Origin of the sequence: Streptomyces tibetensis, from assembly GCF_007655005.1 — a bacterium.
In the GTDB taxonomy this organism is placed as follows: domain Bacteria; phylum Actinomycetota; class Actinomycetes; order Streptomycetales; family Streptomycetaceae; genus Streptomyces; species Streptomyces tibetensis.
Genome location: NZ_SZVW01000008.1, coordinates 113,560 through 168,695, shown reverse-complemented (window position 1 = coordinate 168,695; position 55,136 = coordinate 113,560). Strand labels below are relative to the sequence as shown.

Here is a 55,136-nt window from a genome sequence, read left to right as displayed (position 1 = left end):
CGGTCTTCGTCCAACGTCAGGGCTTCGACGCCGAGGAGGTCGAACACCTCGGCCCCGGCCAGTCCGAGCGACAGGTCACCCTGCGTCACCGACCGGCTCGTCGCTCCGTCCATCGCCACGATCATCAGGTCGCGTGCCGTGCCCATCACCGCTCCCCTCTACGACACTGTTCACGCTACATGCAACAAGGGACCGGGGCCGCGCCACGAACCCCTTGTCACGCGTACAGCGCCGGCCGTTCCCCCAGCTCGACCCCGACCCGGCCGCCGTCCTCCAGCGCCCGCACCCCCGCCTCGCACACCGCCGCCGCGGCGTAGCCGTCCCAGGTGCTCGGGCCGGTGACCTCGCCGCGGCGGGTGGCGTCGACCCAGGCCTGGATCTCCTGGTCGTAGGCCGTCTCGAAGCGCTCGGTGAAGTCCTGGGCTATGGTGCCGCCCCAGCGGCCTGCCATGTGGGTGACCAGGGCGTGGCCGTCGCCGATGCGGGCCGTGCCTCGCTCGCAGACCACCTCGGCCTGGACCTGGTAGCCGAAGCCGCAGTTGACGAAGATCTCGACGTCGCTGAGGGCGCCACCGTCGGTCTCGAAGACGACGAACTGGGGGTCCTGCAGGGCGTCCGGGGCGTTGGCCGACGGGGTGGGGCGCAGCACCGTGACGGCGGTGATCTCGTGGCCCAGCAGCCAGCGGGTCGCGTCGGCCTCGTGGGCGACGGAGTCGCTGATGAGCATGGAGCTGGTGAAGAAGGGCGGGCTGGCCGCGTTGCGGTGCCGGTTGTGCACCATGAGCGGGCGGCCCAGCTGGCCCGTGGCCAGCAGGGCCTTCAGCTTCGCGTACTCGGGGTCGTAGCGGCGCATGAAGCCGACCTGGACCCGGCGGTGGCCGAGGCTCAGTTCGGCGTCGAGGACGCGCAGGGCGGAGGCCGCGTCGGGGGTGAGCGGCTTCTCGCACAGGACGGGCAGATCGTGCTCGAAGGCGGCGAGGAGGGTGGCCTCGTGGGCCGGGCCCGGGGAGGCGATCAGGACGGCGTCGACGTCGGACGCGGCCATCGCGGCGGCCGGATCGGTGTGGGCGGTGCAGCCGTCGACACGGGCGGCGACGGCCTTCGCGCGCTCCGCGTCGACGTCCACGACGGCGGCCACCCGTGCTCCGCTGGTGACGTCGTGGATGCGGCGCACATGGTCGGCGCCCATCCTTCCGGTACCGATGACTGCGATTCCCAGCGGGGCACGCTCCGTCATGGCCGTCCTTTCGGGTCGTCAGGCGCCGCAGGACCTCAGGAACTTGCGGGTGCGCACCGCGATCGGCAGCGGCTTGTCCGGCTCGCAGGGGTACATGTCCTGCTCGACGATGGCGAACAGGTCCACGCCCAGCTTCTGGGCGGCCGTGAGGACCGGGCCCAACTCGGGGACGCCTGCGGGCGGTTCGCACATCACACCGCGCGCCACCGCGGGGCCGAACGGCATCTCGTTCTTCACCACGTCGGCCAGGATCTCCGGGTCGACCTGCTTGAGGTGCAGGTAGCCGATGCGCTCGCCGTAGGTCTCGATCAGCTTGACGCTGTCACCGCCGCAGTAGGCGTAGTGCCCGGTGTCCAGGCAGAGGTTGACGTGGTCGGAGTCGGTCGAGTCGAGGAACCGCTCGACGTGCTCCTCGGTGTCGATGTGGGTGTCGGCGTGCGGGTGGACGACGATGTCCAGGCCGTACTTGTCCTTCACCTCGCGGCCGAGGCGCTCCATGCCGGTGGTGAGGTTGCGCCACTGCTCGACGGTGAGCTCCGGCGCCTCCAGGATCTCGGCGGTCTTGTCGTCACGCCAGAAGGACGGGATGACGACCAGGTGCCTCGCGTCCATGGCCTGGGTGAGGGCTGCGACCCGGCTGACCTGCTCCCAGGTGGAGTCCCACTCGGAGGGGCCGCGGTGCAGGCCGCAGAAGATGGTTCCGGCGGAGACCTTGAGGTTCCGCTTGGTCACCTCGTCGGTGAGGCGGGCCGGGTCGGTGGGCAGGTAGCCGTACGGGCCGAGTTCGATCCAGGAGTAGCCGGCCTCGGTGACCTCGTCGAGGAAGCGTTCCCAGGGCACCTGCTGGGGGTCGTCGGGGAACCAGACGCCCCAGGAGTCGGGGGCTGAGCCGACCCGGATGCGGTCGAGCGCGAGGGCCATGTCAGGACTTTCCTTCCGAAGAGGCGGCTACGGGGGCGGTGAGGTCTCCCTCTTCGGGGAGCTCTTCGACGTCGACGCCGCGGACCTGCGACAACTCATGCTTGAGAGATGCCAGTTCGGTGCCGCCGGCCATGTGGTTGGTCAGTTCCTCGAGGGAGACGTCGCTGCGGGAGGCCGACAGTTCCATGGTCCCGAGGCGCAGCACGCTGAAGTGGTCGCCGACCATGTAGGCGTGGTGCGGGTTGTGGGTGATGAAGATGACGCCCAGGCCCTTTTCGCGGGCGGCGGCGATGTACTTCAGCACCACACCGGACTGCTTGACGCCGAGTGCGGCGGTCGGCTCGTCCAGGATGAGGACGCGGGCGCCGAAGTAGACGGCGCGGGCGATGGCGACGCACTGGCGCTGGCCGCCGGAGAGCGTGCCGATGGGCTGTTCCAGGTCGTCCAGGACGATGCCCATGTTGCGCAGCTCTTCGTCCGCGGTCTTCTTCATCCGCTCGATGTCGAGACGGCGCAGCGGCCAGGGGCCCTTGGTCATCTCGGAGCCGAGGAAGAAGTTGCGCCACACCGGCATCAGCGGGACGACCGCGAGGTCCTGGTAGACCGTGGCGATGCCCTTGTCGAGGGCCTCGCGCGGGGTGGCGAAACGCACCGGTTCGCCGTCGACGAGGAACTCGCCCTCGGTGTGCTGGTGCAGCCCCGAGATGATCTTGATGAGGGTGGACTTGCCGGCGCCGTTGTCGCCGAGGACGCAGGTCACCTTGCCGGGGTGGACTTCGAGGCTCACGCCGTGCAGGGCGCGGACGTTGCCGTAGGACTTGCCGGCGCCGCGGAGTGCGACGAGGGGACGCTCGTCGGCGGGCGGGGTGTCCTTCAGAACGGCACCGTGGGTGCCCGTTTCTTTGCTGGTCATCGCGGTCACCTCCGGGTCGCCGTGCGCTGGACCCACAGATTGATGAGGACGGCGCCGAGGAGCATCACGCCGAGGAAGGCCTTGAACCAGTCGGGGTTCCAGCCGGCGTAGACGATGCCCTGCTGCACCATGCCGAACATGAAGGCGCCGAAGACCGTGCCGATCGCGGAGCCGTAGCCACCGGTCAGCAGACAGCCGCCGATGACGGCAGCGGCGATGTAGATGAGCTCCTGGCCCACGCCCTCGCCGGACTGCACGGTGTTGAAGGAGAACAGCTGATGCATGCCGACGAACCAGGCGCCGAAGCCGACCAGCATGAACAGCGAGATCTTGGTGAAGGTCACCGGGACACCGACGGCTCGCGCGGAGTGCTTGTTGCCGCCGACGGCGAAGATCCAGTTGCCGTACTTGGTGCGCAGCAGCACCCAGGTGGCAAGGGCCGCGAAGACCAGCCACCACACCACGGTGATCTTGACGTTGACCCCGCCGACCTCGAACGTCGAGGCGAAGAGCTTCTGCGCCTGGCTGAAGCCGTCCATGTCGCTGATGTCGTCGGTGGCGACGTTGCCGGTGATCAGCTTGGTGACCGCGAGGTTCACGCCCTGAAGGATCAGGAAGGTGCCGAGGGTGACCAGGAAGCTCGGCAGGCCGGTCTTGACCAGCAGCCAGCCGTTGAAGGCGCCGATCGCGAGCGACACGAGCAGGGCGACGATCACGCCGACCCAGACGTTCAGGGTCAGCTGGTAGCTGAGCATCGCCGCGGTCAGTGCCGAGGTGACCACGGCGACACCGGCCGACAGGTCGAACTCGCCGCCGATCATCAGCAGGGCCACGGGCAGCGCCATGATCCCGATGGTCGACGACTGGTACAGGATGTTGGCCATCGAGCTGCCGTCGCGCACCGGCGGTGCCGCGAACAGGAAGAACACGAGCACGGCCACGGCGCCGAGGAACACACCGACCTCGGGCCGGGCGAGCAGCCGCAGTGCCAGGGGGCGCTGCCGGGTCCGGCCGTCGGTCTGCTTCGGGCCGGGGGCCGGCGGTGTGTCCACCGCCGGCTCAGCCTGCTGGGTCATGCTCATCACCGGGTGCCCTTCGCGGCGAACTCCCCGATCTTGTCGACGTTGGACTTGTCGACGAAGGCCGGTCCGGTCAGCACGGGCTGCTCACCGCCGCCGCTGTAGTTGCCGTTGTTCTTGTAGAGCCACAGTCCGTCGACGGCCAGGTAGCCCTGCAGGTACGGCTGCTGGTCGACGGCGAACTGGATGTCGCCGGCCTTGATGGCCTTGATGAGGTCCTTGTTGAGGTCGAAGGTGGCGACCTTCGCCTTGCTTCCGGCGTCCGAGACCGACTGCACCGCGGTCAGCGCGAAGGGGGCGCCGAGCGTGACGACGTAGTCGATGGACGGGTCCTGCTTCAGCTTGGCCGTGATCGTCGACTTCACGGACGGCATGTCGGTGCCGTTGACGTTCTGCGGGTCGACCTTGCCGTCGAAGGTCTTCGCGACGCCGTCGCAGCGCTGGGTGAGACCGACGTTGCCCTGCTCCTGCATGACACAGAGGACCTTCTTGGCGCCGACCTCGTTGAGCTTCTTGCCGAAGGCCTCGCCCGCGACGGACTCGTCCTGGCCGAAGAACTCCAGCAGGTTGAGGTTCTTCCAGTCGCTCAGGCCGGAGTTGAGGCCGACGACGGGTATGCCGGACTTCTCGGCCTTGCCTATGACGCCCTTGAGGGCGTCCGGCTTGGCGAGGGTGACGGCGATGCCGTCGACCTTCTGGTCGATCGCGTTCTGGACCAGGTTGGCCTGGTTGCCCGCGTTCGGGTCGGCGGAGTAGACGAGCTTGATGTTGTCCTTGGCGGCCGCGGCCTCGGCGCCCTTGCGGACGGTGTCCCAGAAGGTGTCGCCGGGAGCCTGGTGCGTGACGAGGGCGACGGTCATGCGCGGCGTGGTCGCCTTGCCGGCCGAGGCGTTCGCGGCGCCTTCCTCGGACTTCTTGCCTCCGGAACTGCTGGAGCAGCCGGCGAGGGTCAGGGCCGCTGCCGCGGCCACGGCGACGACGGGCGCGAGCCTGCGAGAGCGGGGGTGGGAAGAGCGGTCCATCTTTCCTGGCACCTCACTGTGCTACTGCGGGGGAAAGGAAGGGATCACGAAGGGATCCGTGGTCCCGGAGCCTTACGGAGTCCGGATCATGATGCCGCAAACGGACTGTCGTGATGCCACGGGATACAAGTCCCTGCCGCGCCCGCTGTCAATACTTTGTTAAGACATCATTTCACGAGCAGGTCCGAATGTAAGTACAAACTATTGACAGCGCCGCCCTCCGGGACCTACACCTGGGGGGCGGCAGGTCCCGTGGATCCACGCCCCACCGTGTCAGGGCGCCCCAGGACCCGCATCCCCAGCTTCCCGAGGAGGTCGCGCATGGCCGAGCCAGCCCAGTATTTCGATGTGATCACGATGGGCCGCATCGGGGTCGACCTCTACCCCCTGCAGACCGGTGTCCCCTTGGAGAAAGTGGAGACGTTCGGGAAATTCCTGGGAGGTTCCGCGGCCAATGTGGCGGTCGCCGCCGCCCGCCTCGGACGCCGTACGGCGGTGATCACGCGCACCGGCGACGACCCCTTCGGCACCTATCTGCACGAGGAGCTGAAGGGCTTCGGCGTCGACGACCGCTGGGTCACCCCGGTCGGGGCCTACCCGACGCCGGTCACGTTCTGCGAGATCTTCCCGCCGGACGACTTCCCGCTGTACTTCTACCGCCGCCCCAAGGCGCCGGACCTGGAGATCCACACCGACGAGCTGGACTTCTTCGCCGTCCGCGACGCCCGGATCTTCTGGATCACCGGCACCGGCCTGAGCGAGGAGCCGAGCCGCTCCGCGACGCTCGCCGCCCTCAAGGCCCGCGACAAGGCGGGCATCACCGTCTTCGACCTCGACTGGCGTCCGATGTTCTGGCGCGACCCCGAAGAGGCCCGCCCGTACTACCGCGAGGCCCTGCGGCACGCCACGGTCGCGGTCGGCAACCTCGACGAGTGCGAGATCGCCACCGGCGTGCGCGAGCCGCAGGCCTGCGCGGACGCGCTGCTGGAGGCGGGCGTGGAGCTGGCCGTCGTCAAGCAGGGTCCCAAGGGTGTCCTGGCCGTGCACCGCGACGGCACCCGGGCCGAGGTGCCGCCGGTGCCGGTCGAGGTGGTCAACGGCCTCGGCGCGGGCGATGCCTTCGGCGGCTCGCTCTGCCACGGTCTGCTCGCCGGCTGGGACCTGGAGCGGACCATGCGCCATGCCAACGCCGCCGGCGCCCTCGTCGCCTCCCGCCTCGCCTGCTCCTCCGCGATGCCCACCGAGTCCGAGGTCGCCGACCTCCTCGCCGGGGTGCCGTCGCCGGGCACGAGCCACTGAAACGGAGCCTTCCTTGAACATCGGCATCCCCGACCTCACCACGGTCAGAGCCCGCAACCCCGAGGCCGTCGCCGAGGCGGCGGCCCGACGGGTGCGCCGCCCGCTGGTCGGCGACAGCGGCCGCCTGATGATCGTGGCCGCCGACCACCCGGCCCGCGGCGCCCTCGGGGTCGGAGACCGGCGCCTGGCCATGGCCAACCGCGCGGACCTGCTCCAGCGGCTGTGCATCGCGCTGTCGCGGCCCGGTGTCGACGGGGTGCTCGCCACCGCCGACATCCTGGAGGACCTCCTCCTGCTCGGGGTGCTGGAGGACAAGGTCGTCATGGGCTCCATGAACCGCGGGGGCCTGGCCGGAGCGTCCTTCGAGATGGACGACCGCTTCACCGGCCACCGCGCCGAGGACATCGCCCGGCTGCGCTTCGACGCGGGCAAGCTCCTGGTCCGCATCGACTACGACGACCCGGGCTCGCTGACCACGCTGGAGTCCACCGCGCGGGCGATCGACGCCATGGCGGCCCAACGGCTGCCCCTGTTCGTCGAGCCGTTCATCTCCCGGCGGGTCGACGGCCGGGTCCGCAACGACCTGTCCGCCGAAGCCGTCACCAAGTCGATCGCCATCGCCTCGGGCCTGGGCGGCACCTCCGCCTACACCTGGCTGAAGCTGCCCGTCACCGACGAGCCGGACGACATGGCCGAGGTCCTTCAGACCTCCACGCTGCCCGTCGTCCTGCTCGGCGGCGAGGTGGGCGACGACCAGGAGGGCGCCTACGAACGCTGGCGCAAGGCCCTGCGGCTGCCCACCGTGCAGGGCATGGTGGTCGGACGGTCGCTGCTCTACCCGGCCGGGGGCAGCGTGGAAGAGGCGGTGGACACCGCCGTAGGCCTGTTGTGAACCGGTCCGTGAGTCGCTCCGCTGTGATCCGAAAGGCACACGATGACGTATCACCTCCCCGCGGGTAAGGCACTCGGCGGCCCCTACGCCGTCGACATCACTCCCGAGAAGGCCGGCTGGGGTCACTCCAGCCTGCGCGTCCTGGAGCTGCCGCCGGGCGGCGCGCACTCCTTCGACACCGGCGACAGCGAGTGGATCGTCGTCCCGCTGAGCGGCGGCTGCACGGTCGCCGCGGCGGACGACTTCGGCCAGGAGACGTTCGAACTCCAGGGCCGCGCCGACGTGTTCAGCGGCGTCAGCGACTTCGCGTACGTGCCGCGCGACGCCCGCGCGACGGTGACGTCCACCGGCGGCGGCAGGTTCGCGCTGACCGGCGCGCGCTGCACCCGCCGGCTGCCCGCCCGCTACGGCCCGGCCTCCGAGGTGCCCGTCGAGCTGCGGGGCACCGGGAACTGCTCCCGGCAGGTCAACAACTTCGGCGCGGCCGGGGTCTTCGAGTGCGACAAGCTCATCGCGGTCGAGGTGATCACCCCGGGCGGCAACTGGTCGTCGTTCCCGCCGCACAAGCACGACGAGCACCGGCCCGGCGAGGAGTCCGTGCTGGAGGAGATCTACTACTTCGAGTTCGCCGGGCACGACGGCATCCCCGGCCTCGGCTACCAGCGCGTCTCCCCGTCCGGCCCGGGCCGGGACACCGACGTGCTGGCGGAGGTCCGTGACGGCGACGTCGTCCTCATCCCGGACGGCTGGCACGGTCCGTCGATGGCCACGCCCGGCCACCACATGTACTACCTGAACGTCATGGCGGGCCCGGAGGCCGAGCGAGCCTGGCTGATCTGCGACCACCCCGACCACGCCTGGGTCCGCGACACCTGGCCGGACCAGCTGGTCGACCCCCGGCTCCCCCTCTACACCGCCCCGGAGACCTCCGTATGAGCGCCCCCACCCGCCGACTGACGACCGCCCAGGCGCTGGTGCGGTTCCTGTCCGCCCAGTACACCGAGCGGGACGGCGTGCGCCGCCGGCTGATCGCCGGGACCTGGGGAATCTTCGGCCATGGCAACGTCGCCGGGGTCGGCCAGGCGCTCCTTGAGGCGGGCGAGAATGTCATGCCGTTCCACCAGGGCCGCAACGAGCAGTCCATGGTGCACGCGGCGGTCGGCCACGCCCGGCAGCTGAACCGCCTGTCCGCGCAGGCGGTGACGACCTCGATCGGCCCGGGCGCCACCAACCTGGTCACCGGCGCGGCCCTGGCGACGATCAACCGGCTGCCGGTGCTGCTCCTGCCCGGTGACTACTTCGCCTCGCACGCCCCCGACCCGCTGCTCCAGCAGTTGGAGCACCCCGTCGAGGCCGACGTGTCGGTCAACGACACGCTGCGCCCGGTGTCGAGGTACTTCGACCGGATCACCCGCCCCGAAGCGCTGATCCCCTCGGCGCTCCAGGCGATGCGGGTGCTGGCCGACCCGGCCGAGACCGGCGCCGTCACCCTCGCCCTGCCCCAGGACGTGCAGGCGGAGGCGTACGACTGGCCGGAGGAGTTCTTCGCCGAGCGCGTCTGGTACGTGCGGCGGCCCGCGCCGGACCCGGTGGAGCTCACGGCTGCCGTCGAGGCGATCCGGTCGGCCGAGCGGCCACTGATCGTGGCGGGCGGCGGTGTTCACCACAGCGAGGCCGAGCAGGCCCTGAAGGCGTTCGTGGAGGCCACCGGCATCCCCGTCGCCTCCACCCAGGCCGGCAAGGGCTCGCTGCGCCACGACCACCCCGCCGACCTCGGCGGCATCGGACACACCGGCACCGCGGTCAGCGACCAACTCGCCCGCAGCGCCGACCTCGTGATCGGTGTCGGCACCCGCTACACCGACTTCACCACCGCTTCGGGCACCCTGTTCCAGAACCCGGACGTGCGGTTCCTCAACCTCAACATCACCGGTTTCGACGCGCACAAGCTGGCCGCGCGGACGCTGGTGTGCGACGCAAGGTCCGGCCTGGAGAGGCTGGCCGAGGGGCTGGCCGGGCACCGGGTGCCGGAGGCGTACGAGGCCGAGTACCGCGCCGGCAAGGACCGCTGGGACGAGGTCGTCGAGGCCGCCTACCGGGCCGACGACGACAGCGCGGTGCCGACCCAGACGCAGGTGCTCGGCGCGCTGGACGCGACCGTCGGGGACGACGACGTGGTGATCAACGCCGCCGGTTCGCTCCCCGGCGACCTGCACAAGCTGTGGCGCTCGCGCAGCCCGCGCCAGTACCACCTGGAGTACGGCTACTCCTGCATGGGCTACGAGATCCCGGCCGGCATCGGCGTCCAGCAGGCCGCCCCGGGCACCCCGGTGTGGGCGCTGGTCGGTGACGGCACCTACCTGATGATGCCGACGGAGATCGTCACCGCCGTCCAGGAGGGCCTGCCGGTCAACATCGTCCTGCTGCAGAACCACGGTTACGCCTCCATCGGCGGTCTGTCGCAGGAGACGGGCGGCGAGCGGTTCGGCACCGCCTACCGCTTCCGGGCCGCCGACGGCACCTTCACCGGCGCCCCGCTGCCCGTCGACCTCGCCGCCAACGCGGCCAGTCTCGGCATGGACGTACTGCGCGCCAAGACCGTGCGCGAGCTGCGCGAGGCGCTCGCCGCGGCCCGCGCCTCCGACCGGCCGACGTGCGTCTACGTCGAGACCGACCCGGCGGCCACCGCTCCCCCGGCCGAGGCCTGGTGGGACGTGCCGGTGGCCGAGACCGCCACCCGAAAGGCCGCCGTCGAGGCCCGCGAGCGCTACGACCGCCACGTGGCGGACCGTCGCCACCACCTCTGAACTCCCCCTGAACTAAGGCTCCACGAAAGGCCCTTCGCACCATGAAGACCATCACCCACTGGATCGACGGCAAGCCCGTCGAGAGCGTCTCCGGCCGGTTCGGCCCCGTCTACAACCCGGCGACCGGCGCCCAGGAGAAGCAGGTCGCGTTCGCGTCCGTCGACGAGGTCGATGCCGCGGTCGCCTCAGCCAGGGCCGCCTTCGAGACCTGGGGTGAGTCCTCCCTGGCCAAGCGCACGGCGATCCTGTTCAAGTACCGCGAGCTGCTCGACGCCCACCGCGACGAGATCGCCGAGCTGATCACCGCCGAGCACGGCAAGGTGCACTCCGACGCGCTCGGCGAGGTCGCGCGCGGCATGGAGATCGTGGAGCTGGCGTGCGGGATCTCCGTCCAGCTCAAGGGCGAGCTGTCCACCCAGGTCTCCACCCGGGTGGACGTGGCCTCGATCCGCCAGCCGCTGGGCGTGGTCGCGGGCATCACACCGTTCAACTTCCCGGCGATGGTGCCGATGTGGATGTTCCCGCTGGCGATCGCCTGCGGCAACACGTTCGTGCTGAAGCCCTCGGAGAAGGACCCGTCGGCCTCCCTGCGGCTGGCCGAGCTGGCCACCGAGGCAGGTCTGCCCGAGGGCGTCCTGAACATCGTGCAGGGCGACAAGACGGCCGTCGACCGCCTCCTGGAGCACCCGGACATCGAGGCGGTGTCCTTCGTCGGCTCGACGCCGATCGCCAAGTACATCCAGATGAAGGCCGTCGAGCACGGCAAGCGGGTGCAGGCCCTGGGCGGCGCCAAGAACCACATGCTGGTGCTGCCCGACGCCGACCTGGAACTCGCCGCGGACCAGGCGATCAACGCCGCCTACGGCTCGGCGGGCGAACGCTGCATGGCCGTGTCGGTGGTCGTGGCCGTGGGCGACATCGGCGACGAGCTGGTCGGCAAGATCGCCGAGCGTGCGAAGAAGCTGAGGATCGGCCCCGGCGACGACCCGGCGTCCGAGATGGGTCCGCTGATCACTCGCGAGCACCGCGACAAGGTGGCGTCGTACGTCTCCTCGGCCGCCGAGCAGGGCGCCGAGGTCGTCGTCGACGGCACGGGCTTCTCGGTCGAGGGCCACGAGGACGGCTTCTTCCTCGGCGTCTCCCTGCTGGACCGGGTGCCGCTGACGGCGGACGCGTACCGGGACGAGATCTTCGGCCCGGTGCTCGCGGTCGTACGGGCGCAGACGTACGAGGAGGCCATCGAGCTGATCAACTCCTCACGCTGGGGCAACGGCACCGCGATCTTCACCCGGGACGGCGGCGCGGCCCGCCGCTTCCAGCTGGAGGTCAAGGCGGGCATGGTCGGCGTCAACGTGCCGATCCCGGTCCCCGTCGGCTACCACTCCTTCGGCGGCTGGAAGGACTCCCTCTTCGGCGACCTGCACATCTACGGCAACGACGGCATCGCCTTCTACACCCAGGGCAAGGTCATCACCACCCGCTGGCCCGACCCGTCCGACGGTGGCATCAACCTCGGTTTCCCGAGCAACTCCTGACACCCGTAAGGGGGTTCATCCATGGCGAAGTCCGGTGACCGGGCCCGCACCACGGCCGCTTTGGCGCTCGGCGCACTGGACTTCACCCTGGACCGGAGCAGCCCCGTACCGCTCTACCACCAGCTCGCGCAGCAGCTGGAGGCGGCGATCGAGCGCGGGGTCCTCGCCCCGGGGAACCTCCTGGGCAACGAGGTGGACCTGTCGGTCCGCCTCGGCCTGTCCCGCCCCACCGTCCGCCAGGCCATCCAGTCCCTCGTCGACAAGGGCCTGCTGGTCCGGCGGCGCGGCGTGGGCACGCAGGTGGTGCACAGCCAGGTGAAGCGCCCGCTGGAACTGAGCAGCCTCTACGACGACCTGGAGGCGGCCGGGCAGGGGCCGACCACCGAGGTCGTGCGCAACGACATCCTCCCGGCCGCCTGCGACGTGGCCGCCGCCCTGGGTGTGCCGGAGGGCGGCGAGGTGACCGTCCTGGACCGGCTGCGCCGCACCCACGGCAGGCCGGTGGCACTGCTGCGCAACTACCTTCCGGCGTCCCTGCTGGACCTCGACAGCACCCGCCTGGAGTCGACCGGCCTGTACCGCGTGATGCGCTCGGCGGGCATCACCCTGCACAGCGCCCGCCAGACCGTCGGCGCCCGCGCGGCCACGGCGGGCGAGGCGTCCCGCCTGGACGAGGAGGAGGGGGCGGCGCTGCTCACGATGCAGCGCACGGCGTACGACGACACCGGGCGCCCGGTCGAGTACGGAACGCACATCTACCGGGCCTCGCACTACTCGTTCGACTTCCAGTTGCTGGTGCGGCCCTGATCCCGCCCCGGAGCCGGGTGCAGGGCGGCCCGCAGGGCCTCGCGGCCGGGCCGGACGCCCCGCTCGGCAGGTTCACGAGCGGCGCCCCCTGCGCAGCATCCGGCTGAACGGCGTGTCCGGCCGCTCCAGGCGCTCGCCGTCCAGCGTGATGTCGACGACCTCGTTGAAGAAGGCGACACGCCCCCGGATCGCCGCCACGGCGGGCAACGGCTCGGGATAGGTCCACACGAGGTTGGGCGGCACATCGGCCGCGCCGCGCCAGGACCAGTAGGAGGCGGTGCCCTTGTAGGGGCATCCGGTGTGGTGGTCGGTGGTGTCGAACAGGTCGAGTCGGACGTCCTCGCGGGGGAGGTAGTACCGGGTCGGCAGGGACGTCTCGAAGAGCAGGACGGGGGCATGGCTGTCGGCGACGACCTGCCCCTCGATCTCGACCTGCACGTGCCGGCTGCTCGGCAGCGCGTCGACGCGTTTGTGCGGGTCACGGGGGTGGATGAAGATCTCCTCGTCCTCCTCGTACCAGTGGTCGAGGCCCGTGTCGGTGCGCAGGAACCATTCGAAGGCGATGTGGCCGGCCAGGTCGTCGACGGGGAACGTCCAGGCGGCGTTCTCGCGCACCTCGCCGTCGGCGTCGAGGTCGTAGAAGACCCGGGAGCCGGTGTGGGCGCCTATGGGCGGGCTCTCGGCCGGGCGGAGCAGGTCGGTGCGGACGTCCTCCTTCGGGAAGGCGTACTGCGGCACGGGCAGGTGGGGCTCCCAGACGAGCACCGGGTGCCGGCTGTCGACGACGGTGACGTCGCCTTTGCGGCCGCGCACCCAGCGCTCGCTGGGCTCCCACATGAGGCCTTCCGGGGTGGTCCTGATCGAGCGGGCGGCGGGGTGGGCCGGGTGGGTGGTCATGGCCGGTGCTCCCTTTGGAGGTCCGGATGCCGTTGCTCTTCCACGGTCCCACGGTGTCAGTGCACCGCGTCCAGCCGGGCGCGCTGCTCGGGGGTCAGTTCGAGGTCCACCGCGGCCAGGTTCTCCTCGAGCTGGGCCACCGAGGAGACCCCGGCCAGCGGCACGACGGGCAGGTCGCCGCCGATCTGCCAGGCCAGCACGACCTGGTTGACGGTCGCGCCCGTCTCCCGGGCCACGTCCCGCAGCACCGCGAGCCGGGCCGGGGTGCCCGGGTGGTCGAACTCGGCGGGCATGCGTGCGGGGCGGGTGTAGGCGCCCCTCAGCAGCGGCGAGTACGCGACCAGGGTCAGGCCGGGCTCGGCCTTCAGGTAGCCGATCAGGTCAGGGCCGGCGTAGCCGAGGCTGCCGTCCGGGAAGAGGCCGCTGGGGACGTCGGCGCGGGGGCGCAGGTGGGTGTGGGCGTACTGGAGGACCTCGTAGCCGGGAAGTCCGGCCGCGGCGGCGAGGGCCCGGGCCCGCTCGACGCGCCACACGGCGTGGTTGCTCACGCCGAGCAGTCCGACGGTGCCCTCGGCGACCAGGGCGGCGAAGGCCTCGACGGTTTCCTGCGGCTCGACGGTGTGGTCCTCGATGTGCGCGTACAGCAGATCGAGGGTGCTGACGCCGAGCCGCTCGCGGCTGCGGTCGGCGGACTCGCGGATCACCTTCGCGGACAGGCCCTCGGGGTTGTCGACGAAGCCGGTGCCGGGCGCCAGGGGCCGGGCGCCGAGTTTGGTCGCGATGACGATCTCGTCGCCGATGCCGCGGCTGCGCCGCCAGCGGCCGAGGAGTTCCTCGCTCTGGCCGCCCTGACTGCCGTCGGCCCAGAAGGCGTAGTTGTCGGACGTGTCGATGAAGTTCCCGCCGGCTTCGACGTAGCGGTCGAGCAGGGCGAAGGACGTCGTCTCGTCCGTCACCGAGCCGAACAGCATCGCGCCGAGCGCGAGAACGCTCACCTCGCGGCGGGTCGTGGGGTCCGTGCCGATCGTGCGGTACTTCATGGGCGTCGCTCCCTCCGGTGCTCCGGGTCTCGGGGCACGTCGGGGAGTCTTCAGCTTGGAGTGCTCTCGAGGTCAAGGGCGTATGCGGCACTCGTCGGTACCGGTCATACACACGGCGAAGGGCCCCGCAGGCTTCGGCCTGCGGGGCCCTTCGCGCTCAGCGCCTTCGTGGATCAGGCCGGGTCGAGGTAGGAGATGCTGACCCATCCCCACTTGCCGGCGTTGGCGCCGGTGAGGACCTTGCCGTAAAGCCAATTGTCCTTGGTGCAATCGGGGTCGATTTTCGTGCCCTTGCCGAGGAAGCCCAGGCTGGCGTAGCTCGTGCTCGGACCGTTCCTCAGGTTGATACCGGTCGTGGTCTTCGCCGTCACAAGCCCTGATCCGTCACCGGTACACGCGGACGATCCCACGGCGCTGGCCGGACCGGCGACGGCCACCGTGGTGGCTATGCCTCCGGCCACCACGAGAGCAGCGGTGGTGATTCCCACCGCTGCTTTCTTGAGCCTTCGCACCGCACTGTTTGCTGCGGACGTCATAAGAGTCTCTCCCGTAAGTCACAAGCTGCTGTGCAGCCTTGCCGCATGACCATCGGCGGCCGGGCACCCCACCCAGGCGGAGTGGCAAAGTGCGGCGAAGGGCGCCAGGAACGCAAAAGGCGGTGCGCCGATCACTGGTTGCCGAGCAGGTCGGAGTCCGTCCCGAGATCGCCAAGCGGGGCAGCTGCGTCCTGAGAATCAAACCATGCGCAGTGTTTGCTGACAACCTGGAGTGTGACGCGCAATGACTGCGCATGACGGCGTACATCAGCCCAGGACGGACCGAGGTGCCTGGCGGCGGATATGACCCGCTGAGTGCGGGGCATGGCGGAAACGCCGGACCAGCCGGCCACCTGGACTCCGGGCGGCCGTCACTCCGGGGGCCGGGGAGGGACCTTTATCTCCCGGGGCCCGGCATCTCACCCAAGCCCGCCAGCTCGGAGTCGTTGAAGAGCGTGAGACCGCGCTCCACGGAGACGTCCAGCCGCATCATCGTCTCCGGCGTGGCAACCGCCCTGACCATCAGCCGGTTCAGCTTGGCGATCTCCCCCGGCAGCTGCTCGTAGTCGTGGCGGCAACGGGCGTCGGCGCCCGTGTAGCCGTCGACCCAGACGGTGGCCACATCCTGCGGAACCACACCCGGCAGGAGTTCCCCGAGCTCGCCCGCCTCCGTCAGCCAGCCGTCGACCACGGGGATGTACCCCTTCCACAGGAAGCCGTAGAGCGGGTGCCCCTGCTCCAAGGCGATCCGCAGGGCAGCCCGGACCACGGTCACCCGGGGCGAGGCCGCCGCGAGGAGCATCGAGGCGTCGATCACGGCCTGGAGTCGGGGCAGGACCGCCTGCGGCAGGAAGTCCATGACGAAGGACTCACTGACCACCGCGTGGGCCACACGTTCCTTCGCGTTGGCGCCGTCACCGGTGCGGAAGTGGTGGTAGAACGCACCCCTTCCCACGCCCGACTCCTTGACGATGTCCTGGACATCGGTGCCGAGGTAACCACGCTCCGCGAAGAGACGGGCGCCCGCGTCGAGGATCTTGTCCCTCGTCGCCCTACCGCGCGACGTGACCGGTTGTCTCAGCACCTGCGTGCCTCCTGTTCGTCTCCCGGGCCGGCACCCGGCGCCGTCTACGGCCCGTGCGGATGATCAGCGACGTTAGCCGGACCGGCGGCCCGACCACCACCCGCCGATGACCTTCCGGTGGGGCTGTCAAGCCCCTTCCCTGAAACCTGCACAGAGTTTGCTCGTGTCGCCACTTTATGCGGATTCGAGGCGGAGCGTCGTGTCCGAGGCGCGGCACCGTCTTGGTACATGGGCGATGTTTGCTGTCGGCCGGGGTCCGGCCGCACGAGAATTCCGGCCTGTCGGCGGCGCGTGAAGGACGCCGGTCCGCGACCGCCCCCAAGAATCAGCAAGGGCCGGTTTCGAAGGCATTCGAAACCGGCCCTTGCACTCGTCACTCCACTGGTCGGCTTGGAGTTGCACGCCGTGGATGAACACGCAGGGCTCTACCGTCACTCGATCGGCGAAAGCCACACCGTGGCCCTCGGCCGTACGACAGGCTGATGCGGTATGCATCCGACATCCCGAGGGCAGGAGCGCACGAGCGTGTCCGCGAGCGCTGCATCACAGAGCGAGGGATCCCTTCCGACGGCCTGCGACGTTCCGCTCGGCCCCCTGGCTGGGATGGACGTACCGCTGTGGAAGGCAGCTACCGGTGCAGTGCTCCACCTGTCGGCCGACTGCAGGGCGTTCCGGGTACCTCCGCAGCGAGCCAGTGTCAGTCTGCGCGTTCCGGACCGCGGCAGCATGGCCGATGTTCCCGAGCGTGGAGGCTGCCAGAGCTGCCCCAACCCGTTTCCGGACTACTACACCGAGGCACGCCACCTGGTCTCACGCATGGAGGAGCTCGGCAAACTGGCCGATCGCCTCAAAGCCGGACACGACCTGGGAGCCTACTGCGGGGTACTCACGTTCGGGATGCACGGGCCGGGTGGGCGTCACCCGATTGTCCGCCGAAGCAACCACCTGGGAGCTCGCGAAGAAGTCCTCTGGATCCATCGGCACCCTTGTCCTAGGCCAACCCTTCGCTCATGCTCGGCGCCCCCCACTGCCTGCGAGCCCTCGCTGCCCAGCCACTGGCATTCGGCTTCCCGAAGCCGGGCAGCGCCTGCGAGTATCCGTTCACGGAAGAGCCGTTCAACAGCAGACGGTACGGCGTCACCAACCCCTCGATCAGTACGCATGGACCCGGCGTGCCCCGGTGCGCGCTCATGCGCTCCCTGCCGCGCCAGGGCTCACTAGGCCATCCTGGTGACATGGCGACCCTCCCGAAGGCTCCATGCCCCTCTTGCTCCGTTCCGCACGCCTTGCTGCCTACCAAACGGATCGGGTACGGATCGGTCAAGGACCACAAGACCGAGCCCCGGGCACTGGTGCTTTGTCCGGGCAGCATGGTCCACGTCGCTTACGCCGAGGCGCGAGCGTGGCAGCTCGAGTTCGAGCGCGCACAGCAGGAGGCAGCGGCACCGGCCGCGGCGGAAGAAAGGCTCTTCGAGGGATGAGGACCGGACAGTCCCACCCATGCAACTCATCACAGAACAACAAGGGGCTCGCGAAAGCCACGAACGACGGCGCCTGCCGTGGGTGAACTGGAGGCGTCGCTGAATGGCACTGCTCAACCTGAGCGTCGGGGCGCCGGCGCTCAACCTGAGCGTCGGGTCGCCGGGGCCGTTGTGGTACATGAGGGTCGCGTACTGCTCGTACGGCGACGAGTGGCAGAGGGCCAGCTCTCATGGCAGTTCCCGGCGGGCAAAGTCGAACCGGGCGAGTCCTGCGAGGAAGCGGCAGTCCGCGAGACGAAGGAGGAGGCCGGCCTGGACGTGGTCGCCGTTGTTCGGCTGGGCGAGCGGGTCCATCCAATCACCGGTCGGCAAGTGTCGTACACGGCCTGCGAGGTGGTCGGCGGGACCGCGCCTGTGGCGGACGCTGATGAAGTCGCCGAGATCGCCTGGGTCACCCTGTCGGAGATCCCGCAGTACATCCCGTACGGACTCTTCAAGCCCGTCCAGCGACACCTGGACGTCCTCCTTCGATGTTGACCACGGCTACCAAGACGCGCGTTACAACCGCTGCGAGGGCCGGGCAGCGGCCAGGCGCAGGGCCCGTCCCGCGAGTGCGGCAGACCATCATCCTGCCCGCTGCCACCGACACCCCCTGCTCGTCGTCGCACTCTGATCGTCACGTTTGCGCGCGGGGGTGGGTTGTCAGGTACCTCGACCGACGGAACACGGTCACGCGGTCCACCCTGCCCTGACCGCACTCAACCTCGCCCGGGCGCAGAGAAAGCCTGCCCGGCCCGCCCGTCGCAGGAACGGTGGCGGAGCACGGCGTCCTCGACGGTCGCGCACGTGCCCTGCTGGGTCACGATCTCGAAGCGCGGAGGGGCAGCCTGCTGAGCGGCGCCGGCGGATACCGGTGCCGCCGTGGCCGCAGGAGCTGCCGGAGAAAGGACCGCCTCCGCGCTCCGAGCGCTGCGGACAGGAGAACCGTGAATGCGAAAAGGCGTCAACGGGCCGCCGCGCGCGTCAGCGCACGCTGTGGGCCGTCAACCGGTACCGATCGCCACCCCGGCGTACGCCACCGCCGTCAGGGCAAGGACGACGGCGGGCAGGGCACGCACGGGCGGGTCGCCGTGGCGCAGGTGGACCACCGCCGCCCCGGTCATCAGCAGCGCCAGCCCGGTCGCGGCGGTCACCCCCAGTGGGGCGGAAGCCAGTCCGAGCACCAGTCCGACGGCTCCAGCCACTTCCAGGGCGCCGACGACGCGGAGAGGCCCGGCGACATGCCGAGGTGTGCTGCCGCCTGGCGCATGAACGGCACCGCGGCGATCTTCGCCGCTCCCAGTGACAGGAAGACCAGAGTCAGGACAACGGCGAGGGTGATCTGCGCGGTTGTCACGACGACCGGCCCCGGCGTTCGGCGCCCAGGTGGGCGAAGTAATGGATGAGGTCAGGGGCGTCCACGGCCGCAAGGTTGACGACCTGCTCGACCGGGGCGCCCTGAAGGAGGCGCTTGACGGGGACTTCGAGTTTCTTGCCGGTGCGGGTGTGCGGGATGCCGGGGACTTCGAGGATCTCGTCCGGGACGTGGCGGGGTGAAGCCCCGGTCCGGATCGCCTCCTTGATCTTCTTGCGGAGCGGGTCGTCCAAGGTCACGCCGGCGGCGAGGACCACGAACAGCGGCATCCAGTAGCCGCCGTCGGGTTCTTCCGCGCCGATGACGAGGGCCTCGGTGATCTCGGGGAGGCGTTCGACGACGTCGTGGATGTCGGCGCTGCCCAGGCGTACGCCGTTGCGGTTCAGGGTGCTGTCGGAGCGGCCGTGGACGATCACCGAGCCGTGTCCCGTGACTGTGATCCAGTCGCCGTGCCGCCAGACGCCGGGGTGGGAGGAGAAGTAGGCGTCGCGGTAGCGGGTGCCGTCGGGGTCGTTCCAGAAGTACAGCGGCATGGACGGCATCGGGCGGGTGACGACCAGCTCCCCGACCTGGTCCACGATCGGGAGGCCCTCGCTGTCGTAGGCGGCCAGGGCCACGCCGAGGTGGGGTGCTGACAGCTCTCCTGCCCAGACCGGTGTGTTGGGGGCGCTGCCGGCGAAGGCGGAGACGACGTCCGTGCCGCCACTGATGGAAGCGAGCAGGACGTGGTCGCCGACGTGGTGGCGGACCCAGGGGTAGGCGGAGGCCGGCAGGGCGGAGCCGGTGCAGCCGACTACGCGGATCGACGACAGGTCGTGCGCCGAGGGGTCGATGCCGTACTTGGCCATGCCCAGCAGGTACTGGGGGCTGGTGCCGAAGACGGTCACCTGGTGGCGCGCGGCCAGCTCCCATAGGACGTCGAGCTTGGCGAAGGGCGCCGGGCTGCCGTCGTAGGTGCACGTGGTGGCGCCGGTGAGCAGAGTGGAGGCGACCAGGTTCCACATCATCCAGTGGGTGGTGGTGTACCAGAGCAGCCGGTCGCCGGGGCCGAGGTCGGAGTGCAGTCCGAGGGTCTTGAGATGTTCGAGCAGGACACCGCCATGACCGTGGACGATGCCCTTGGGCAGGCCGGTGGTGCCCGAGGAGAACACGACCCACAGCGGGTGGTCGAAGGGCACGGGCGTGCAGGCGAATTCCTCGGTGCGGGTGGCGGCGTCCTCCCACGGCACCACCAGCGACGGGTACGCATGTGGCGGCCACGGCAGGCCCACGTGGTCCACGAGCACGGTTGCCTTCAATGTCGGCAGCGCGCCGGCGAGTTCGAGGGTGGCGTCGCGGCGGTCGTGGGTGGTGCCGTTGAAGAGGTAGCCGTCGGCGGAGATCAGGACGGTGGGTTCGAGCTGGGCGAAGCGGTCGGCGGCGGCCTTGGGGGCGTAGTCCTGCCCGCAGACCGACCACACCGCGCCAAGGCTCGCGGCGGCGAGGAAGGCGACGATCGCGTGCGGGGCGTTGGGCAGGTAGCCGACGACTCGGTCCCCGTTGCCGACGCCCAGGTCGCGGAGGGTGGCGGCGACGGAGGCGACTTGGGCGCGCAGCCGGTTGCCGGTCACCTCGTGGCTGGAGCCGTTCTCGTCGAGGGCGATGATCGCCACGGTGTCGTCGGTGAGGTTGCGCAGGGCGTGGTGGGTGTAGTTGAGGGTGGCGCCGGGGAACCAGAGGGCGCCCGGCATCCGCTCCTCGGCCAATACCTGCTCGTATGGGGTGTCCGTGTCGATGCCGAAGTACTCCCACACCGCGCCCCAGAAGCCTTCCAGGTCGGTGACCGACCAGTGGTGCAGGGCGGCGTAGTCGGTGCCGTCGAGCCCGGAGTGGCGGGCGAAGTCCATGATGCGGCTGTCGGCGACGGCCTGCGGATCGGGCGTCGTGAAGGGTTCCGGGTACGGCCTGGTCATCGTGTGGCGCTCCTCAGCAGGCTTTTGTCGACGGTCCGTGGGGAAGGGTGGGGGCTGCGCGTGGTGTGCAGGAGAGACGCCCAGGCGGCGGTGTCCGTGAAGTCGTGCCTCCTGGCCGGGACGACGTCCATGACGACGTGGTCGGGGCGCAGCAGGACGGCGTCCGCCCGGCCGGCGCGCAGCCAGGCGGCGAGGGTGCCGTCGTCACGGAGGTCTGTCACGGGGATCGCCGGGACGCCGAGCCCGTGGGCGAGGGCGCGCAGCGAGGGCCAGGGATCGGCGGCGGTCAGGACGGTGAAGGTGTCGCCGAGCAGTTCGTCGAGGCGGCTGCGTCGGCCGTCGAGTCCCACCCATGGTTGGGGGCAGTGGGTGCCCACAAGACCCTTGCGGGTGCGGCGCCGCACGAGGGGCCCGGCGGTCAGGGGTGGGCTGAGGTCGCGGCCGGCCGCCGCGGTGAGGCCGGGTATGCGGCAGGCGGCGGCCAGGAGCGTGCGGCGCAGTGCGGCGGCGCCGTCCTGGCCGCCGGTCATGGCCCAGCCCATGGCGACCGCGAGCCGGATCACATGCCGGGCGTGCGGCTTGCGCTCGCTCTCGTATGTGTCCAGCAGCCGCTCGTCGCCGCCCTGCTGGAGGACTCGGGCGAGCTTCCAGGTGAGGTTGTAGGCGTCCCGTAGGCCCGAGCAGAGTCCCTGCCCGATGAACGGCGGGGTGAGGTGGGCGGCGTCGCCGAGGAGGAAGACCCGTCCGCTGCGCCACCGGTCGGCCACCCGGGCCCGGAAGGTGTACTGCGTCTCCCGTACGACTTCGAAGTCCCCGTCGTACGAGGGCGGCAACCACGGGGCGATCAGCTCGCGGACCGGTTCCTGCTCGTCTTGCAGCCGGAACTCCCAGCGGTAGCGGTCCTCACCGATGCGCATGAACGTCGCCGGCCGGTGCGGGTCGCAGACCTGGTCGACGCCTTCCCAGCAGCGGACGTCGGCCTTCGTGCGGACGTCGATGACGGTCCAGCGTTCCTCGAAGCGCAGGTCCTCCCATTCGGCGCCGATGTCGGCACGGGTGAGGCTGCCCGCGCCATCGCAGCCGAGGACCGCCTCGGCCCACAGATGATGCTCACCGTCGGCGTCGCGGTAGGTCACGCGTACGGGCCCCGCGGTGTCCGGAGCGACGCCGGTGACCTCGACGCCGCCCCGCAGTTCGCACTCCGGGCGGCGGGCCAGGGCGTCGCGCAGCAGTCGCTCCAGCTCGGGCTGGTCGAACATGCTGGTCTGCGGGTAGCCGTGATGGCCGTGCTCGGAGCGTCGGAACTCGGCCATGACCCGGTGCCGGGCGTCCAGCAGCCGAAGTCCGTTCGCGGGGCGGGCGATCGCGGCGAACTCCTCGCCTACGCCCGCGGCCTGAAGGATGCGGCGCACCTCGTCGTCGGTGGCGACGGCGCGCGGGAGCGGGTAGACGTCCTGGTGGCGTTCGAGGACGACGGTGCGAATACCGCGCCGGGCAAGGAGGAGGGCGGCGGTCACGCCCACCGGCCCGGCGCCGATGATCACGACGGGTGCGTGGTCGCTCTGTGCCGGCCCGGACGCGGTGTCCCGGGGTCCGGCCTGGTCGGCGGTCATGTGCGGCTCACCTCGGGTCCTACTTCGCGTCCGTGACGGGCGTGCACTGCTCGCCGAGGTCGATCCGCCCGTCCGCGGTCGAGATCGTCGCCGTGATCACGTCACCCGTGTGCAGGTAGTGCGGGTTACGGGCCTGGCTCTTGAAGAACGCCTTCCATTTCACGGCGGGCGGCAGCAGCGCGCCGATCTTCTCGACCGCCTTGGGCGGGGCCTTGAGGGCCGTGCCGCCGGGGGTTCCGGTGAGCAGCAGGTCGCCGGGGTCGAGGGTCTGGAAGCGGGCCAGCAAGGTCAGCGCCTGTGCCGGGCGGACGATCATGTCGGCGAGGGTGCGGTCCTGACGCAGCTCGCCGTTGACCGACAGCTTCAGCCTCAGATCGAGAAGGTGGGCGAAGTCCTCGGGCTCCAGCAGCGCCAGGTAGGGGCCGGTCGGTGTGAAGGTCGGGTACGACTTGCTCTCGTAGAACTGCGTCTTGGTCAGCTGCACCTCACGGGCGCTGACGTCGTTCGTGATCACCAGCCCGGCGACATACGCGGGCAGGTCACGCTCCTCGACCACGGTGCCGACGGGCAGGGGTGCGCCCATGACGAGCCCGAGCTCGATCTCGTAGTCGAGGAACTTCACGTGCGACGGGCGGACGACGGCCTCGGCCGGGCCGCTCACCGACCCGGACGCCTTGCGGAAGAAGGCGGGCGGGATGTCGCCGGTGAAGCCCGAGTCGCGGGCGTGGCTGCGGTAGTTGACCATCTGGGCGACCACCCGGCAGGGGGTGGTGACCGGCGAGAGGGCCACTAGATCGGCGACGGGCGTGCCCGCCTCCCCGGAGAGGGCGGCCTCTCGTACGGCCGCCCGGTCGGCGATCAGTTCGGCGGTGGTGGCGGCCTTGGTGTCAACGGGGACGGCCCGGTCGCCGCGGAAAACCCACCAGCCATCGGCGGTGCGCAGGACGTTGGTGCTCATGTCAGTACCTTCGTGAAGGGGTTGGGGTTCAGGACTTGGCGGCTTTGAGCAGGCCCAGCAGGCGTGCCGGGTCCATCTCGTTGTCGCCTCGCAGGGCTTCGATGACGTCACGGACCCGCTGTGGGGAGGGGCTGGCGCCGAGGAAGTCACGGGTGGCAGGAGGTCCCCACTGGGCGAGGCCGGTGGTCGACATGGGTGCCCAGCCGGGCTCCAGGTCGCAGGAGAACAGGTCGCCGTCGGCGAAGTGCTCCAGCATGAAGTGGTCGGGGTCGCGCCAGTAGTCGAAGAGCTGGCTGCCCTGGATGTGCCGGCCGATGCCCCAGCTGCGCTGGTAGCCACGCTCGGCCAGGTACTCGCCGCCGGCCGCGATCGAGTCGAGGTCGGTCACCTGGTAGGCGGAGTGGACGTAGCCGTTGCCCGGGCCCAGGTGCATGGCCAGCGTGTGGTGGTCAACGGCCCGGCTGCCCTGGTCACAGCGGATGAACGCCATCGTCGGCCCACGGCCGCGCTGGCCGTCAAGGAACAGGAAGTCGGACACGATCATCCCGAGGGTGTCCAGGTACCAGTCCAGGGCGCGCCCGAACACCCTTGTCTCCAGGACTACATGGCCCAGACGCTGGATGCGGGAGGGTTCACGCGGGGGGCGCTGGGTGACGTTCGTGCGACGGTGATCGGTGCCGAAGTTGAGCAGCAGCGGCTGCTGCTCGGGCAGCGCCGGCAGTTCCTCCAAGCAGTGCACGACCCGGACCGGGAAGCCGGAGGGGTCGAGCAGGTCGACCACCTTGCCGCCGCCGGGCACGTCGGCGTCTCGTACGGATGTGCCCGTGGCGCGGGCCAGCCGGTCCAGGTCGGCCCGCTCGGCGGCGCGGAACGCCGGGCCGATGAAACGGGAGGTCCGGCCGCGCCGGATCACCATGCACGGCGAGCCGGCGTAGGTGCCCCGCAGCCACAGCTCGCTCTCGCTCCGGGCGGCGATACCGAAGCCGAAGTCCCGGGCGAAGACCTCGGCCCGGTCCAGATCGGGCTTCTCGAACTCCAGCCAGGCCAGGTCGGCCGCCTTGATCACGGGGTTCCGGGAGCGCCCGGGATGTTCGCCGCGCAGGGCGCCCTGCGCGCTGTGGAGGTCCTGATGGGCCGTCCTGACGTCCGGGACGCCGACTGCGTTGACGCGGGTTTCGGACATGGTGCCCTCCAAGCAACATTGCCGTAGTGAGGAAATCATCAAGTGTGACAGTTCTATCGTCAAGGTGTTCACGGCAGGAAATGATGGATTCATCAGGACTGCGATGGTCATCGCCTCGGCGGTTAGAATCTGGGCATGCCTACGTCAGCCCCGACCAATAACCGATTCGAGCGGCGTCGCGCCGAGACCCGCGGGGCTCTTGTCCGCGCGGCTCGCCAGATACTCGCCGAGAACGGGGACACCAGCGCCAGCATCCAGGCGATTGCCGAGCGCGCCGACGTCGGCTTCGGCTCGTTCTACAACCACTTCGATTCGAAGACGGAGCTGTTCGAGGCCGCCGTCCGGGACGCGCTGGAGGAGTTCGGCCAGACCTTCGACGAGCGCCTGGCCGGCATCGACGACCCCGCGGAGCTCGTCGCGACGGGCTTCCGGCTCAGCGCCCGCATGGCCGAGTCGCACCCGGAGCTGATGCAGGTGCTGCGCCGCCGGGGCCTGGGTCACATCCACTCGGACAACGGCCTGGCCCGGCGGGCCCTGCGGGACGTCGAGGTGGGTATGGCCTCCGGCCGCTTCACCCCCGTCGACCCGACGGTCGCCCTGTCCGCACTGGGTGGAACCCTGCTGTCCCTGGTGGAGCTGAGGTTCGCCCGCCCCGATGTGGACGGCGACGACGCCGCGGTGAACCTCGCCGAGATGGTCCTGCGCATGCTGGGCGTCCCGCCGGACGACGCCCACGAGGTCGCTCGCCGTCCCCTCCCCGACCTCGCCTGACCGACCACCGACGCCCCACTCCTCACGCGGTGGACGACGAGCTCGGACGGAAGGTGACCGAGCGGCCGGTGAAGTGGGCATCGATCCCGTTCTCTGCGGTGGTGACCGAGCGCAGGTGCAGCCCTTCGGGGACGTTCTCCAGCGGGACGGGCTCTTTCAGGGCCTTGTCGAGCAGCGCTCTCAAGGGCGGGATGAGCTCGCCCTGGACCGTGCGGACGTCCGTGAAGGCGATGCGGTTGCCCTTCGCCGCGGAGACGGCCGCACTCACGGTCACGTCGCCGGCGAGCGGCAGACCGGCTGTCGCGTGGATCCGGCCCGGCTCGTCACCTCTCGACACGCCCACGCCGGGCGCGGCCGACACGTCCTCGTACGACAGGAACGCGGTCGCGTCGACGCTGCGGGCATGAGCCTCGTCGGTCCTGCCCGAGGTCTTCAGACCGTCGAGGCCGACCGTCAGCTTCGTCACCGGCAGGGGCCGTGTCGAGCCGTCGGCAGGTATGCCGTGGGCGGTGAGGTCGACGTGGCTCAGGCTGCCCTCGGCCAGCTGTGTCAGCACGGGGAAGCCGCTGACGTGCACTGAAGGCCGATCAGCGGTTCCCATGCCGTCCTGGAACGTCTTGGCCGTACGGCTCTCCACACGGGCCGCGGCGACCCGGTCGACCACGACGGCACCGATCAGCAACGGCACGAGGGACACTGCGGCAATGATCCGGCGCCGCCTCCTCGGGGCCGGTGGGCTCGCGTACACGGCGGCGCCGCTGCAGTAGGGATCGCCGACGAGTTGGTCATCGGGCTGGGACTAGTACATGAGTGTCCTCTCCGGGAAGTGCTCGGAATGTGCGCCTGAGGGCTAGGCCCGAAGGGACTCGGGCCGGCCGAGCCCTCGGACGCAGGTGATGGCACGGTCGCCGTCCACTCCCACGGCGATCAGAGCGGCGGTCGTGGTGCGTGTGCCGTCGTCGGTCCAGGTCCCGGCGTTCACGCACTCCAGGAGCCCCAGCAGGTGTCCCTCCAGTGCCCGGCTCAGAGGGCCGGGCGGAACGCTTGCGTGGAAGGCTCCCTGCCGCTGTCCCCGGGCGATGATCGCCGCCGCCGCTTCGCGGGCGGGGGCGAGAACCTCGTCGACCCGCCCGACCCCGAGGTCCTGCGGGGCGAGGCGGAGCAGCATGCGGTAGCGGTCACCGACGGGCCACACAGCAAGGACGAAGCGCGCCAGCGCGGTGACGGCGTCCGGCGCGGGGATCCCCGGTGCCGCGAGCGCCTGCCGCAGCGCATGCGCAGCCTCCACCACCAGCCCCTCCACAAGCGCGGCCCTGCCGCTGAAGTGGCCGTAGACCGTGCGACGCACCACGCCCGCCGCTTCGGCGATGTCACCCAGGCTGCTCTCGGGATCGCGGCCGAGTTCATGCCTGGCCGCCTCGAGGATGCGGGCCCTCGTGAGACGGGTCCGGCTGCGCCCTGATGCGTCTGTGACGTGTGCGCGGGTCATGTCGGAACCTCCGGTCGACGGGGCGGGGGCAGCTCGATAGTTGCACACCGATGGGCAATAAACTAGTCTGCACATCAATGGGCAATTAACTGCTCGCGGTGCCTCGCCGGTCCACGGCCACGGCCGCCCTTCACACCCCATCCGCGAACCCCGAAGCCTCAGCTTCGCCTCCTGTCGAGGAGCTTTTTGATGCCGCTCTTTGCGAATACGCCTGCCGAGAAGATGACCGGGCCCTATCCACGGCGCTGGTGGGCCCTGCTGGTGCTCTGCCTGAGCCTGCTGATCGTCGTCATGGCGAACACGTCGCTCGTCGTGGCTGCGCCGGACCTGACCAAGGACCTGGGGCTGTCCAGCAGTGACCTGCAGTGGGTCATCGACGGCTACACCGTCCCGTACGCCGCGCTGATGCTCGTTCTGGGCGCGATCGGCGACAAATACAGCCGCCGCGGCGCACTCATCCTGGGCCTGTTGATCTTCGCGGGCGGTTCGGTGATGGGCGGCCTGGTCGACGAGACCAACCTGGTCATCATCTCCCGCGCGATCATGGGCGTCGGTGCCGCCGTCGTCATGCCGGCCACCCTGTCGCTGCTGGTCGCGATCTTCCCCAGGGCGGAGCGCGCCAAGGCCATCACGGCCTGGAGCGCCACGTCCGGTCTCGCCATCGCCGCCGGCCCGGTGGCCGCCGGCTGGCTGCTGGAGGACCACGCCTGGGGTTCCACCTTCCTCATGAACGTCCCCCTCGCGGTCCTCGGCGTCATCGGCGCACTGCTCCTGGTTCCGCCGTCCAAGGCGGAGGGCATGGGCCGGATCGACTACATCGGCGGGCTGCTCTCGATCGTCTCCGTCGGCAGCCTGGTCTACGCGACCATCGAGGGCCCGCACTTCGGTTGGGGCATCGGCCCGATCACCGCGGCCGTCATTGCCGCTGTCGGCCTGCTGGCCTTCGTCGCCTGGGAGTTGAAGCACCCGAACCCGATGCTGGACGTGCGCAAGTTCACCGAGCGCCCCTTCAGCGGCTCGATGCTCGCTGTGCTGTTCTTCTTCTTCGGCACCTTCGGTTCGATCTACTACTCCACCCAATTCTTGCAGTTCGTTCTCGGCTACAACGCCCTGGAGACCGGCATACGCTTGCTGCCGCTGGCCGGAGCCGTCTTCGTCGGCGCCGCGGTCACAGGCAAGCTGGCCCCGAAGCTGGGTGTGAAGCTGGTCGTGGGCGCCGGCATGGTGATCGGCACGGCGGGCGTCTTCCTGCTCACGCAGATCGAGTCGGGCTCGGCCTACACAGACTTCCTGACGCCCCTGCTGATGCTCGGCTTCGCGATCGGCCTGAGCCTGGCCCCGGCTACCGACACCATCATGGGCTCCTTCCCCGAGTCCGAGCTGGGCGTCGGCGGCGGCGCCAACGACACCGCGCTGGAACTCGGCTGCGCACTGGGTATCGCCGTGCTCGGCTCGCTCCTCGCGACGTCCTACAAGGACAAGCTGACCGACATGATCGGCGGCCGCCTCCCGGCCGAGGCGATGGACGTCGCCAAGGACTCGGTGGGCGGCGGCCTCGCGGTCGCCGAGCAGGTCGCCAAGACCCCGGGCGGCGGCCCCCAGCAGGCCCAGTCCCTGATCGAGGCGGTGCACGAGTCTTTCGCCCACGCCATCGCACACACCAGCCTCATCGGCGCGATCATCATGGGCGCCGGAACCCTGATCGTCATTGCCGTGCTGCCCGGTCGCAAGGCCACCGGGAAGCACCGGCAGGAAGATCCGGTGGCGACGGAGGCCGAGACCGTGGGCGCCGCCTGAGCCCCACAGGCCCGGCGCGACCCATGGGCGCCGACCGGAGGTCGGACACTCCGGCCTCCTCCACCCCCAAACGGGCCGTGCCCGAGCGGCGCACGGCCCCGGACGGTGCCGGGAGGGGACACCCGGCACCGTCCCCTTTTGCTGCCCGCATGTGAGGTGCCGATGCGGCACGGGACGGCTGAGCCGTGACTCCGTCAGCGGCTCGGAACATCGCCGAGGCGGCAAGCGTGGCGCGCCTCTACGAGCTGCGCAGACAGCTCGCCAAGGGGCCGAGGTCGCCGTAGAGGGCGGCGTGCAGGGCGGCGGCCAGTTCCCGGGCGCGGCCCTCGCCGTCCACGTCGTACAGGACGAAGTAGACCGGGCCGGCGGAGGAGTCGGGACGGATCTGCCGCGTACGGATCAGGTGGATGACCGCTTCGCGTACTGCGTCGTACACCCGCTGCTGATGACGTGCTGCGGGGCGGTGAGTGCGTCGGCCTTCACCGTCCACCGCGGACCGTGCTTCTCCACCGCGACGAACACTGCCCGCTGCTGCTTGGCCTGCCGGTACGCGGTGTTGAATGCGTCCACACCGGTCGCGTCCGGGACCAGGCCAAAGGGGCAGGGAGACGGCAGCGGCTGCATCGGAACATCCCCCCAGCGGTAAGAGGCGCTTCTTCGCGTTGACGCGGAGCGTGTCCAGAGACCGGGGCGGACGCATCACGGTCGAGGCATCGGCCTGCTGTGCGTCACGCTCCTGCTCCGGTTACGCAAGCAGATCGACGGCGGGCACGGTCGTCCACCTCATCGCTACCGTCCCGGCCGCCCCCCTCAAGGGCGGTCCACCGCAAGCCGACTCGATTCGGAGCAGCCCGTCGTACCGGAACCTCTGAGGGCAACGTCGCCACGGCGTCGGAGGCGGGGGCACACGTGCCAAGACCCCGATGCCTTCGCACCGGGGTCTGTTCCACCTCTGCGCCAGCAGCCGTGCTGCGACTCAGCTATCGGCGACGGCTTCCGCCGCGAACGCGGCGGCCACGTCATCGACCACGACACGCGCCTGCTTCTCCGGCACACCGGCCGCGATGAGCGTGGCGACGGCCGTACGCGTCCCGTCGTCCTCCAGCGCGCCGGCGTTGACCTCTTCCAACAGGGCGACCGTCATCGCCTCCAGGCCGGCGCCCATGACCGCGGGCGGCAGGTGGGAGTGGAAGACGCCGTCCTGCTGTCCCCGCTCCAGGATGGCCGTGACCCTGATCCGGGCGGGCTTGAGGATCTCACCGACGCGTTCCATGCCCAGGTCCCGCTGGGCCAGCGCCAGGAGCATCCGGTAACGGTCACCCACGGGCCACATCGACAACGAGAAGCGCGCGAGCGCCCGCTCGGCCGGCTCGGTCGCCCTCACTCCAGCCGCTGCGGCGGCCTGGAGAGCCTCGGCGGCCTCCTCGGCCAGCGCCTCCAGGAGCGCCGCCCGGCCGGGGAAGTGCCCGAAAAGAGTGCGCCTGACGACACCGGAGGCGCGAGCCAGCTCCTCCAGAGTGGTGTCGGGGTTCCGTCCGAGCTCCTGGCGCGCGGTGGCCAGGATGCGCGCCCGGTTGGACCGTGCATTGCGTCGCTGCGGCACACGGCCAACGGGCTGGGACACGGATGAACCTCGATGATGAAAACCGGACGAAGAACGGGGACATTCATTCTGACACGTGAGTCCTGGCCCATCCGTGGCCGCATCCGCGGATCGGCCTGCCAGATCAGGCGGGAAGCTCCTTGATGCTCGCCGGCTCCTGGGGGTCGATCCCGTTGAGCCGGTGGCGGAAGTCGCTGGAGCTGGCATAGGCCGCGCGTCGGGAGCGCATGATGGAGCCCAGCGGACGGTGGGCCTCCAGGGCGTGCCAGGGGCTGAAGGACAGGACGTCGTCCGCGTAGCGGCGGCGGGCGTCGCTGTAGGCGTCCTGGGCGGGCAGGTGGAGCACGGCCACGACTTCGTGGGGTGACAGTTCCTCGGGCCAGAGGACCGACGCGTCCTCCACGGGCATGCGGTCGATGTCCGTGCACAGCTGGGCGCGGATGTCGTACTCGGCGCTGTTGTGCGCGAAGAAGTCGACGACGAGGTCGCGCAGCGCCGACTCGCCGGCCTTCTTCTCGACAGGCCGACCGGTCAGGGCCCGCACGTTCGCGGAGCGCGGCGCGGCGGAGATCTTGGCGACGTGGTCGCCGTAGCGCAGCGCGGCCATGGAGTGGAAGGTCTCGCCGAGGATGTGGTGGTTGGCGGCGGCCAGGGTCTCCACGGCCGGTGGGAGCGGGCGTCCCACGCGGGTGAGCGCCGTGGCGGCGGCGCGGGCGGCCAGCCCGGTGAGCTGCAGCTGCTGGTCGCTCTGGCGGGGCTGCTTTTCCAGGAGGTCCTGGAGTTTGGCGTATTCGGCGATGTTGCCGAAGGGCAGGGTGGGGTGGTTGACGAGGAGGAAGTCCTGGGTGGTGTGGCCGTCTTCGAGGGCGCGGGGGCCGGGCGCGCCGATGACCTTGATAGCGATGCCGCGCTGGACCGGCACCTGGTCGGAGCGCAGGTCGCCAGGGGCGGAGGAGAAGCGGACGATCACCGGGTAGGTGACCGGTTCGGCGAAGAGACCCTGGGCCAGGTGGGCGGGGAGACTGGACTGGATACGCAGCTCGCCCGCGAGGACGCCGTGGCTCTTGGCGTGGGCGTCGCGCAGGCCGTGCCGGTGTTTGTCGGCAACTTGCTGGTTGGCCTTGCCCATGGCCTCGACGACCTGGCGGATCAGTTCCTCCTCGTCGGGGAAGGGCTGTTCGAGGTCGGGGCGGTACTTGACGTACGTACGGGGTGTGGTCATGGGTGGCCTCCGCGCGAGGGTAGGGGGTCAGATGCTGCCGAGCCAGCGGATGGCGGAGAGGCTGGGCATGAAGAAGTACTCGCCGCCGAGCAGGGTGTTGAAGGACTGGATGTTCTGCACCCTGCGGGGCGGGGTGCCGGGAACGGTGAAGTAGGCGCCCTTGTCCTGCAGGGAGACCATCGGGTCCTTCTCCTTGCCCAGGCCCATGAAGTTGCCGGAACCGACCCACTCGCTCTGCAGGAACTCGACGTTGTCGATCGCGCGTGCGCCGAGAGCGATGAAGTCCAGGCCGCGCGGCTTGCCGTCATCCTTGAGCCGGTCCGGGGGCAGCGGGGTGCCGTAGGAGGTGCCGCGGCGGATGACCCGGCGGATGTTGACGTCGGTGAGGACCGTCAGCTTGGTGTCGCGCGGGTTCATGCGGCGGATGTGGGAGCCCAGCGGTGTGCGCAGTCCGCGTGGGTCGGCGGAGTAGTCGAAGTCGTTGATCCGGTTCGGGTCCTCGCCGATCGCGGGATCGTCGCGCTCGGGGGCCAGGGCCAGGGGTGCACCACTGCGCCAGCGGCCGACGAGCTTGGCGGCCAGCAGTTCGCGTTCGGCTTCCGTACGGGCGTTGTCGTGCAGCCACTTGTTGAAGGCGGCGACGTGGGAGTGGTACTTGCGGAAGACCACGTAGGTGCCGTTGCGGCCGAGGACGTCCGGAGCCGGCACGGGCAGCGGGACGCCCGTCTCGCTCGGGTACCCGAGCACGAACTCGCCCGCCTTGATCGGGCGCCCGTCGCCGGGCAGCGGTTCGGCGCCGCTGCCCTCAACCACCGGCTGGCTGAAGCCGTCCCGGTAGCCGAACACGTTGAACCCGTCGGCCGCGAAGTCCTGGTGGGACAGCAGCCGCACACCAGAAACGCCCCCCAGCTCCTTCTCGTAGGCGGCGACTTCGGCACGCCAGTCGTCCTCGCTCGCGGCGTACACCGTGACGGCAACGTGCACGCGCGGCGTACCGAAGGGGAACTCCCAGTTCTTGGGCGCGTTCACGCCGGTGTCGCGCAGCCGCTCGGCGCGGGCGGCCATTCCGGCACGAAAGTTGGCGGGGAAGGAGGCCAGGGACGTCTCCGGCACGCCCAGCGCCACCAGTCCCTGATAGCTGAGGGCGAGGGCCAGCCAGGACGGCCGCGGTTGGTCCCAGCGGGCCGCCGAGGTCACCCGCGGAGCCAGTCTGCGCAGCAGTTCCCTGCCCGCGGCCGGTTCCGTGATCTCCAGGATCGCGTGAGTGCCGAAATAGGGCTCGGGACGGGCCCGCAGCAGTGTCGCCTGGATGTCGTCGAGATCCAGAGTGGGGTGCCGGCGCAGCCGCCGGAACAGCGGGGAAGGCATGGTGCGCCTGCCTTCAGTTGAGGTCCGACAGGAAGCGCTGCACCGCGGCCTCCTGCCGCTTGAGCCGGTGGGCTTCCGCGACGGTGAGGTTGGGATGGGAGACGAACCACGCTTCCGCCGGGATCTGGTACTTGACGATGAAGTCCTTCACGTCGGGCGAGGTGATACCGGGCCAGCCCTCGACGTTGGCGAACAGGTAGTCCATGAAGTCGGGGATCTTGGTGGCGAAGTCGTCGATGTAGGGGTCCCACTCGCCGTCGAAGGCAGTCGCGAACAACAGCTTGGTGTCGTTGTCGAGGAACACGAAGCGCATGTTGTGCAGCGTGCCGACCTGACCGGCGCCCGCAAGATTCCCGCCCACCAACTTGAAGAACTTCCGCAGACGTTCGGCACCGTTCGGCTTCAGCGGCAGGATCGTGGTCAGCTCGGACACCTCGCCGCTCTTGGCTCCGATTCGGCCGGCGGTGGTGACGGCATGCTCGGCCGTCTCCTCCTTGTCGGCCAGCAGCTCAGCAACGCGGAGCTTGAGTGCGATCTTCGCGTCCGCCAGCGTCGAGTCGACGCGCTCACGGACGGCGTCGGGCAGCTTCTGGAATTTCGCGTGCAGATCGGTCTCGCTCATGGCACCTCTCCTGGGGGTCCGGCGTCGACCGCCGGCCGACGCTGTACGGCGACTCGACAGAGCCGCACCAATAGGATCGTGAGAGTTTTCACATAAGTCGCAAATCGGCCACTTGGCTACATGAGGCACGGAGACGCGTGGCGAGTTTGAGTATCTCCGCACAACTGATTACATCATCAGTTTGCGCGGGTGCTTTGTCAACGCGCCACTAGCCTGCACTACACGGGGCACCTTCTCGCGGTTCAGCGGCGGCCAGAACCTCGGCGTTGCCGCCGACGTGCTGGCATCAAGGACTCCCAGCACGTGACGTCGACGCCGGGGTAAGTGGCGAGATGCGAGCTCTCCCTGGCCCACCGGGCGGCCTCCCCGGCCTCCTGTCCATGGCGCGCGCAGACGCCGCCTCCGCACGACAACCGGCACAGCGCGTCCAGGCACCTTGGCGGTAGGACGACCACAGCCTCGGGTCCGGCTGGCGAGCGCACGGGACGCAGAACATGGACGGCTCCCGGAACTTCCCATCCCACGCCGGCTTCTCCGCCTCGGATCAACCAGGACCAGATCCGGACCATTCATGGACCAGTCCTCACCAGAGAGCCCCGCCTGCCGCGATTTCCTCAGGTCAGCATGCGTGCGGCTGCTGTACCACCAGCAGACGAAGAATCTGCTGCCACGCTCCCGGATGGGCCCCTTGCGCGATGACAAGGGAAACTCGCTGGTCACGATGCTCCCTGGCGGCGTGGTGGTCGCCTGTTGGTCGCAGGCTGGAAGCGTCCATCTCCCTCCACCTCCCGGAGGCGATCCCCATGCGCACCAGCATCGGCAGCGGCCGTATCTACCGCCGCTGCAGCTGCAGGGATACCCATCGCCGCCAGCTCGGCACAGGCTGCCCTCATCTGGTCACCGACAGTGAGCACGGCACCTGGGGCTTCGCTGTAGATGTCCCAGCCCCGGCCCGTCGCCGGACGGCTGTGCGCCGGGGCGGCTTCCCCAGCCAGGATTCGGCCGAGCAGGCACTGGTCCGCTTCCTCGAGGGTGAGGCCGGCGGGTACAACGCAGACCCGAACCAGACCGTCGCCGCCTACCTGAACGCCTGGCTGGCCGCAAAGGCCCTGGTCCTGAAGCCGACCACGATGGCCCGTTACCGCGACTACGTCCGCAACGACCTCGTCCCGGCCTTCGGCACCCTCAAGCTCGACCAGCTCGCCCACCGGCCCATCTCGGCCTTCGGCGCCAGCCAGCTCGCCTCCGGCCGGGGCAAGACCACCCTCTACCGGTGCCTGGCCACCCTCTCCAGCGCCCTGGGCGACGCCGTCCGGCAGCACCGCCTCCCACGCAACCCGGCCAGTCCCCCAGTGCTACGGCGACCACCGTCGCCGGAACGGAGGATCTGGACGGCGGAGGAGGCTGCCCGCTTCCTCGTGTACTGCCACCGGGCCGACCCCGAGATGGCCGACCTGTTCGAGTTCCTCATCGGCACCGGCCTGCGCAAGGGCGAAGCTCTGGGCCTCCACTGGGATGACGTCCACCTGACGGAAGGCGTCCTCTACGTCTGCTGCACCCTCTCCGCCATCGACAACAACCACCTCGTCATCACCACGCCGAAGACCCGATCCAGCCGCGGCTGGGTCGCCATCTCACCCCGCGTCGCCACCGCCCTCCGGCACCGTGCACAAACAACGCCCCGAACACGCGGCGATTCTGACGACCCGTTCGCCGGACTCGTCTTCTGCCGACCCGACGGCCGACCGATCGGACCGCACCATGTCCTGGACCGACTCCGTCGGCTCTCAGCAGAAGCGGGCGTCCCCAGGATCACGGTCCATGACCTGCGCCACCTGGCTGCCACCATCACCGTCACCGCCGGCGTGCCCCTGACCGTCGCCCCCAAGACCCTGCGGCCCTCCACCCTGTCGACCACCGCCAACATCTACAGCCACCTCACCCAACAAGCAGCCCGCGAAGCCGTCGACGCCATCGACCACACGCTCACCGGAGCCGAGAAGGCCAGCCACGAAACGGGCCGTACGCGGTGGCTGCGACCACCACGCGACCACATCCACCGGCTCCGCGAGGCTGTCCGCCGACTCCGCTCCCCCGCGCCACCGCCCTTCAGCGCCACAGCCAACCGGCCACAGACTGGACGTGCGACCACACTGCGACCACCATGGCTCCGGACGCACGGAAGGCCGCCCTCTCATTAGTGAGAGAACGGCCTCCGACCTGCGTAAACGCTGGTCGGGACGACAGGATTTGAACCTGCGACCCCTTGACCCCCAGTCAAGTGCGCTACCAAGCTGCGCCACGTCCCGGTGCGCGCCACCCGCGGTGAGCCGCGTGATCGCGCGAACAGCACCTTACCCCACACCCCTGGCCGCGCCGAAAACAGGCCGGGCGGGACAATCGGCCTATGGGCAGCACAGGAGAGACCGGCTCGGGCCGGCCGAGCGGCACACGGGACCGTGACGGTGAGGGGCGGGCGCGCAACGCCCGGCCCCGGGACGGACTCGGACGGCCCCTGCCGTACGGCGCGGACGGTGTGCCCCGGCAGCCCGAGGGCGTCGTCCGCACCCCGGAGGAGACCGTCGCGCAGGCGCAGCGGCTGCTGGACGAGGGCAAGCCGTTCCATGCGCACGAGGTCTTCGAGGACGCGTGGAAGTCGGGGCCCGACCAGGAGCGCGAGCTGTGGCGCGGGCTCGCCCAGCTCGCCGTGGGGCTCACGCACGCCGCCCGCGGCAATCTGACGGGTGGGGCCCGCCTGCTCCGCCGCGGGGCGGGCGCGGCGGAGGCCTGGGTGTCCGAGACCGGGCAGGACCTGCCGCATGGGATCGACGTCGCGAGCGTGGCGTCGTGGGCGCGGGAACTGGCCGGGGACGTGGAGCGGGAGGGCCGAGCCGTGGACGCGGGTGCGCGAGCGCCTCGACTGCGGGGCGGGGGCCCCGGGCGCTGAGCCGGGGCCGGTGATCCGACCGCGGTGCATCCGGCCTCACCCCCGTGCGGCAGACTCGGGGCGTGCGAAAGATTCATGTCATCGGTATCGGCGCGGGCGACCCCGACCAGCTCACTCTCCAGGCGGTCAGGGCGCTGCGGAGCACGGACGTGTTCTTCATCCTGGAGAAGGGCGAGGTGAAGGCGGACCTCACCGGGCTCCGCCGGGACATGCTCGACGCGCACGTGCCCGAGGGGACGTACCGCGTGGTCGAGGCGCGCGACCCGGAGCGGGACCGGAGCGCCGGCGGTTCGGCCTACTCCCCCGCCGTCGGGGACTGGCGCAGTGCCCGCGCCGACATCTACGAACGGCTGATCACCGAGGAGCTCGGCGAGGAGCAGACCGGCGCGTTCCTGGTGTGGGGCGACCCGTCGCTGTACGACAGCACCCTGGGGATCCTGGAGGAGGTGCTGGAGCGGGGCGCCGTGGCGTTCGAGTACGACGTCGTGCCCGGCATCAGCAGCGTATCGGCGCTCGTCGCCCGGCACCGCACGGGCCTCAACCGGGTCGCGCGGCCGGTGCAGATCACCACCGGCCGACGGCTGGCCGAGGGCTTCCCGGAGGACGTGGACGACGTGGTGGTCATGCTCGACGCCCACCAGACCTTCCGGCGGTACGCGCAGGAGGACGTCGACATCTACTGGGGCGCCTACATCGGCACCCCGGACGAGATCCTCGTTTCCGGTCCGATCGCCGAGGCCGCCCCCCGCATCGAGCGGTTGCGGGCCGAGGCCCGAGAGCGCAAGGGCTGGATCATGGACACGTATCTGCTGCGCCGGCATCCCCGCGACTGACGTGACTGGCGGGTCCATCACCGGGCACCCGTGCGGACGTTCTGGCATGCGCACGTAGCCCACAGGTGTGAAGGTGACGACGTGACCGTCGTGGAGGAAACCGCCCTGCCCGCCTCCCAGCCGCCGGTGCTGGACACGCGTCGCCGCAACGTCGTCTTCGTGACGATCATGCTGGGGATGCTGCTCGCGGCCCTCGACCAGACCATCGTCGGCACCGCCCTGCCGACCATCGTGTCGGACCTGGGCGGGGCGGATCACATGTCGTGGGTGGTCACGTCGTACCTCCTCGCGGAGACCGTCGCGACCGTGCTGGTCGGCAAGTTCGGCGACCTGTTCGGCCGCAAGGCGGTCTTCCAGGTCTCGGCGATCGTGTTCATCACGGGCTCGTTCCTGTGCGGTCTGGCGACGAACATGTCGCTGCTGATCGCCTGGCGGGCGATGCAGGGCATCGGCGCGGGCGGGCTGATGGTCACCTCGATGGCGCTGATCGCCGATGTGATCCCGCTGCGCGAGCGCGGCAAGTACCAGGGCGCGATCGGCGCGGTGTTCGGGGTGGCCACCGTCATCGGGCCGTTGGGGCGGGCTGTTCACCGACCATCTGACGTGGCGGTGGGCGTTCTACGTCGAAACGACTGCTGGTGGAGGACCTGAGCCATGGGCTGCCGCCCAGCGGGGAGAAGTCCCTCACGGCCGGCTCGGTGTGAGGGCCGCGGAGCCGGCGAAAGCCCTCACGGCCGGCTCGGCGTGAAGGCTGCGGAGCCCGGCGAAGTCCCTGGCGGTCGGCTCGGTGGGAAGGCCCTACCCGAGCCCCAGGTGTTCCAGCACACCCTCCACATCGGGTACGGCCGTCACGCCGTCCGGCAGTGGCGGCCGCCCTACGACCACGACCGGCAGCCCGAGGTCCCGGGCCGCCGTCAGTTTGGCCGCCGTGGCCGCTCCCCCGCTGTCCTTGGTCACCAGGACGTCGATGCCGAGCTCGCGCAGCAGGGCCGTCTCCCCGGGGACGGTGAACGGGCCGCGGGAGAGCAGTACGTGGGTGTCGGGTGGCAGCGGCGGCTCGGGGGTATCCACCGACCGCACGACGAAGTGGAGCCGCGTCAGGTGGGCGAAGGAGGCCAGGCCGAGGCGCCCGGTGGTGAGGAACACCCGGCGGCCCAGGGTCGGGAGCAGATCCGCGGCTGCGTCCAGTGAGGGGACCGGGTGCCAGTGGTCCCCGGGGCCGGGCCGCCATCCGGGGCGGCGGAGCACCACGGCGGGGACGCCGGTCTCGGCGGCGGCGCGGGCGGCGTTGGCCGTGATCGACTCCGCGAAGGGGTGCGTGGCGTCGACGAGCGCGTCCACGGACTCCTCCCGCAGCCATCGGGCCAGCCCCCGGGGCCCGCCGAAGCCCCCGACGCGCACCTCCCCGTCGAGTGCCCCCGGCTTGGCGACGCGCCCCGCGAGGGAGGTCGTGACGCGGACGCCGGGGCGGCTGGACAGCGCCGCGGCCAGGGCGCGGGCCTCGGTCGTGCCGCCGAGGATCAGGACGTGAGGAGACACGGCGTCGAGCGTACGAGGTCCGGCGCGGCGGGCGCCCGGCCGGGTGCCCGGGAAGCGCCGGCGGGACGGCAGGTCCGGGGCCGTCGGCCTGCGCGGAGCCCGCCGGAGGTTGCGGGGAGGTTCGAGCGGCGCGGCGGGCGCCCGGCCGGGTGCCCGGGAAGCGCCGGCGGGACGGCAGGTCCGGGGCCGTCGGCCTGCGCGGATCCCGCCGGAGGTTGCGCGTAGGTTCGAGCGGCGCGGCGGGCGCCCGGCCGGGTGCCCGGGAAGCGCCGGCGGGACGGCAGGTCCGGGGCCGTCGGCCTGCGCGGATCCCGCCGGAGGTTGCGCGTAGGTTCGAGCGGCGCGGCGGGCGCCCGGCCGGGTGCCCGGGAAGCGCCGGCGGGACGGCAGGTCCGGGGCCGTCGGCCTGCGCGGATCCCACCGGAGCTGCGCGACAGGTTCGAGCGGCGCGCCCGGCCCCCGGTCGTTATCGTCCTGCCATGGAGTCCGTGCGTGCCGTGCTCGTGGACATCGACGGGGTGCTCACCGTCTCGTGGCGGCCGTTGCCCGGGGCCGTCGAGGCGTTGCGGGAGATCCGTGAGGCCGGGCTCGGCGTCCTGCTGGTCACCAACACCACCTCCCGTACCAGAGCGTCGATCGCCGGGACGCTGGCACAGGCGGGGTTCCCGGTGGCTGCCGAGGACATCCTGACGGCACCGGCCGCCACCGCCGCGTACCTGGCCGAGCACTGTCCCGGTGCCCGGTGCGCGCTGCTGAACAGCGGCGACATCGCGGAGGACCTGGAGGGTGTCACCGTCGTCGAGGCGGGCGACACCGGCAGCGTGCCGGATGTCGTGCTGGTCGGTGGTGCCGGTCCCGAGTTCGGCTACGCGGCGCTCGACCGGGCCTTCGGGCATCTGCAGCGCGGGGCCCGGCTGGTGGCGATGCACCGGAACCTGTACTGGCGTACGGCCGAGGGGCTGCGGCTGGACTCCGGGGCGTTCCTGGCCGGGCTGGAGCGGGCCGCGCGGGTGGAGGCCGAGATCACCGGCAAGCCGGCGCGGGCGTTCTTCGCATCCGCGCTCGCCCGGCTGGGCGTCGGCGCGCAGGAGGCGCTGATGGTCGGCGACGACGTCGAGTCCGACGTGCTCGCGGCGCAGCGGGCCGGGCTCACCGGGGTGCTCGTGCGGACCGGGAAGTTCCAGGAGGAGACGCTGCGGGCGGCCGACGGCACGCCCGACCACGTGATCGACTCCGTCGCGGAGCTTTCGGCGCTGCTGCGGGAGTCAGCGCAGCAGTAGCTGCAGACCGCCCACGATCGTCGCCGCGATGACGAGCCGCTCGAACAGCCGCTGGTTGATCCGGTGCACGGCCCACTTGCCGAACAGGGCGCCGGGCACGACGAACGCCACGAGCGCCAGGTCGAGGAGGAGCGAGTGGCCGTCGATCAGGCCGAGGCCCGCGCTGAAGGGCAGCTTGGAGACGTTGACGATCAGGAAGAAGAAGGCCGAGGTGCCGAGGAAGCCGAGCTTGCGGAAGCCCGCGGAGAGCAGGTACATCGACATCACGGGGCCGCCCGCGTTGGCGACCATGGTGGTGAAACCGCCGAGGACGCCGTAGGAGCGGGCCTTGAGGCGGCCCGAGCGGGTGGTGACCGACTCCGGCTCCTCCTCCTTGTCGGCCGTACGCCGACGCCACACCGTCACGGCCGCCATCAGCAGCAGGATCGCGCCGATGGAGGTCCGTACGATCGCGTCGTCCGCCCAGAGCAGGAACACCGTGCCGACGACCACGCCCGCGGCGACCGCGGGGAACAGCCGCCACAGCGTGGGCCAGTGGGCGTGCCGCCGGTAGGTCGCGACGGCGAGGAGATCGCCGGCGATCAGGATGGGCAGCAGCACACCGGTGGAGGCGCGGGCGGGGAGCACCGCCGCGAAGACGGCGAGGCTGACCGTGTTGGCCCCGCTCACGGCGGTCTTCGAGAAGCCGACGAGCAGGGCCGCGAAGGCGAGGGCGGCGAACTCCCAGCCGGTGATGTGCCAGAGCGTCATGGTGTTCATGCGAACACTGATGCTATGTGCAACGAACCGGTGCTCGTAAGCGCTGTCTCGCCTGATGGGCCCCGCCGGTGCCGCCAGGGCGTTTTTCGACTGCCGCAAGGAAGGCGCGACTGCCGCGGTGAAGGTGCGACTGCCGCAAGGAAGCCGCGACTGCCGCGAGGAGCGTCGGCCTGCTGTTACGGCCGCTCGACGAGGACCGCGCTCCCCTGGCCCACCCCGACGCACATCGTGGCCAGTCCCCGCCCCGCTCCCGTACGCCGCATCCGGTGCAGCAGCGTCGTCAGGATGCGGGCTCCGGAGCAGCCCAGGGGGTGGCCCAGCGCGATGGCGCCGCCGCTCGGGTTGACCAGCTCCGGGTCGATGCCGAGCTGGTCGACGCAGGCCAGTGCCTGTGCGGCGAAGGCCTCGTTGAACTCGGCCTCCTCCAGGTCGCCGACGCTCCAGCCGGAGCGGGCCAGCACCTTGCGGGTGGCGGGGACGGGGCCGATGCCCATGATGTCGGGGTGGACACCGGCGGAGGCTCCGGCGACGTAGCGGCCCAGGGATTCAAGGCCCAGGTCGTTCAGGGCGTCCTCGCTGACGAGGAGGAGGCCGGCGGCGCCGTCGTTCATCGGCGAGGCGTTGCCCGCGGTGACCGTGCCGCCGTCGCGGAAGACCGGCCTGAGCCGGGACAGCTTCTCGTACGAGGTGTCCTCGCGGACGCATTCGTCGGTGTCGACGACCACGCCGTCGGGGCGCTCCACGGGGAGGAGTTCATCGTCGAAGTGGCCGTTCTTGCGGGCCAGGGCGGCGCGCTGGTGGCTGCGCAGGGCGAAGTCGTCCTGGCGTTCGCGCGGGATGCCGTAGCGCGCGGCGACCTCCTCGGCCGTCTCACCCATGGCCAGCAGGCCGTGCAGCTCGCGCATCGCCGGGTTGACCAGGCGCCAGCCGAGGCGGGTGTCGGCGGTCTCCATACGGTGCGGCAGGGCCTCGTCGGGGCGGGGAAGGACGAACGGGGCGCGGCTCATCGACTCGGAGCCGCCCGCGATCACGACGTCGGCCTCGCCCGCGGCGATGGTGCGGGCGGCCGTGGTGACGGCTTCCAGACCCGACGCGCAGAGGCGGTTGACGGTGGCGCCGGGCACGGAGTCCGGGAGGCCGGCGAGCAGCGCGGCCATGCGGGCGACGTTGCGGTTGTCCTCGCCCGCCTGGTTGGCGGCGCCCCAGTAGACGTCGTCGATACGGGCCGGGTCCAGCGCGGGCACGCCGGTGACCAGGGCGCGGACCACGGTCGCGGCGAGGTCGTCGGGGCGGACCGATGAGAGGGATCCCCGCAGCTTGCCGATGGGGGTGCGGCGGGCGGCCGCGAAGTGGACGGGACGCACGTAGGGCTCCTCACTCCGCGCATCAACGCGCATTAATTAGCACTGCTAGTTTCGAACTATAGACCCTCGCTCGGCCACCTGTGAAGATTCTCCGCCTCCAGGGGTACTCCGCAGTCGTATCGCAGGTCATGCGATGCCCATGCGTCGCGTTTGCACCAGAGCGTCCGGGGCACCCGCGCGTTCATGGAGTGGTTGCGGAGCGCCGCCTGCGTGGACGAGGACCCCGAGCTGTTCTTTCCCGTCGGCACCGCCGGTCCCGCCCTGCGCGACGTGAGCGCCGCGAAGCGGGTCTGCGCGCGCTGCCCGGTGACGGACCCGTGCCTGCACTTCGCGCTGAGCAGCGGCCAGGCCGCGGGCGTGTGGGGCGGCACCGTCGAGGAGGAGCGCGACGCACTGCTCCGGACGCACAGGAACGACGCGAAGAGGAGAAGCGCCCCATGACGACTGTGAGGAGCACCCTGCCCGACGACGCCCGAAAGGTCGCCTGCGAGGCACTTCAGGACACCTTGGTGGATCTGCTCGGGCTCTCGCTGGTCGGGAAGCAGGCGCACTGGAACATCGTCGGACCGCGATTCCGGTCCATCCACCTCCAGCTCGACGAGGTGGTCACGGCAGCCCGGGACTTCGCTGACACGGTCGCGGAGCGGTCCGCGGCGCTGGGCGTCCCGCCGGACGGCCGGCCGGAGACCGTCGCCAAGGCCTTCACGCTGCCCGCCCCGCAGGAGGGCTGGGTGCGCGACTCGGACGCCGTGCAGGTGATGGTGGAGGCGCTGCAGGACGCGGTCGCCCGGCTGCGCGAACGCATCGACGCGACCGAGAAGGCGGACCCGGTCACCCAGGACCTGCTGATCAGCATCACCGCGGAGCTGGAGAAGCAGCGGTGGATGTTCGACGCCGAGAACTTCCCCCGCTGACACGCGGGCGGACCGGCGCAGAACACCCACGTACGGAAAGGGGCAGGCGATGACCGACGCCCTCGAACTCGACGCGCTGTGGGAGGACTTCCACCGCGTGGTGAACATGACCTCGCAGGAACTCGCGGCGTGGCTGCGGGTCCGCGACGCCGACGAGGCCACCGAGCCGCTGCCGGACCAGGCGGGCCCGGCCACCGGGCAGCACGTCCTGGCCATCCTCCAGAAGCGGCGCACCGATCTGACCGAGGACGACCTGCGCGTGATGCGGAGGGTCGTGGACAAGGTCGCCGACGAGGTGGACCTCGAGAACGAGCCCGAGCCCGAGGTGACGGCCGAGGACACCCGCCGCAGGCACCGGCTGATGACCGTCGGGCACGATCCGCTGAAGGGCTAGTCCGTGGACCGCCCGGAGCGCGTCGTGCGGGAACTCGTCGGCGCGCACGGCCGGACGTACGCCGAGGAGGCGGGCATCGGGCTGAAGGACACGCCGCAGCCGCTGTACCGGCTGCTGGTGCTGTCCCATCTGCTCAGTGCCCGCATCCGCGGTTCGATCGCGCTCGCCACCGCCCGTGCGCTGCACGAGGCGGGGCTGCGCGATCCGCGGCGTATGGCGCGGGCCTCCTGGCAGGAACGGGTCGACGCGCTGGGCCGGGGCGGTTACCGGCGCTACGACGAACGTACGGCCACCCAGCTCGGTGACGCCGCCGAGCTGCTGACCGGACGGTGGGGCGGAGACCTGCGGCGGCTGCGCCGGGAGGCGGACGGCAGGGTCCCGGAACTGCACGGCCTCCTCCAGGAGTTCCCCGGAATCGGGCCCGCCGGTGCCGACATCTTTCTGCGCGAGGCGCAGGGCGTCTGGCCGGAGGCGGCCCCCTACCTGGACGCCAAGGCCCTCCAGGGCGCCGAACGGCTGAACCTGCCCCGGGATCCGGAGCGCCTCACCGAACTGGCCGGGGACACCGGCCCGGCCGTCCTCGCCGCCGCGTTGGTGCGGGCGGCGGTGGACAAGGAGGTCGCGCAGGACGTACTGCGCCACACCGGCTGACCGGCCACCTCACGACAGCCGCCCTTCCTTCCGACCGGCCGCCGGCTTCCCGTCCGGCAGACCGCCTCTCACCTTCCCCCTAGCCGTCGGCTCACCCCAGCAACCAACCCCCGTCCACCGTCAGTTCCACCGCGTTCACCGACCGGTTGCGCAGCAGGAAGTCCACCGCGTCCACCACGTCGGCCATCTCGGCAAGCCGCCCGGTGGGTGTCTCGGTGCGCAGCGTGGCCAGCACCTTCTCCGGCTTGGCCTGCCAGTACGGGCTGTCGCCCACGACACCGGGATGCACGGCGTTGACCCGGACGGGAGCGAGCTCGACGGCGAGGGAGTTCATCAGGCCCCGCACCCCCGCGTTGACCGTCGCCACCGTCGTCGCGCCCGGGTAGGGGCGTTCCTTGGCCTGGCCGCCGAACAGCACGATGGCGCTGTCGTCGTGCAGGCGGCCGCGCAGCGTGTGCACGACCTCCGTGTAGCCGACGAGTTTGAGGGTGACCAGGCGCAGGGCGGCGTCGATGTCGTAGTCGGTCACCTTGTTGTCGTCCCGGGAAACGCCCGCGATCACCAGATGGTCGACGCGCCCCATACCGGCCAGGGCCGCCGCGATCTCCAGCGGCCGTGCCAGGTCCAGGGCGAGGCCGCGGGCGCCGAACTCCTTCGCGACCGCTTCGGCCCGCTGGGTGTCGCGGCCGGTGAGAACCACGTCGTCTCCGTTTCCGGCGCGCGACCGGGCGAACTCGAGCCCGATCCCGGACGTGCCGCCGACGACGAGCACACTGCTCATGACTTCTCCTCCAGTGCCGCGCGCAGGTAGTCCCAGTCCCGCGTGAACCGGTACGAGTGCCGTGACGGCGGTTGCGGCGCCTGTGTCTCCAGCCAGCGCAGCGGGCCGCGCCCGGCGTTGACGAACCCGTGCACACATCCGGCGCCGGCCCAGGCCACATCGCCGGGCTCCAGCCGGTACCGCTCGCCGTCGAGGGTGGCCTCCGCGACGCCCTCCAGGATCAGATACGTCTCCTCGAAGGGGTGGTCGTGGGTGCCGATGACCCCGTCGGACGCGTACTGCACCATGAACATGGTCGAGGCGACCGCGCCCAGATCGCCGTCGATCATCATCTTCACCGTGATCCCGCTGTAGACCAGCAGCGCGGTCCGCATGCTCGCCGTGACGGCCAGCAGGTCCTGGGACTGCCTGCCGGGATCCATCTGACCGGGCTCGAACCGGCCGAAGCCGCGGGTGCGCGGGTCGCGCACGTCCACCCGGACCGGCTCACACGCGGGCAGGTCCGGCACGGCCAGGGTGTCGTGCCCGTAGCGGGCGCGCGGCACGGGGGCCAGCATGTCCGCCCAGCGGCCGCCGGTGCCCCCGGCCCCGCGCCAGGCGTGCGGCACGCCGGTCGGCAGCAGGCCGTAGTCCCCCTTCTCCAGCAGATACGAACCCTGGGGCAGGTCGAGGATCACGGCGCCGTCGAGGAGGTGGAAGCTCTCCTCGTACGAGTGCACATGTGCGGGCAGCCGGCCGTCCGGGAGCAGCTCGCACAGCCCGAAACCCGTGTGGACGCTGCCGTCGTCCTCGCCGACCAGTGCCCGGCGCCGGTGCCCGTGGCCGTCGAAGGGCGGCTCGGGCAGGGCGGCGGCGTGGCACACCAGGTGATGGGTCATGCCGGAGTCTTCGCCCCCTTGGCCTCCTTCGCCGCGAGGAGCCGGTCGCGGGACTCGCCGACGAGCCGCAGGGCGCGGGCGGTGTCACCGAGGAGCCGGCCGTCGCGCTTGTGGATCACGCCGTCGACGAGGACGGTGTCCACGTTGGAGACGTCGGCGCACAGCGTCACCGCGGCCACCGCGTCGTGCACCGGCGCGACATTGGGAGCGGTGGCGTCGACAGCGACGATGTCGGCGCGCTTGCCGGGCGTCAGGGAGCCGGTACGGTCCTCGAGACCGGCGACGTGGGCGCCGTTGACGGTGGCGGTCTCCAGCATCTGACGCGCTGTCAGCATGGTGCTCGGAACAGGCATGTTCGCCTGCCAGCAGTCGGCGTTGACGCGGGCACGTTCGGCGCCGAAGGCCGCGCGGATCTGGGTGAACATGTCGCCGGGCACGGTGGTGACGACGTCGATGCTGAGCGCGGGGCGAAGGCCGTGCTCGATGGCCTGCATCACGGGCGGCCAGCCGTGCCCCATCTGGAGCTCCACCTGAGGCGCGACCGACACCGTGCCGCCGCTGTCGGCGACCATCCGCCACTCCTCCTCGCTGAGGTGGCAGCTGTGGACGTAGGTGGTGTCCGGGCCGAGCAGTCCCAGGCCGTGGAGCTGCCTGACCATGCCGAAGCGGCCGGCGAGGCGCCCCATGGCCACGTGCACGGTGATCGGCAGGCCCAGCTCCCTCGCCATCGCCCACTCGGCGGTGACGACCTCGTCGACGCAGAATCCCGGGCCGCGGGTGGCGAGGCCCATGGTCAGCAGGCCGTCGTCGGACGCGAAGTGCGTCGACCGGATCCGCCGTACGTCGTCCGCGGGGATCGCGATGCGGCTCTCGAACCAGTACTCGGCGAGGGATGTGTTGGCGCTGCCGTACGCGTACTGCGCCCTGATGCCGGACTCCCTCAGACCCTGGATCGCCGCGTCCGGGTGCTCGGGGGTGTTGTTGATGTGCGACCAGTCGACGAGCGTGGTGATGCCCGCGTTGAGGCACTCCAGCGCGCCCGCGAGGTTGCCGGCGTACACGTCCTGCGGGGTGTACAGGGGCGCGAAGGTGTCGAGGATGTCGACGAAGTAGTCGTCGAGGGTGGCGTCGGGGGCGACTCCCCGGATGGGGGCCTCCCAGGTGTGGCGGTGGGTGTCGACGAAGCCGGGGATCACGATGCGGCCGCTCATGTCGAGGACGTCGGCGTCGGCGCTGATCTCGGGTTCGACGGCTGCGATCCTGCCGTCCTCGACGAGGACGTCCCCCTGGGGCAGGTCGCCGATGCCCGGGTCCATCGAGATCACGTGACCGGAGCGCAGCAGTGTCCTGGTGGTCATCGCGTTTCCTCCCATGGGGTGTGCGGTGGCGGGTGGGCGGCTCAGTAGGCGGCGAGTCGGCGAACCTCCGTGACGACCTTGTCGACGGTCGGGACGACCTGTTCCTCCAGCGCGTCGGCGAACGGCAGCGGGACGCACTCCCCCGCCACCCGCCGCACCGGCGCGTCCAGCAGCCCGAATCCCTCGTCGGCGACGACCGAGACGACGGTGGCGCCCCAGCCGCCCTGGTACGGGTTCTCCTCGACGGTGACGAGCCGGGAGGTCCTGCGCAGCGAGGCGAGGACGGTCGCGGCGTCGAGCGGGACCAGGCAACGCAGGTCGACCACCTCGGCCTCGACGCCCTCCCCGGCCAGGACCTCGGCGGCCTTCAAAGCCAGGGGAACCATCGACGCCAACGCGACGAGCGTGATGTCGCCACCCTCGCGGACGACCGCGGCCCGGCCCAGCTCGACGACGTGATCGGGCGGGGGCGGCGGGCCCTTGGTCGCGAGCAGTCCCTTGTGCTCGAAGAAGACCACCGGGTCGTCGCTGCGGATCGCGGCCGCCAACATGCCGATGACGTCGGCGGGTGTCGCCGGCGCCGCGACCTTGAGCCCGGGGACGGCCAGGGCCCAGTTCTCGGTGGCCTGGGAGTGCTGCGCGCCGAAGCCGAGTCCGCCGCCGTTGGCGGTGCGCACGACGAGGGGCACGGTCACCTGGCCGCCGGTCATGTAGCGGACCTTGGGGATCTCGTTGGCGAGGTAGTCCCAGCAGCAGGCCAGGAAGTCGGAGAACATGATCTCCGCCACGGGCCGCATCCCGGTCATGGCGGCGCCCATCGCCGCGCCCACGATGGCCTGTTCGGAGATGGGCGTGTCCCACACGCGCTCGGGTCCGAACTCCTCCAGCAGCCCCGTGGTCGTCTTGAACACTCCTCCGGCCGCGCCGATGTCCTCCCCGAGGCACACCACCGACGCGTCCCGCCGCATCTCGCGGGCGATGCCCTCGGCGACGGCGTCCCGGTAGGTGATCACGTCCGCCATGCGGCACCTCCGTCCGCCCACACGTCGGTCAGTGCCTCACGCGGATCGGGCGGCGGCGCGGCCTTCGCCGCCTCCACGGCCCGCTCCACCACGGCCCGGGCCCGCCCGTCGGCCCCGGCGACCGTCTCCTCGCCCACCCCGAGCTCGGCCAGGCGCCCCCGCGCGAGGTCCAACGGGTCGTGCTTGAGCCAGCGTTCGACCTCCTCGGCCGGGCGGTAGGCCGCCGGGTCGGCGCGACTGTGCCCGAAGTGGCGGTAGGTCTCGGCCTCCAGCACGGCCGGTCCCTCTCCGGCCCGGGCCCGCCGTGCCAGCCGCCCCACCGCCTCCTCGACCGCCACGACGTCGTTTCCGTCGACGACCTCGCCCGGGATGCCGTGGGCGGGGGCCCGGTCGGCGGCGGGGCGGGGCACGGCCGTGACGTCGGCGATCGGTGTGTACTCCATGTAGAGGTTGTTCTCGCACACGAACAGCACCGGCAGCTTCCACACGGCGGCCAGGTTGAGGGACTCGTGGAAGGCGCCGATGTTGGTCGCGCCGTCGCCGAAGAAGGCGACCGCGAGCTGCTCGGTGCCGCGCAGCCGGGCCGACCAGGCAGCGCCCACCGCCATCGGCAGATGGGCGCCGACGATGGCGTACGAACCGAGCATGCCGGTGGCCGCCTTGGTCAGGTGCATGGAGCCGCCCTTGGCCCGACACAGCCCGGTCGCCCGGCTCATCAGCTCCGCGAGGCACTCCTCGGGCGTGGCGCCCCGGGCGAGGGCGTGGTGGTGGCCCCTATAGGTGGCGAACACATAGTCGTCCGGGCGCAGGGCGGCGCTCGCGCCCACAGCGATCGCCTCCTGCCCGGCGGCCAGGTGCGTGGTGCCCTTCACCAGCCCCTGCAGGAACAGGTCGTGGGCGGCCTTCTCCGTCCGGCGGATGACGTTCATCCGCTCGTACCGGTCGAGGAGCGCGGTGGCGTCCATCAGCGGTCCTCGTGGCTCGTCCGCCGGCGGTCCGACGTGTGCGCGGATGAGCGGTCCCCGGTCACCGCGCGGGAGCGGTCCCCGGTGTCCGCGCGGGAGCGGTCCCCGGTGTCCGCGGGTGAGCGGTCCCGAGTCGTTGCCCGCACGCCGTCTTTGGTGTTGAGGTGGGACTGGGCCTCGCGGCGGGTGTTCAGTTCGCCGCCCACAGTCCAGTACTTGCGCCCGGCCACCAGCAGTTCCTCGGCGGGGAACTTGGTGATGACCTCGCAGCCCTCGGCGGTGACGACCAGTTCCTCCTCGATCCGGGCGGCGGACCAGCCGTCGGCGGCCGGCCAGTACGTCTCCAGGGCGAACACCATGCCCTCCTGCAGGACTTCGGGGTGGTCGAGGGAGACCAGCCGGCTGAAGATCGGCTTCTCCCAGATCGACAGGCCGACGCCGTGGCCGTACTGGAGGGCGAAGGCGGCGGTCTCGTCGGCGAAGCCGAACTCCTCGGCGCGCGGCCAGACCCGCACGATGTCGGCGGTGGTGGCACCCGGCCGGACCAGGGCGATCGCCTCGTCCATGTACTCCCGGCAGCGCACGTACGCGTCCCGCTGCGCCCGCGACGCGCTGCCCACGGCGAACGTCCGGTAGTAGCAGGTGCGGTAGCCGAGGTGGCTGTGCAGGATGTCGAAGAAGGCGGGGTCGCCGGGGCGGATCAGACGGTCGCTGTAGACGTGCGGATGCGGCGAACAGCGTTCGCCCGAGATGGCGTTGACCCCTTCGACGTACTCGCTGCCGAGGTCGTACAGCACCTTGCTGACCACGCCGACGCACTCGTTCTCGCGCACCCCCGGGCGCAGGTACCCGTACAGCTCCTCGTAGGCCGCGTCGACCATGGCGCAGGCCTGGGTGAGCAGGGCGATCTCGTCGCCGGTCTTGATGCGCCGGGCCTCCAGGAACACCTGCTGTCCGTCGACGACGTCGACGCCCTCGGCGCGCAGCGCGGAAAGGACCGGCATCTCGGCGACGTCGACGCCGAGGGGTTCGCCCGCGAGCCCGTGGTCGCGCAGCTCGGCGGCGATCTTGGCCGCCACGTCCTCGGCGATCCCGGCGTCCGGGTGGAAGGCGCCGCGCAGGGTGGAGATGCCGGCCCGGGCGCCGGTGGGCGGGCCGCCCTCGCCGTCGCCGTAGTCGAGCCAGGGGTTGTACAGCTGGTGGTGGCGGGCGGCGGAGCCGAAGTCCCAGACGACCGGTTCGCCGTCGCGCACCAGCAGGGCGAAGCGGATCAGTTTGTCCATCGCCCAGGTGCCGATGTGGGTGGCCGTCATGTAGCGGATGTTGGCGAAGTCGAAGCTGAGCACCGCGCCGAGCTCGGAGCGGTTCAGTGATGCGTGCAGCCGGGCCAGCCGCTGTCCACGCAGCCGGTCCAGGTCGATGCGCTCTTCCCAGTCGACGGCGTTGGGGCCGTATGTGCGGATCGCCATGGCGACCACCCCCACTTCGGAGTGAACGCCCGTGGGCGATGGGTGTCAAGCGTCACTGAACATCGCCGGACACGAACCAGACGCCCATCGCGGGTACCTCTCCATCGTTGCGGTAGCGGTGGGGGGTCGTCGACTCGAAGCAGACGGAATCGCCCGGCCGCAGTGTGTACTCCTCGAAGGCGAGGGTGAGGATCAGCTCGCCGGAGGTCAGATAGCCGTACTCGGTGCCGGGGTGCCGCATCAGCGCTCCCGAGCCGGAGGACGATCCCCCGGGCCGGTACGTCACCAGCAGGAAGTCGGTGTCCACGCCCGGGACCCGCCCGAGCCGCTCCCACACCACCCCCGAGTCCAGCTCCAGCGTCTCGCGCCCGCCCGCGGCGACCAGCGGCCCGATCCGCCGCCCCGACTCGGCGGCGAGGGCCGCGAGGGCAAGCGGCACGGTGGCGGGGGACGCCGTGAGCGGCACGGTGGAGGGGGACGCGGCGGGCGGCACGGTGGCGGGGGACGCGGCGGGCGGGCCCGCGGGCCGGGTCGTGGCGGGCGGGATCGACGCGGCCTCCTCCCGGGCGTCGAAGAGCGACTCCACGGAGATCCCCAGCGTCGTGGTGATCGCGTACAGCGTGCTGACGGACGGCTGGCTCTTGCCGGTCTCGATCTGCGACACGAGACTCGCCGACACCCCGATCTCCCGGGCCAGCGCGCGCAGGCTCGTCCCGCGCTCCAGGCGCGCCTGCCGGATGCGCGCGCCGACGGGCGGCACGACGGCGGGAGACACGGGCGGCTCCTCTGCTCGGTCGGGAAAACGGTGCACGCTGTGCAGCTTCATTGAACAGCGCGCGCAAGGCCTGGCGCCAGGGCCCCGCAGGTGTGCCCCGAGCGGCGGCCAGGTGCTCACCCGAACGGTCCGACGCCGGTGGTGGACCGCCAAGGGCGGTGGTGCGCTGAGGGCACGCGTCACGTTCTCAGGAGGCACTCCCGATGACCCGTCGTCCGTCCAGGCTCGTCCGTGTTCTCTCCTCTTCGCTGGCGGCAGGCACGCTGCTCTCCACCGCCGCCTGCTCGGACGACGCCGGCACGGACGGTTCGCGGGTCTCCGGCGTCACCGCGTCCCAGGTCGCCGAGATGCGGCAGACGCCCTCCCCCACCGCCACCCTCTCCACGGACGGCGCGCGCACGGCCCTGATCACCGAGGCGGACATCGAGGACGACTGGACTCAGGTCAAGGACACGGAGGCGGAGAACTGGCACGACAGCCTCCTCATCGGCACCGTCGACGTCTCCGACTTCCTCACCGCCAAGGCCCAGGCCTCCGACTGCCAGCGGCTCATGGACTCCCTGTTCGACGACGATCTGCTGGGCAGGCCGTCGGGCGCGTCCGAGTTGCGCGGCTTCGAGCAGGGCGACTCCCGCCTGCTGTACCAGGTCGCCTCCTACGACCGGACCGATCCGCAGGACTCCCTGAACTGGATGGCGACCCTGCCGGAGAAGTGCGACCAGTTCACCGTGACCGACGGCAAGGACAAGCGCACCGTCCAGGTCATCGAGATCTCACTGCCCAAGGTGGGCGACGCCCGGCAGGGCCTGCGCGTGACGGTGCAGGGCTCGGCCGGCGGCGACGACGCCACACTGACCCTGGACGTCGCCGCCGTACGGGTCGGCGACGACGCGATCACCGTCACGGCGGGCGGACTCGACGGGGACGAGAACGACTCCACCAAGCAGGCGGTGCAGCAGGGCACCCAGCGACTGCAGGACGTCCTGGCCGGCAAGTCGCCCGCAGCGAGCCCCACCTAGGCCGTCCGACACGCCGACAAGCTCCTCTCCAGCGCCAACCGCCGTTCCCGCTCCGCCGATTCCCGGGACAGCTGATCACCGGAGCGGCACAATGACGGCGGTGACCGGCTTGGGTCGTGCGTGCGAGGAGAGGACGAGTCGTGAGTGATGGCCACACCCCTTCGGGAGGGTCCACGAGACTGAACACCGGTGTGGCGCACAACGCGCGCGTGTGGAACTACTGGATCGGCGGCAAGGACAACTACGAGGTCGACCAGCGGGTCGGCGAGCACGTCGCCGGCATGTTCCCGATCATCCGGGACATCGCCCGGGCGGACCGGGACTTCCTCGGCCGGGCCGTGTCGGTCCTCGCCGGTGACCGTGGAGTACGGCAGTTCCTGGACATCGGCACGGGACTGCCGACGGCGGACAACACCCACGAGATCGCCCAGCGGCTGGCGCCCGACTCGCGCGTCGTCTACGTCGACAACGACCCGATCGTGCTGGTGCACGCCCGCACCCTGCTCACCGGCACCCCCGACGGCGTCACCGACTACGTCGACGCCGATGTGCACGACCCGGACGCCATCGTCGAACGGGCCGGGCGCACCCTCGACCTCACCGAACCCGTCGCCGTGATGATGCTGGGCATCCTCAATTTCGTCCTGGACGTCGACAAGGCCCGGGACATCGTCCGCCGGGTGATGGCCGCGGTGCCCTCCGGCAGCTTCCTGGTCCTCACCCACCCGACCTTCGACGACGAGCTGGGCGGCGCGGGCCAGATCCCGGCCATGAAGTTCTGGAACGAGAACGCCACTCCCCCGATCACGGCCCGCAGCGGCGCGGACATCGCCGCGTTCTTCGAGGGCCTGGAGCTGCTCGAACCCGGCATGGTGTCGTGCGGGCAGTGGCGCGCCGAGCCCGGATCGGCCGTCGTGGTACCGCAGTACGGCGCGGTGGCCGTCAAGCCCTGACGGCGCCGCCCTCGTCGCAGAAGTCCGGCAAACCGCGGGAGGACGCATGACCACCCTGGCCGATCCCGTGCCCGGCGGCCGTCCCGGCGACGTCGAGCGGGCCACCGCGCTGAGCGGCGAGCTCGCCGGCCGGGGTGTGCACGGTGTGGTGCTGGCCTACGTCGACACCGCGGGCATCGGCCGGGTGAAGACCGTCCCGACGGCCCGGCTCTCCTCCGCCGCGGCCTGGGGCGTCGGCATGTCGCCGGTGTTCGACACGTTCCTGGCGGACGACTCCATCGTCACCACCGACGTCCTGGGCTCCCCCGACGGCGACCTGCGCCTGTACCCGGCTCTGGAGCGGCTCGTCGTCCTGTCCGGGCAGCCCGGCTGGGCCTGGACGCCGGTGGACCGGATCACCCAGGACGGCGAGCGGCACCCCGGCTGCACCCGCACGTTCCTGCGCCGGATCGTCACCGAGGCGGCCGAGCGGCACGGCCTCACCTTCAAGGCGGCCATCGAGGTCGAGTGGACGGTGGCCCGGGGCGACGCCCCCGGCGACGCGTTCGTGCCCGCGACGACCGGACCGGCGTACGGGGCGACCCGGCAGGTCGAGCTCTGTGACTACACCGCCGACGTGCTGGCGGCGTGCGCGGCCCAGGGCATCGAGGTCGAACAGCTGCATCCCGAGTACGCGGCCGGGCAGTTCGAGATCTCGGTGGGTGCCGTCGATCCGGTGGCGGCGGCCGACCTCAGCGTGCTGGTCCGGCAGACCGTCCGGGCGGTGGCAGGGCGGCACGGGCTGAGGGTGTCGTTCGCCCCGGCCGTCGTGGGCCGGGGCGTGGGGAACGGCGGGCACGTCCACCTGTCCGCCTGGCGCGACGGGGTCAACCTGCACTCCGGCGGCGCCGGCCGGTACGGCATGACCGCCGAGGCGGAATCGTTGACGGCCGGCATCCTCGCCCACCTGCCCGCCCTCACGGCCGTCACCGCCCCGAGCCCCGCCAGCTACCTGCGGCTCAGGCCCTCCCAGTGGGCCGGGGTGTTCACCGCCTGGGGCCGCGAGACCCGGGAGACCGCGCTCCGCGTCGTCACCGGCACCGCGGGCCTGCGCGACCGGGCCGCCAACCTGGAGATCAAGCCCGTCGACCTGGCCGCCAACCCCTACCTCGCGATCGGCTCCCTGATCGTCGCCGGGCTGGACGGCCTGACCTCGTCCGCCGCCCTCCCCGACGAGACCACCGGCGATCCGGCCCACCTGGGCGAGGCCGAGGCGGCGGGCCGGGGCGTGCGGCGGCTGCCGGTGTCTTTGGAGCAGGCCGTCGAGGAGTTCCGCGCGGACGAGGCCCTGCGCGCGGCCCTCGGCCCGGTCCTGGCCGACGCGGTGATCGCCGTACGCCTCGGGGAACTGGCGTCCGTCGCCGGTCTGGACGACGACCGGGTGGCGGCGGCGTACCGCTGGACGTACTGACATGACCGCGGTCCGCGAGGCGCTCGACTCCGTACGGCTGGTCGACCACCACTGCCACGGCACCGTCACGGCCGACCTCGGCCGGGACGCCTTCGAGTCGCTCCTCACGGAGGGCGAGGCCTGGCCGGGCACCTCGCCCTTCGACAGCCCGGTGGGCGTGGCCGTGCGCCGGCACTGCGCGCCCCTGCTCGACCTGCCCCGGCACGCTCCCCCCGGGGAGTACCTCGCCCGCCGCACGGAACT

At 71.0% G+C, this 55,136-nt stretch carries 54 protein-coding genes, 1 tRNA gene and 1 pseudogene (2 of these 56 only partly in view); 22 read left to right on the top strand and 34 right to left on the bottom strand.

Annotation, left to right across the window (positions count from 1 at the left end):
* From FDO69_RS15770 to FDO69_RS15745, 6 genes are all read right to left on the bottom strand, one after another.
* On the bottom strand, positions 1-146 hold the 5' portion of the coding sequence (locus FDO69_RS15770; protein WP_104780454.1) for a GOLPH3/VPS74 family protein. 460 nt of this gene lie to the left of the window's left edge; 146 of the gene's 606 nt are visible here — the first part of the coding sequence; the start codon lies at positions 144-146; its stop codon lies beyond the left edge, outside the window.
* A 71-nt stretch (positions 147-217) separates the two neighbouring features.
* On the bottom strand, positions 218-1,237 hold the full coding sequence (locus tag FDO69_RS15765) for a Gfo/Idh/MocA family protein (RefSeq protein ID WP_104780453.1): 1,020 nt from the start codon (positions 1,235-1,237) through the stop codon (positions 218-220).
* Positions 1,238-1,255: 18 nt separating this feature from the next.
* The gene (locus FDO69_RS15760) at positions 1,256-2,158 is read right to left on the bottom strand and encodes a sugar phosphate isomerase/epimerase family protein (RefSeq protein WP_104780452.1); all 903 of its coding nucleotides are present in this window, start codon (positions 2,156-2,158) and stop codon (positions 1,256-1,258) included.
* Between the two features lies 1 nt (position 2,159).
* Positions 2,160-3,071, bottom strand: coding sequence for an ATP-binding cassette domain-containing protein (locus FDO69_RS15755; protein ID WP_104780565.1), 912 nt, complete (start codon positions 3,069-3,071; stop codon positions 2,160-2,162).
* A gap of 5 nt (positions 3,072-3,076) precedes the next feature.
* A complete protein-coding gene (locus tag FDO69_RS15750) occupies positions 3,077-4,153 on the bottom strand; it encodes an ABC transporter permease (protein ID WP_167526603.1) in 1,077 nt (358 codons plus the stop codon).
* On the bottom strand, positions 4,153-5,172 hold the full coding sequence (locus FDO69_RS15745) for a sugar ABC transporter substrate-binding protein (protein ID WP_104780450.1): 1,020 nt from the start codon (positions 5,170-5,172) through the stop codon (positions 4,153-4,155). Before FDO69_RS15745 ends, FDO69_RS15750 begins: the two co-directional genes overlap by 1 nt.
* 321 nt (positions 5,173-5,493) lie before the next feature.
* Between FDO69_RS15745 and iolC the strand changes: the two genes are divergently transcribed.
* Genes iolC through FDO69_RS15715 form a run of 6 tightly spaced genes read left to right on the top strand, consistent with a single transcriptional unit; the run spans position 5,494 to position 12,512 of the window.
* Positions 5,494-6,471 carry a 5-dehydro-2-deoxygluconokinase gene (gene iolC / locus FDO69_RS15740; protein WP_104780449.1) on the top strand — a complete coding sequence of 326 codons (978 nt, stop codon included), beginning with the start codon at positions 5,494-5,496 and terminating at the stop codon, positions 6,469-6,471.
* 13 nt (positions 6,472-6,484) lie between these two features.
* Complete coding sequence (locus FDO69_RS15735; protein ID WP_104780448.1) at positions 6,485-7,363, top strand: Cgl0159 family (beta/alpha)8-fold protein; 879 nt, start codon at positions 6,485-6,487, stop codon at positions 7,361-7,363.
* A gap of 42 nt (positions 7,364-7,405) precedes the next feature.
* Positions 7,406-8,299: a 5-deoxy-glucuronate isomerase gene (iolB, locus tag FDO69_RS15730; protein WP_104780447.1), complete on the top strand. Its 894-nt coding sequence runs from the start codon at positions 7,406-7,408 to the stop codon at positions 8,297-8,299.
* Positions 8,296-10,170, top strand: coding sequence for a 3D-(3,5/4)-trihydroxycyclohexane-1,2-dione acylhydrolase (decyclizing) (gene iolD / locus FDO69_RS15725; RefSeq protein ID WP_104780446.1), 1,875 nt, complete (start codon positions 8,296-8,298; stop codon positions 10,168-10,170). The genes iolB and iolD overlap by 4 nt, the downstream gene beginning before the upstream one ends.
* Positions 10,171-10,211: 41 nt before the next feature.
* Positions 10,212-11,705, top strand: coding sequence for a CoA-acylating methylmalonate-semialdehyde dehydrogenase (locus FDO69_RS15720; protein ID WP_104780445.1), 1,494 nt, complete (start codon positions 10,212-10,214; stop codon positions 11,703-11,705).
* Between the two features lie 21 nt (positions 11,706-11,726).
* Positions 11,727-12,512, top strand: a complete 786-nt coding sequence (locus tag FDO69_RS15715; RefSeq protein ID WP_104780444.1) for a GntR family transcriptional regulator — start codon at positions 11,727-11,729, stop codon at positions 12,510-12,512.
* A gap of 72 nt (positions 12,513-12,584) precedes the next feature.
* Here the strand turns inward: FDO69_RS15715 and FDO69_RS15710 are convergent, their stop codons facing one another.
* The 4 genes from FDO69_RS15710 to FDO69_RS15695 all read right to left on the bottom strand — a co-directional run bounded on the left by FDO69_RS15710 (position 12,585) and on the right by FDO69_RS15695 (position 16,069).
* The gene (locus tag FDO69_RS15710) at positions 12,585-13,409 is read right to left on the bottom strand and encodes a DUF427 domain-containing protein (RefSeq protein ID WP_104780443.1); all 825 of its coding nucleotides are present in this window, start codon (positions 13,407-13,409) and stop codon (positions 12,585-12,587) included.
* A gap of 56 nt (positions 13,410-13,465) precedes the next feature.
* Entirely contained in the window at positions 13,466-14,449 is a 984-nt protein-coding gene (locus tag FDO69_RS15705; protein ID WP_104780442.1) for an aldo/keto reductase, read from the bottom strand.
* A gap of 173 nt (positions 14,450-14,622) precedes the next feature.
* On the bottom strand, positions 14,623-14,937 hold the full coding sequence (locus tag FDO69_RS15700; protein ID WP_206338750.1) for an SH3 domain-containing protein: 315 nt from the start codon (positions 14,935-14,937) through the stop codon (positions 14,623-14,625).
* Positions 14,938-15,382: 445 nt separating this feature from the next.
* Entirely contained in the window at positions 15,383-16,069 is a 687-nt protein-coding gene (locus FDO69_RS15695) for a TetR/AcrR family transcriptional regulator (RefSeq protein ID WP_104780440.1), read from the bottom strand.
* A 1,580-nt stretch (positions 16,070-17,649) separates the two neighbouring features.
* On the opposite strand from FDO69_RS15695, the gene FDO69_RS15690 reads away from it, so the two are divergent.
* Positions 17,650-18,087, top strand: a complete 438-nt coding sequence (locus tag FDO69_RS15690) for an NUDIX hydrolase (protein ID WP_104780564.1) — start codon at positions 17,650-17,652, stop codon at positions 18,085-18,087.
* A 506-nt stretch (positions 18,088-18,593) separates the two neighbouring features.
* Here FDO69_RS15690 and FDO69_RS41955 read toward each other — a convergent pair.
* The 6 genes from FDO69_RS41955 to FDO69_RS15665 are packed head-to-tail and all read right to left on the bottom strand — an operon-like array spanning position 18,594 to position 24,670.
* The gene (locus tag FDO69_RS41955) at positions 18,594-18,773 is read right to left on the bottom strand and encodes a DoxX family protein (protein ID WP_234387949.1); all 180 of its coding nucleotides are present in this window, start codon (positions 18,771-18,773) and stop codon (positions 18,594-18,596) included.
* Complete coding sequence (locus FDO69_RS41950) at positions 18,740-18,946, bottom strand: hypothetical protein (protein ID WP_234387948.1); 207 nt, start codon at positions 18,944-18,946, stop codon at positions 18,740-18,742. The genes FDO69_RS41955 and FDO69_RS41950 overlap by 34 nt, the downstream gene beginning before the upstream one ends.
* Positions 18,943-20,916, bottom strand: coding sequence for an acetoacetate--CoA ligase (locus tag FDO69_RS15680; protein ID WP_104780439.1), 1,974 nt, complete (start codon positions 20,914-20,916; stop codon positions 18,943-18,945). The genes FDO69_RS41950 and FDO69_RS15680 overlap by 4 nt, the downstream gene beginning before the upstream one ends.
* The gene (mhpA, locus tag FDO69_RS15675; RefSeq protein ID WP_104780438.1) at positions 20,913-22,529 is read right to left on the bottom strand and encodes a bifunctional 3-(3-hydroxy-phenyl)propionate/3-hydroxycinnamic acid hydroxylase MhpA; all 1,617 of its coding nucleotides are present in this window, start codon (positions 22,527-22,529) and stop codon (positions 20,913-20,915) included. The genes FDO69_RS15680 and mhpA overlap by 4 nt, the downstream gene beginning before the upstream one ends.
* 19 nt (positions 22,530-22,548) lie before the next feature.
* Complete coding sequence (locus FDO69_RS15670; protein WP_104780437.1) at positions 22,549-23,487, bottom strand: fumarylacetoacetate hydrolase family protein; 939 nt, start codon at positions 23,485-23,487, stop codon at positions 22,549-22,551.
* A gap of 28 nt (positions 23,488-23,515) precedes the next feature.
* On the bottom strand, positions 23,516-24,670 hold the full coding sequence (locus FDO69_RS15665) for a VOC family protein (protein WP_104780436.1): 1,155 nt from the start codon (positions 24,668-24,670) through the stop codon (positions 23,516-23,518).
* 135 nt (positions 24,671-24,805) lie between these two features.
* Between FDO69_RS15665 and FDO69_RS15660 the strand changes: the two genes are divergently transcribed.
* Positions 24,806-25,441 (top strand): TetR/AcrR family transcriptional regulator, encoded by a 636-nt coding sequence (locus FDO69_RS15660; RefSeq protein WP_104780435.1) that lies wholly within the window; start codon positions 24,806-24,808, stop codon positions 25,439-25,441.
* A 22-nt stretch (positions 25,442-25,463) separates the two neighbouring features.
* Here FDO69_RS15660 and FDO69_RS15655 read toward each other — a convergent pair whose 3' ends face one another.
* Positions 25,464-26,138 (bottom strand): LmeA family phospholipid-binding protein, encoded by a 675-nt coding sequence (locus tag FDO69_RS15655; RefSeq protein ID WP_104780434.1) that lies wholly within the window; start codon positions 26,136-26,138, stop codon positions 25,464-25,466.
* Positions 26,139-26,291: 153 nt separating this feature from the next.
* A complete protein-coding gene (locus tag FDO69_RS15650; protein ID WP_104780433.1) occupies positions 26,292-26,930 on the bottom strand; it encodes a TetR/AcrR family transcriptional regulator in 639 nt (212 codons plus the stop codon).
* Between the two features lie 189 nt (positions 26,931-27,119).
* Between FDO69_RS15650 and FDO69_RS15645 the strand changes: the two genes are divergently transcribed.
* Positions 27,120-28,727, top strand: a complete 1,608-nt coding sequence (locus FDO69_RS15645; RefSeq protein ID WP_104780432.1) for an MFS transporter — start codon at positions 27,120-27,122, stop codon at positions 28,725-28,727.
* A 238-nt stretch (positions 28,728-28,965) separates the two neighbouring features.
* Here the strand turns inward: FDO69_RS15645 and FDO69_RS41945 are convergent, their stop codons facing one another.
* The 5 genes from FDO69_RS41945 to FDO69_RS15620 form a co-directional block, all read right to left on the bottom strand.
* The gene (locus tag FDO69_RS41945; RefSeq protein WP_234387947.1) at positions 28,966-29,163 is read right to left on the bottom strand and encodes a hypothetical protein; all 198 of its coding nucleotides are present in this window, start codon (positions 29,161-29,163) and stop codon (positions 28,966-28,968) included.
* Between the two features lie 540 nt (positions 29,164-29,703).
* Positions 29,704-30,351, bottom strand: a complete 648-nt coding sequence (locus tag FDO69_RS15635) for a TetR family transcriptional regulator (RefSeq protein WP_104780431.1) — start codon at positions 30,349-30,351, stop codon at positions 29,704-29,706.
* A gap of 103 nt (positions 30,352-30,454) precedes the next feature.
* Positions 30,455-31,552, bottom strand: a complete 1,098-nt coding sequence (locus FDO69_RS15630; RefSeq protein ID WP_104780430.1) for a catalase family protein — start codon at positions 31,550-31,552, stop codon at positions 30,455-30,457.
* 27 nt (positions 31,553-31,579) lie between these two features.
* Positions 31,580-32,920 carry a Dyp-type peroxidase gene (locus tag FDO69_RS15625; RefSeq protein ID WP_104780429.1) on the bottom strand — a complete coding sequence of 447 codons (1,341 nt, stop codon included), beginning with the start codon at positions 32,918-32,920 and terminating at the stop codon, positions 31,580-31,582.
* Positions 32,921-32,933: 13 nt separating this feature from the next.
* Positions 32,934-33,542: a hypothetical protein gene (locus FDO69_RS15620; protein ID WP_104780428.1), complete on the bottom strand. Its 609-nt coding sequence runs from the start codon at positions 33,540-33,542 to the stop codon at positions 32,934-32,936.
* A gap of 803 nt (positions 33,543-34,345) precedes the next feature.
* Between FDO69_RS15620 and FDO69_RS15615 the strand changes: the two genes are divergently transcribed.
* Positions 34,346-35,743: a site-specific integrase gene (locus FDO69_RS15615; protein ID WP_234387946.1), complete on the top strand. Its 1,398-nt coding sequence runs from the start codon at positions 34,346-34,348 to the stop codon at positions 35,741-35,743.
* 31 nt (positions 35,744-35,774) lie between these two features.
* On the opposite strand, the gene FDO69_RS15610 is transcribed toward FDO69_RS15615, so the two are convergent.
* Positions 35,775-35,851 (bottom strand) — tRNA-Pro (locus FDO69_RS15610).
* A gap of 98 nt (positions 35,852-35,949) precedes the next feature.
* On the opposite strand from FDO69_RS15610, the gene FDO69_RS15605 reads away from it, so the two are divergent.
* From FDO69_RS15605 to FDO69_RS15595, 3 genes and pseudogenes are all read left to right on the top strand, one after another.
* Positions 35,950-36,489 (top strand): DUF309 domain-containing protein, encoded by a 540-nt coding sequence (locus FDO69_RS15605; RefSeq protein WP_104780427.1) that lies wholly within the window; start codon positions 35,950-35,952, stop codon positions 36,487-36,489.
* A 62-nt stretch (positions 36,490-36,551) separates the two neighbouring features.
* Entirely contained in the window at positions 36,552-37,322 is a 771-nt protein-coding gene (gene cobF / locus FDO69_RS15600) for a precorrin-6A synthase (deacetylating) (protein WP_104780426.1), read from the top strand.
* Between the two features lie 81 nt (positions 37,323-37,403).
* A pseudogene (locus FDO69_RS15595) lies at positions 37,404-37,947 on the top strand (MFS transporter); the annotation flags it as partial.
* 173 nt (positions 37,948-38,120) lie between these two features.
* Here the strand turns inward: FDO69_RS15595 and FDO69_RS15590 are convergent.
* Positions 38,121-38,861 carry a cobalt-precorrin-6A reductase gene (locus FDO69_RS15590; RefSeq protein ID WP_104780425.1) on the bottom strand — a complete coding sequence of 247 codons (741 nt, stop codon included), beginning with the start codon at positions 38,859-38,861 and terminating at the stop codon, positions 38,121-38,123.
* A gap of 479 nt (positions 38,862-39,340) precedes the next feature.
* On the opposite strand from FDO69_RS15590, the gene FDO69_RS15585 reads away from it, so the two are divergent.
* Positions 39,341-40,141, top strand: a complete 801-nt coding sequence (locus tag FDO69_RS15585) for an HAD-IIA family hydrolase (RefSeq protein WP_104780424.1) — start codon at positions 39,341-39,343, stop codon at positions 40,139-40,141.
* Here FDO69_RS15585 and FDO69_RS15580 read toward each other — a convergent pair.
* On the bottom strand, positions 40,127-40,900 hold the full coding sequence (locus FDO69_RS15580) for a sulfite exporter TauE/SafE family protein (RefSeq protein ID WP_104780423.1): 774 nt from the start codon (positions 40,898-40,900) through the stop codon (positions 40,127-40,129). The genes FDO69_RS15585 and FDO69_RS15580 overlap by 15 nt on opposite strands.
* A gap of 176 nt (positions 40,901-41,076) precedes the next feature.
* The gene (locus FDO69_RS15575; protein ID WP_104780422.1) at positions 41,077-42,264 is read right to left on the bottom strand and encodes a thiolase family protein; all 1,188 of its coding nucleotides are present in this window, start codon (positions 42,262-42,264) and stop codon (positions 41,077-41,079) included.
* Positions 42,265-42,447: 183 nt separating this feature from the next.
* Here FDO69_RS15575 and FDO69_RS15570 point away from each other — a divergent pair, with 183 nt between their 5' ends.
* The 4 genes from FDO69_RS15570 to FDO69_RS15555 are packed head-to-tail and all read left to right on the top strand — an operon-like array spanning position 42,448 to position 44,223.
* Entirely contained in the window at positions 42,448-42,705 is a 258-nt protein-coding gene (locus tag FDO69_RS15570) for a WhiB family transcriptional regulator (RefSeq protein ID WP_104780562.1), read from the top strand.
* Positions 42,702-43,178 (top strand): Dps family protein, encoded by a 477-nt coding sequence (locus FDO69_RS15565; protein ID WP_104780421.1) that lies wholly within the window; start codon positions 42,702-42,704, stop codon positions 43,176-43,178. Before FDO69_RS15570 ends, FDO69_RS15565 begins: the two co-directional genes overlap by 4 nt.
* A 49-nt stretch (positions 43,179-43,227) precedes the next feature.
* Positions 43,228-43,572: a DUF3140 domain-containing protein gene (locus FDO69_RS15560; RefSeq protein WP_104780420.1), complete on the top strand. Its 345-nt coding sequence runs from the start codon at positions 43,228-43,230 to the stop codon at positions 43,570-43,572.
* A gap of 3 nt (positions 43,573-43,575) precedes the next feature.
* The gene (locus tag FDO69_RS15555) at positions 43,576-44,223 is read left to right on the top strand and encodes an HhH-GDP family DNA glycosylase (RefSeq protein WP_104780419.1); all 648 of its coding nucleotides are present in this window, start codon (positions 43,576-43,578) and stop codon (positions 44,221-44,223) included.
* Between the two features lie 91 nt (positions 44,224-44,314).
* Here the strand turns inward: FDO69_RS15555 and FDO69_RS15550 are convergent, their stop codons facing one another.
* Genes FDO69_RS15550 through FDO69_RS15520 form a run of 7 tightly spaced genes read right to left on the bottom strand, consistent with a single transcriptional unit; the run spans position 44,315 to position 51,471 of the window.
* Positions 44,315-45,004, bottom strand: a complete 690-nt coding sequence (locus FDO69_RS15550; protein WP_104780418.1) for an SDR family oxidoreductase — start codon at positions 45,002-45,004, stop codon at positions 44,315-44,317.
* On the bottom strand, positions 45,001-45,882 hold the full coding sequence (locus FDO69_RS15545; RefSeq protein WP_104780417.1) for a cupin domain-containing protein: 882 nt from the start codon (positions 45,880-45,882) through the stop codon (positions 45,001-45,003). The genes FDO69_RS15550 and FDO69_RS15545 overlap by 4 nt, the downstream gene beginning before the upstream one ends.
* Positions 45,879-47,240: an amidohydrolase family protein gene (locus FDO69_RS15540; RefSeq protein WP_104780416.1), complete on the bottom strand. Its 1,362-nt coding sequence runs from the start codon at positions 47,238-47,240 to the stop codon at positions 45,879-45,881. The genes FDO69_RS15545 and FDO69_RS15540 overlap by 4 nt, the downstream gene beginning before the upstream one ends.
* A gap of 41 nt (positions 47,241-47,281) precedes the next feature.
* On the bottom strand, positions 47,282-48,262 hold the full coding sequence (locus FDO69_RS15535; protein WP_104780415.1) for an alpha-ketoacid dehydrogenase subunit beta: 981 nt from the start codon (positions 48,260-48,262) through the stop codon (positions 47,282-47,284).
* Positions 48,250-49,227 (bottom strand): thiamine pyrophosphate-dependent dehydrogenase E1 component subunit alpha, encoded by a 978-nt coding sequence (locus tag FDO69_RS15530; protein ID WP_104780414.1) that lies wholly within the window; start codon positions 49,225-49,227, stop codon positions 48,250-48,252. The genes FDO69_RS15535 and FDO69_RS15530 overlap by 13 nt, the downstream gene beginning before the upstream one ends.
* A complete protein-coding gene (locus FDO69_RS15525) occupies positions 49,227-50,696 on the bottom strand; it encodes a M24 family metallopeptidase (protein WP_234387945.1) in 1,470 nt (489 codons plus the stop codon). The genes FDO69_RS15530 and FDO69_RS15525 overlap by 1 nt, the downstream gene beginning before the upstream one ends.
* A 52-nt stretch (positions 50,697-50,748) precedes the next feature.
* Positions 50,749-51,471 (bottom strand): helix-turn-helix domain-containing protein, encoded by a 723-nt coding sequence (locus tag FDO69_RS15520; RefSeq protein ID WP_104780413.1) that lies wholly within the window; start codon positions 51,469-51,471, stop codon positions 50,749-50,751.
* 203 nt (positions 51,472-51,674) lie between these two features.
* On the opposite strand from FDO69_RS15520, the gene FDO69_RS15515 reads away from it, so the two are divergent.
* The 4 genes from FDO69_RS15515 to FDO69_RS15500 form a co-directional block, all read left to right on the top strand.
* Complete coding sequence (locus FDO69_RS15515) at positions 51,675-52,490, top strand: hypothetical protein (protein WP_104780412.1); 816 nt, start codon at positions 51,675-51,677, stop codon at positions 52,488-52,490.
* A 140-nt stretch (positions 52,491-52,630) separates the two neighbouring features.
* Entirely contained in the window at positions 52,631-53,443 is an 813-nt protein-coding gene (locus tag FDO69_RS15510; protein WP_104780411.1) for an SAM-dependent methyltransferase, read from the top strand.
* 46 nt (positions 53,444-53,489) lie between these two features.
* Positions 53,490-54,893, top strand: coding sequence for a type I glutamate--ammonia ligase (locus FDO69_RS15505; protein WP_104780410.1), 1,404 nt, complete (start codon positions 53,490-53,492; stop codon positions 54,891-54,893).
* A gap of 1 nt (position 54,894) precedes the next feature.
* On the top strand, positions 54,895-55,136 hold the start of the coding sequence (locus FDO69_RS15500; RefSeq protein ID WP_104780409.1) for an amidohydrolase family protein. 898 nt of this gene lie beyond the right edge of the window; the window shows 242 of its 1,140 coding nt (coding positions 1-242); its start codon is at positions 54,895-54,897; its stop codon lies beyond the right edge, outside the window.

Bases quoted from the DNA above. Each gene is read 5' to 3' on its own strand.
- FDO69_RS15580 (WP_104780423.1), bottom strand. From the start codon at position 40,900: ATGAACACCATGACGCTCTGGCACATCACCGGCTGGGAGTTCGCCGCC.
- FDO69_RS15750 (WP_167526603.1), bottom strand. From the start codon at position 4,153: ATGAGCATGACCCAGCAGGCTGAGCCGGCGGTGGACACACCGCCGGCC.
- FDO69_RS15645 (WP_104780432.1), top strand. From the start codon at position 27,120: ATGCCGCTCTTTGCGAATACGCCTGCCGAGAAGATGACCGGGCCCTAT.
- FDO69_RS15720 (WP_104780445.1), top strand. From the start codon at position 10,212: ATGAAGACCATCACCCACTGGATCGACGGCAAGCCCGTCGAGAGCGTC.
- FDO69_RS15560 (WP_104780420.1), top strand. From the start codon at position 43,228: ATGACCGACGCCCTCGAACTCGACGCGCTGTGGGAGGACTTCCACCGC.
- FDO69_RS15710 (WP_104780443.1), bottom strand. From the start codon at position 13,409: ATGACCACCCACCCGGCCCACCCCGCCGCCCGCTCGATCAGGACCACC.
- FDO69_RS15670 (WP_104780437.1), bottom strand. From the start codon at position 23,487: ATGAGCACCAACGTCCTGCGCACCGCCGATGGCTGGTGGGTTTTCCGC.
- FDO69_RS15650 (WP_104780433.1), bottom strand. From the start codon at position 26,930: ATGACCCGCGCACACGTCACAGACGCATCAGGGCGCAGCCGGACCCGT.
- FDO69_RS15620 (WP_104780428.1), bottom strand. From the start codon at position 33,542: ATGAGCGAGACCGATCTGCACGCGAAATTCCAGAAGCTGCCCGACGCC.
- FDO69_RS15530 (WP_104780414.1), bottom strand. From the start codon at position 49,227: ATGGACGCCACCGCGCTCCTCGACCGGTACGAGCGGATGAACGTCATC.
- FDO69_RS15715 (WP_104780444.1), top strand. From the start codon at position 11,727: ATGGCGAAGTCCGGTGACCGGGCCCGCACCACGGCCGCTTTGGCGCTC.
- FDO69_RS15505 (WP_104780410.1), top strand. From the start codon at position 53,490: ATGACCACCCTGGCCGATCCCGTGCCCGGCGGCCGTCCCGGCGACGTC.
- FDO69_RS15535 (WP_104780415.1), bottom strand. From the start codon at position 48,262: ATGGCGGACGTGATCACCTACCGGGACGCCGTCGCCGAGGGCATCGCC.
- FDO69_RS15540 (WP_104780416.1), bottom strand. From the start codon at position 47,240: ATGACCACCAGGACACTGCTGCGCTCCGGTCACGTGATCTCGATGGAC.
- FDO69_RS15615 (WP_234387946.1), top strand. From the start codon at position 34,346: ATGCGCACCAGCATCGGCAGCGGCCGTATCTACCGCCGCTGCAGCTGC.
- FDO69_RS15625 (WP_104780429.1), bottom strand. From the start codon at position 32,920: ATGCCTTCCCCGCTGTTCCGGCGGCTGCGCCGGCACCCCACTCTGGAT.
- iolB (WP_104780447.1), top strand. From the start codon at position 7,406: ATGACGTATCACCTCCCCGCGGGTAAGGCACTCGGCGGCCCCTACGCC.
- FDO69_RS15755 (WP_104780565.1), bottom strand. From the start codon at position 3,071: ATGACCAGCAAAGAAACGGGCACCCACGGTGCCGTTCTGAAGGACACC.
- mhpA (WP_104780438.1), bottom strand. From the start codon at position 22,529: ATGACCGCCGACCAGGCCGGACCCCGGGACACCGCGTCCGGGCCGGCA.
- iolD (WP_104780446.1), top strand. From the start codon at position 8,296: ATGAGCGCCCCCACCCGCCGACTGACGACCGCCCAGGCGCTGGTGCGG.
- FDO69_RS15545 (WP_104780417.1), bottom strand. From the start codon at position 45,882: ATGACCCATCACCTGGTGTGCCACGCCGCCGCCCTGCCCGAGCCGCCC.
- FDO69_RS15565 (WP_104780421.1), top strand. From the start codon at position 42,702: ATGACGACTGTGAGGAGCACCCTGCCCGACGACGCCCGAAAGGTCGCC.
- FDO69_RS15550 (WP_104780418.1), bottom strand. From the start codon at position 45,004: ATGAGCAGTGTGCTCGTCGTCGGCGGCACGTCCGGGATCGGGCTCGAG.
- FDO69_RS15745 (WP_104780450.1), bottom strand. From the start codon at position 5,172: ATGGACCGCTCTTCCCACCCCCGCTCTCGCAGGCTCGCGCCCGTCGTC.
- iolC (WP_104780449.1), top strand. From the start codon at position 5,494: ATGGCCGAGCCAGCCCAGTATTTCGATGTGATCACGATGGGCCGCATC.
- FDO69_RS15515 (WP_104780412.1), top strand. From the start codon at position 51,675: ATGACCCGTCGTCCGTCCAGGCTCGTCCGTGTTCTCTCCTCTTCGCTG.
- FDO69_RS15665 (WP_104780436.1), bottom strand. From the start codon at position 24,670: ATGTCCGAAACCCGCGTCAACGCAGTCGGCGTCCCGGACGTCAGGACG.
- FDO69_RS15570 (WP_104780562.1), top strand. From the start codon at position 42,448: ATGGAGTGGTTGCGGAGCGCCGCCTGCGTGGACGAGGACCCCGAGCTG.
- FDO69_RS15760 (WP_104780452.1), bottom strand. From the start codon at position 2,158: ATGGCCCTCGCGCTCGACCGCATCCGGGTCGGCTCAGCCCCCGACTCC.
- FDO69_RS15605 (WP_104780427.1), top strand. From the start codon at position 35,950: ATGGGCAGCACAGGAGAGACCGGCTCGGGCCGGCCGAGCGGCACACGG.
- FDO69_RS15705 (WP_104780442.1), bottom strand. From the start codon at position 14,449: ATGAAGTACCGCACGATCGGCACGGACCCCACGACCCGCCGCGAGGTG.
- FDO69_RS15630 (WP_104780430.1), bottom strand. From the start codon at position 31,552: ATGACCACACCCCGTACGTACGTCAAGTACCGCCCCGACCTCGAACAG.
- FDO69_RS15680 (WP_104780439.1), bottom strand. From the start codon at position 20,916: ATGACCAGGCCGTACCCGGAACCCTTCACGACGCCCGATCCGCAGGCC.
- FDO69_RS15525 (WP_234387945.1), bottom strand. From the start codon at position 50,696: ATGGCGATCCGCACATACGGCCCCAACGCCGTCGACTGGGAAGAGCGC.
- FDO69_RS15585 (WP_104780424.1), top strand. From the start codon at position 39,341: ATGGAGTCCGTGCGTGCCGTGCTCGTGGACATCGACGGGGTGCTCACC.
- FDO69_RS15660 (WP_104780435.1), top strand. From the start codon at position 24,806: ATGCCTACGTCAGCCCCGACCAATAACCGATTCGAGCGGCGTCGCGCC.
- FDO69_RS15765 (WP_104780453.1), bottom strand. From the start codon at position 1,237: ATGACGGAGCGTGCCCCGCTGGGAATCGCAGTCATCGGTACCGGAAGG.